This is a genomic window from Bacillus cereus group sp. BfR-BA-01316 (assembly GCF_022664195.1).
Classification (GTDB): domain Bacteria; phylum Bacillota; class Bacilli; order Bacillales; family Bacillaceae_G; genus Bacillus_A.
Genome location: NZ_JAKUGX010000033.1, coordinates 1 through 57380 on the forward strand (window position 1 = coordinate 1; position 57380 = coordinate 57380).

Consider the following 57380-nt stretch of genomic DNA (forward strand, 5'->3'; position numbering starts at 1 on the left):
TTCTTACTCTCTTCTAGCTTTTTCGCTTCTTCTTGCTTCTTACTCTCTTCTAGTTTCTTTTGCTTCTCAGCCTCACTCACTTGCTTTGCTGTTTCATCTACTAATAATTTCTCAAAAGCTTGAATTTGTTTATCAATCACCTGCAAATTAACCTCTTTATCAACATATTCACAGTTTTCTTTAACTAAATGAAAACCAGCATTCACATACGAGAATACTTGCTTAGTGGATTCACTTTTATCTCCAGTTAACTCTTCTTTCACTTTGTTATAAGGATTTTCCATTGATACATATACTTTTTGTAACAGTTCCCTCTCAACAACAATTTTCTCACGTCCTTGCTTCCACGTAACAAGCGCCTGTTCTAACTCTTGAGTGGAAGTGACGGTTAATTTCGATTTCATCTCTTCATACTCGTGCAAAATTACTTCCTTATGTTGCTTAGCTTGTTCTGTCAACTGATCAACTGTTTTTGGAAAAATACTTGCTGTAGAAATAGTAGCCTGCACTCTCGTTTCATGAATGAAAGCTGCTTCTGTATAAGTCATCATTTGAGAGCCTAAATAAAAAGTAATAGAACACAAACATGGCAATATAAGCATCTTTTTGAATTTGCGAGGTGTCTTCAGCATTTTAATCTCTCCTATCGAACATCTTGTTCTTTATCAAGAACTATAACCTTATTATAATAAAGCGAATTACAAAATGATATAAAAATTATGTTTCTTTTTACATTTCTCTTTTAACACAAAAAGAGACTACCACTTTTGATAGTCTCTTTTTGTTGTCATTATTATTTCGTTTCACCTTCGCCTTGCTGTGCATCAAACGTCCAAGTTAATTGTAACTTATCGCCTTGGAATTCATTTTGATCTTTTTTATTATCAACGAATTCAAATTTCACTTTGAATTTATCAGATTTACCTGCAGAAATACCTTTTTCATCCCAGAACCAAGCAGCTAAATCATTATTTACTGCTGTAAGTGTATCACCCTTCAATTTATCTAATGTAGTCTCTTTCACAATCGTCTCATGCTTATCTACATTTTTTAAGAATGTTACTTTAATATGTTTACCAAAATCATCTTTATTATCTTTCTTCGTATCTTCTACACTATAGTCTGTTTTTAATAGAACCTTTTTAATATCTAAAGAGCCTTTATTTTCTAGTTTAAATTCTTTTTCAATTGTATCACCAGGTTTTAAATTCGATACATTAACAACTGTTGATGGATTTAAAGATAAATCAAGCGTGCCAGCCGCAAATGTATTATTTGACACTTCTTTATCGCTAAAGAATGCAAATGTTCCTCCACCAACTAATGCTGCTCCTAGTACTGCTGATGCGATACCCATCCCTAATTTTTTCTTTAAAGTCATGTCCAAATCCCCCATAATATATATATTTGTTAATTTCCTAGTAGGAAATTATAACTAAGATAACTAGACGGATTGTTCTACTTTTTTATCTTTCTTTTCTCCGTCGATGCTACGAATAGCGCCAAAAATAGAAATCGCGGAATAACCAAGTAAAAAGACTCCTGGAATAATAAGAAGTAATGCTGCTCCCGCTTTTGAACTCGCATAATTCAGTCCATAACCAACGTATGGAACTGTAATATCTGCATATTTTCCGATTACATTTTCTGCAAGTACTGGTGCTAAATCTGGTCCGTTGTTGTTATCCCCTTTTGTTTCATACATTACTTTTCCATTTGTATCTTTCACACCGATAATACGGTGAGTGACAATTTTTTCATCTTTCTCTTTAAACGTAATAACATCACCTTTTTGATATTTAGAACCATCTTTCGTTGGCTCTATCGCAATGATTGACCCTGTCAAAAATGTTGGTTCCATCGATCCTGAAAGAACGCTCTTAAATTGATATCCCATCACTGTTGGATCCCCGCCACTCGCTTTTGAAGAAATAACTACAAAAGCTAAACAAACCATTACCGCAAATAAAACAAATGAGATAACGTTGCTAATCACCTTCCAAATTAATTTCATCGTCTCTCTCCCTCTCCGTTGTTTTATATTATTCGAAGTATGCAATATAGACTTTCGTTCTTTAACAAGAACACAAGTAAATAATATAACGAACATAACGGAAATGCAATAAGAAAATTTACAATTATTAGTTATTTTACAGGGATATATGAACACAAAAAAGACCGTGACAAAATCTCATCACAGTCTCCATACTAACAATTTATTTCTCTTCTGATTTCATTCCTTGTTTATTTCGACGCAGCACTACATATAAAATGGCTCCAAATAATACAATCGCACCTATCCCAACACTTATCACTTTCACATTGGATTCCTTTACTTCAGGTGCTACGGTATCTTTTTTAGGCATCGCAAACGTAACATCTTCTTTTGAAAGAACATTTATAGTCGCAATCGTTTGATTATTTTTTATAATATCTACCGTACCAACTACTTCACCGCGATGAATTCCTTTTTGGTACAAAGCTTCTTTATCCACTGAATTAACCCGAAAAGCCGTTTTTACATTTTTCCCTTCATCTTTCTTTAGCATAAGCTCAGCACTTTTTTCCAATTCAGAATCAACATCTTTATTTAAATACGTTGTCTTTTGATGCCAACTATGTTTATCTAGTACAGTTTGCTTCGTAAATTGCCCAAAAGAATATTCCGCCATCTGCTTCAAATCTTCATAAATTTCAGGTCTTTGAGAAGCCATTACTACATTTATAATACGATTCCCATCCTTCTCATTTAATAAAACGAGCGTATTGCGCGCTTCATTCGTAAATCCTGTCTTACCACCAATGCTATATGGATTTTCAAAATAAGTAGACTTATTAAAAATAGACACTGTTTGCGTAGATGTCGTCACCGTCGTTCTTTTCGTATTCATCGCTTGTAAAATTTCAGGATACTTTTGTACACCTCTTGTAATCATTGCCATATCATATGGCGTCGTATAATGATTTGGATCATGCAATCCATTTGGCGTTACAAAATGGCTATCTTTAGCCCCTAATTGCTTCGCCTTTTCATTCATCATATTAGCGAAATTTTCAACACTTCCTCCAATACGCTCCGCAATCGTATACGACACATCATTCGCACTCAGCACCATTAAAATCATAAGTGCAGTATTTCTATTAATAGTCTCACCAGGTTGAAACTCAATTTGATAATTACTCTTCTCTTGATCTAATGCTAATTGTGAAAACGTAAATTGATCCTCTGGCTTCGTATGCTCCATCAGTAAAATCGCCGTTAACACTTTCGTCATACTAGCAGGGAACGCACGATGATGTGCATTTTTGTCGTACAACACATCTCCTGTTTTCGCATCAATCGTAGTCGCAAACTGACTAAAAACATTCGGTCCTTCCGCAGGTGGCGGTGCCACTTGCTCCGGATTTACTCCAATATTCGTCTCAGCATATAACGTCATAGGTGTCAAAAAAAATAAACAAATAACCATAATAAAAACCGAAATTCCCTTAAAATTTACCATATGACTCTCCCTTTTCACTTTACTTTCACATTCTATAAAATAACTCTACCAATCTATATGTAATTTGTATTAAATTGGAAGAATATTCACTTTTTTACTATATCACACTTTAACGATAAGGAACATAAATATACAATAAAAAATAAGAAGGAATTACTCTTTCTTATCCTTCTCATCAATCAACGAATCTATTAACTTTTGCCCAGCTTCCTCAGCCGTAATCTCATCCGTCATACCCATAAATGACCAACCTTTAGAATCGACCCACTCAACGAACTCTTGCAAAAACTCATCATGCGTCACATCCACATCAAGAATCGAACCATCAATCGAAATCGTTCTATTTCTAGACACACGCATCTTAAACGTTTTTCTTACCATTACAATTATTCTCCCTCTACTCCTGAATATTTATAAATATCTTGTACTTCTTTTATACATGATTTCTTGAAAATTGTAAAAAGGATATATTGGCCAATTTGCATATTAAAAATGAAAATCTCTTATTATATAACCCTCACACTACATTCATTTGGTCATAAATTACGGAATACATCCATATAAAAAAAACAAAACACCTTACATTATATCACACCAAACACACTTGACTTTAGTACAACAAAATGGAATATATTAGAAAACACCTTAAAATGAGGAGGAACTCCATTGCGCGTTGTACATATTGTAAAACGAAGTGGAAAGTAAAAGATGTATGGTCGCTTCTCATAACATTCGAAAAAGATTGTCCGTATTGTTTCGGAAGACAATATATGTCTAATGATACCTTTCATCAAGCTAACGCCGCTTTACCTTTGCTATTCTTATGTCCTTTACTTGTGGATTTAAGTGACGAAAATCCTTTAGATAAATATCGTAAATAATATAATATCTACATTCAAAACCTACTTTCTATTCAGTTCTCTTCTTATTAATTCTCCCTTTATTCATTACTAGTATAATTGCACACGATCCCTCTTTAAAAACTCACTATAAAAATATTGTAAAATTTCAGTTAATTATATATAATTGCTTTAGCATAATTATTAAAGATGCTATTACATAAGCATTCTTGAAGATCCCGTAGCTCAGCAGGGAGAGCGCCACCTTGACAGGGTGGAGGTCGTGAGTTCGAGCCTCTCCGGGGTCATATCGTAAAAATAGCGGTCTATCAACTGGTAGACCGCTATTTTTATACGATGATTTAACCGATAGAACTGGCAGTAAATTATAATAACTTCCGTATTACTACGTTCTTCTTCATTTAAATAACATTAATTCTTCTAAGTATGTATTAACTTCTCGACTTTTTAGACATGAAAAATCCCCTTCAAGTAATAGTGTAACATCCATGTGTGTACATGTTTTCTCTACACTGCCTACCTAAAGGGGATAATATCAAAGAAAGCCCATTACCATATAGTGTTATTAGTGATTCAATTACTTATACCACTTGTTTTTCCTTAATAGCCTTGATAATCGATCCGGTAGCAATTAAAAGAGTCCCTGCGATAAAGAATGCTGCGCTAAGTACAAAATACGCTGTAAGTATATTAGAGTTAATAATATAATTGTACGCGTCTCCGCCCACATAAACGTGTTTATTTAACTCACTATATTCACTAGCCATATAGTACCCTTCAATTTTGTCAATTCCCTTATATAGCAGTACCGCTGAATGTAAGTAAAAAATTACCGCCCAAAATATCCATTTTTTCATGATGATATTTACTCCTGTTGTTTATCTTATTATTTATTACATGATCAAACTTATCCAATGTTTATTCAACTGGAATAAGTTTAACTTGCTCTGCTGTCTTGATAATATCACCACTACCAGTGAAGAAAGTATAATCTCCACGCCCCACTGAACTATTGCCCAGAATGGTATTTACTGTTGCTGAACCACTCTTGCTATCGAATACAACAAAGTTACTACCGCGTCCTACTGCCGTAGCCTTATAACGACCAGCAGGAATATCTTTGCCCACGATGTATTCACCTGCACCTAACATTCTAGGCTCTTCCTGCTTAGCTTTAACGCCTTCTGTAAGCTTCTGTAGTTCGCTATTCTTAGCTTGGATATCCCCATCTAATTTACCTACTTCACCCTTCTTAGCCTCTACATCTTTGCCCAGCTTATCAACTTCTGATGTTAATTGATTCTTATTAGCTACTAGAGCCAAAGTCTCTTCTACTTCAACTTTTTTATCATCAAGCTTCTTTTGCTCTGCATCAATACCTTCTTTGACTTTGCTCTTCGTGTAACTTAACTCTTTCTCTTTTTCGTCTGCTTTCGCTTTTGCCTCTTCATATGTAACCTTTTCTTTCTCGATAGCAACCTTGGCTCCACTAGCACCAATCGAATATGAAATTACTAATCCAACGATTACCGCTAAAGCTATCCATAACTTCTTTGACTTTACAATTTTCATAATTTATTCCTCCAATTGAATTCACTATATTAATATATCATACATTCAATATATTTATAACTTACAAAATGCAAGATTTCCTGTCTACTATTCCATCTAACTTCTTTCCCATCTTGAATAGCCTTTATGACCAACCTTATACGCTCTCCATGTAGTAAGCCACTATCCCTCTATACTAATTTTTTTCTTTGTCTGGTTATTAACATCCTATAGTTAATATAAATAAATGATGTTAATATACTTTAATGGGTACTCACTCAAAATTTTCCATTACAATCACAGCATAGAACTACACATAAGGAGCAATGAAACATGAAACATAAAAAACATTTATCTATCGCATTCGTCGTACTTGCTATTACTTCAGGAATAGCCGGATGTAGTAATTCAACATCATCGACACAGCCTACTACTGTAAAAGCGACAAACACTGAAACAGAGACACAAAATACAAAGGATATTAAAGCGGATCTTATTGCGAAAGCTGATGCTGTCTCTAAAAAGATCGACGAAGCATCACAAAAATCAGGGTGGATAGAAGCTACAGATTTCCCTGAAATTGCAGCTGACCTTCAACTTTTAGCAGTCACCGTAGGCATGGAACATGAAAAACTAGTAAATGATAATGAAACATTACGAAATAAAATTATGGATGTAAAAAAGAAAGCCTCTTCCTTTTCAAATGAAGAAGCAACCGTAGCGAATGAAAACTTAAAAAGCGGAAACGTTATTTATCAAGCTGTATTAATGAACGATTTCCACAATATTCTAGATGAAGTGAACTTAAGCCATAGCGATAACGATTTGGCAGCACTAGTTTCTATGGATAAATCATCACCTGAAGCCGAGATTATTAAGCAAGCTCGAGAGGGTATTGAAAGCATTGAGACATACACGTATCCAACTATACAAAAAATAGAAAAAAACTTTAGTAAATATCCAAATGCCTTTTCTGATAAAGAATTTAAATTAATCGGTGAATCTATCAATAATTTAAATTCTTCTCTAGAGAAGCAACTTAAAATGATGAAGCAATTTGACGGAAATACTGAGAACAGTGAACTGGATTATGAATATCTCTTAAAATCAGCTACAGAAGATTATAAGAAAGCTGAAACAAACATCGAAAATCTTGAATCTTCTTGGAACATAGTATATACAAGCAAATAAACAACTAATAATTGCTCGTTATAAGCACATTTTTATAGATTGCATAAAAAAGATGCCAGCAAATGCTGACATCTTTTTTAACTACTTTCAAATTCTCACTCTAACGTTTTGTGAATATCGCTCTTTTACAAGAACTAAATCACTTCCCACCAAACATCTTCTCCAAAGACTTCGCATTAGCAAATAACAATTCTTGTAGGTTGTCATCAGCAACGATTTTGTAGTCTCCATCTTTGTCTTTCTTTAAGTTCAATGTAACTTCGCGAATTGCCATTGCTGCCTCTTTATCTGCTAAGTTTTTGATGATAGTTGATGTCATTGTTTTTTCTATTGTTTTTTCGGATTGCTCTTTGTCTTCACTAAAGGCACTAGCGAAGGCCATTGGCATAACTTCTCCCATTGCTTTTGTTACGGCAACAGATAGATCAACAGATGTAACTTTCACTTTAACTTCTGCTTTGTCATCCTTTTTTGATACTTCTTCTATTTTTTCAAATTTAAAGTTTTTCGTAATGGCGCTCAGCATGGCTTTTCCGTCAGCATCATCTGTTTTTTCATTTAGTTTACTAAACTCTTTGTCACTTTCAACAAATGTACGAGCCTTTTCTAAGTCACCTTTTTGTATCGCTGTTAAAAATTCTTCTACAGAGTCTTTCGGATTTGCACATCCTGCTAGAACACCAACTGTTAATCCTACTACCATCATTAACAGCAATAACTTCTTTATCTTTTTCACGTTCATTCTCCTCTTATCTTTTCTAGTAAGTCATCACTATACAATAGTATGAAACTGACATTACAAACATTTTTTAGTATAGCATTTATATGATTTGTTTTCTATTCTTTCCCAAAAGACAAAGAGCCTTGTAGAAATACTACAAGGCTCTTTGTCTTTCAATCCGTATCCGTAGCACAAATTAACCACATTTTATGCTCCTTACTATCTAACACCATCCAAGTAGCATCCCATGCAATATCATAAAACCAATCTGTCCAAGGACGATAGCTTTCAAACACTCTAATATCTTCATATCGATCTTGGAACATGTATTGGCATATATTAATCGCTAATTGCTTCGCGACAACCGGACGATCTTGAAATTCTACATATGCCCCGCCCCATAAAATTTGAGCGGCAATGCTACCATCAAGCATTACTGCGTTACTTTCTTGAAAATGAAACTTATATTTTTCTGATGTATGTATTTTTAACTCTTCTATGTTATTAATTATATCTAAAGAGTTGAAGATTCTTCTGAAAAAGTGCTCGTGTCTATCTTCTTCAGGCGGTATTTCTTTGAAAAAATTTTCGTTATGTACTTTAAAACAGCTTATAACCGCTCCACCATGTAAGTTTTGTTCTTTGAATGTATGTATAAATTGCTCAATAGATGAGTCATTCGTTTCTATTTTTTCAAAAGTTCCTGCTTTCCATCTCATAACGCTCACTACTCTCTATTAAAAGTTTGTTTCTCCATTAAAGTATTAAAATAAAAACCAGCAGCTTTAAGATTGCCGGTTTATCTCTTATTCATATTTGAAAATACAATAACAATTACTCCAAGTACATCATGCCCCGCTACCATCCATATACTCCGATCAAAAATCATAAGGGACAACCAAAGTGATATATTAATAGCAGCAAATAATAAATATAAAATAAAGTCCCTCTTTTGTAGCGCCTCTCTATTCATCAAAATGTAAATTGCACCGATAGGAGGCAGAATAAAGCAAAGGAAAAAGACAAATATTTTTCTTAATGACCATGGATATGAAGTTACTGTCTGCATATGAACCTCCTTTTCACTTTATAGTACTTTTAACATCGGCCTTACTACCCTATAGTCTTCACTATAAGGTTCCTTTATGATTAACGGCGGGTGATTATCTTTTTCTTCTTCAATCATTGTGAATACTTCTGTTTTTTCTTGTAATATGTTGGATTCACTATCTTTAGTAGGCTGTTTGCTTGTTTCAATTTTCTTCGTCACTTCGCCAAGTTTTGGCCCGGATTTTTCTGCTTTGGCAGGTTCATTCGTAACGTAATATTCCTGGCCCTCCCATACTAATATAGGTGGTACTTGTTCTCGTTTGTTACATATTATATAAGTAATACTAGCTATAAGTAGTAGGCATATTGCTATAAAGAAGATAGCTTTTTTATTTATATACTATTCTCCTTATCTATCATTTTATTGGATTATATAATAGGAAATATAGTCAGTAAATAGTTTTTATGGTGATTTTTAGTATTAATTTCAAATAGAAAAACCTTACTGTAAAGTAAGGTTCCGTTTTTAAATTCTATAATGTTTTATTAATTAGAACGATCATTACGATAATCGCTATAAACATAACAACTAAACAGCCGATCATTTTATAAAATCCTCGTTTCGTTAACGTTCCGCCCTGAACGTCTTTACGAATGAATAGGAACACCGCTAAAAATAAAACAAGCCCCATGCCAAAAGCGTACATCATTTGCATATGTTAATCTTCCTTTCTCTCTTACATCTTAATATCTTTTAGATAAAACAACAAACGAGATAAAAACTGTACTCATCGTAAGTGCCATTAATATGTTCAATAATTCAACCGCAGATAGTGTAATTACTTTTAAATTTAAGCCAATAGAGAAAAGAAGATAGTATGCTGTTAGCGCAAAAAAGCTGAAGAACATTCCTTTGTAACGAATGAGTTTCATTCGCTCATCTTTTTCTTTAAATTGCGGGTGTAAGTAACTTAGGCAAAAACACATAATCATCATTGCAAGCACGGTATAAGTTGGAATTGGCGGCGCGGAATGCGTCATTATACCTGCTAATACCATAGTTCCACTCATAATTAAAAAGATAATCCCCATAATTACAAAGTACTTTTGTGAATAATTCATCCTTTCTCCCCCTCTTCTTTTCCTTCATAAATAAATACATGTTCTATCGTTGTCTGAAATGCTTTTGCTATTTCAAATGCTAAAGGAAGTGATGGATCATATTTCCCCTTTTCAATTGAGATAATGGTTTGTCTAGAAACCCCAAGTTTCTCAGCCAATTTTTCTTGAGATAGTCCAAATTTTTTTCGGTATTCGACCATTTTATTTTCCAAGGAAATTTCTCCCTCCTCCCTTATATCGAGTATATATGTAAAGTAAACTTTACGTCAAGGTTCCTTTACATTCATTTAGATTATTTTGCATTCTATTTATCCCCGCTATTTGCGGGCAGTACGAATGCGAGGAAGTTAGGCGGGAGATAACTGCCCGTAAATGCCCGATTGGTGAGGGCTAATAATCAGTGGGGGATGGACACCCCCCACACTGATTAAAGTTTCACTTTATATAAAAGAAACTTTTTCAAATTCAGCACGTCTATTTTGAAATGAAACATGGAACAATGTATATAGCCGTTACTATATCTCCTCCCCGCTTTTGTGAAAATTTAATATCTCCATATTTGTTTTATCCTTTTAAAATATTTCATTCTTCTCCTTATTGGGTGATGTGCGCTATTGTTTTTACGTTGTTTTTCGCCATATTTATAGAAACTAACGGTTTATGAAGCATTTTTTATGTATAGCCACTTTTTTTGTAGAAATCCTTCATTTTCCTTTCAATATTTAACACTATCGATATAAAGTTTATGGTAAATTCATAATTTTTTATTTTTTATACTATATTCCGTTATATTGTTGTATAATATCAATGAAAGCGCTTATTATTTCAATATACATAATTCGAACTAAACTTTATCGAAACATTCTGATAGTTATACTTATATTTAAATTCAACAATTATAGTTATTAATGTAGGTATACCAAATATATCCACCCCATTTTTCTGTAAAATTACTTTATAACATGAAAGATTAACTTGGGTGATAAGTTATTGTGAATGTTTTTTTACAAAACAGATAAGTAATAGTGTTTGGCATTATGTAAATTATTGTAATAACATAAGAGTAAAGATAACATTTACATTAATTATTAGTTCATCAATTATTGAAAAAGAGCAAAATGCACCTTTTGTATAGGAAAAGGATTATATGCATCGGGAGGTTTAAACAAATGACGAGGAAGAATACAACGACAAACCCTTGGGCCAAGTTCCATGGTCCGAACCTTGGTTATGTTATTGAACAGTATGATCTTTACGTAACTGGAGCAGGTTCTGTTGATCCGGAATTACAAGAGCTTTTTGAAATTTTTGGAGCTCCTTCGTTTCAAGATGATGTCGTAACAGGGGACAACACAGCAACACATTTTTCTCCTCAAAACACAGGGAACATTGAAAAGATTCTTAAAGTCGTTCAACTTGTTGAGCAGATTCGTTCTTTCGGGCATACGCTGGCTCACATTAATCCGATGGAAGATGCTGCAAATGGACAATCTCTTATCGAGAAAACAATGAACGAACTGAGCGATGCTGATTTGAAAGCGATTCCAGCAAAAACAGTATGGCAAAATGCACCAGAGGGTATTCACACTGCACTTGATGTAATTCATAGATTAAAAGACGTTTATACAAAATCTTTAGCTTATGAATTCTCACATATACAAGATAGTGAAGAACGCGCGTGGTTGCATCAAATGGTGGAATCAAATTCATTGCGTCAACCATTATCAAATAAAAAACGAACTGCTCTTTTAAAACGTTTAACTGCTGTTGAAGGTTTCGAGCAATTCTTGCATAAAACATTCGTTGGTCAAAAACGTTTCTCAATAGAGGGCGTTGATATGCTTGTACCTGTACTAGATGAAATTGTTTCAGAAGGTGCTAAAGGCGGCGTAGAAGATGTCATGATTGGTATGGCTCACCGTGGTCGTCTAAGCGTACTCGCTCACGTATTAGAAAAGCCATATAATCACATGTTTGCAGAATTCAAACATGCAAAAATAGAAGGTGTAAAGACAAATGCTGGCTGGACTGGCGACGTGAAATACCATTTAGGTAGAGAACAAGTCGTTGGTAATGAAGAAGTTAGCACTCGTGTTACATTAGCAAATAATCCGAGTCATCTTGAGTTCGTTAACCCTGTTGTTGAAGGTTTCGCACGTGCAGCTCAAGAGAATCGTAAAAAACCTGGTCTTCCAGAACAAGATACTACAAAATCATTCGTAATTTTAGTTCATGGTGATGCTGCATTCCCTGGTCAAGGTGTTGTGTCTGAAACATTGAACTTAAGTAGATTGAATGCGTACCAAACTGGCGGAACTATTCATGTTATCGCAAATAATGCAGTCGGCTTTACGACTGATAGCTATGATTCTCGTTCTACTAAATATTCAAGCGACCTTGCAAAAGGTTTCGATATTCCGATTGTTCACGTGAATGCTGATGATCCGGAAGCTTGTCTTGCTGCTGCAAACCTTGCGATCCAATATCGTACGCTGTTCAAAAAGGACTTCTTAATCGATTTAATCGGTTACCGCCGATATGGTCATAACGAAATGGATGATCCAGCAGTTACGCAACCACAAGTGTACAAAAAAATTAAAAATCACCCCACTGTAAGAGCAATTTATGCAGATCAATTACAATCTGCTGGCGTTCTGAATGCAGATGAGGTTGAAACAATTACTCAGTTTATACAAGAGGAATTAAAGGCTGAATACGCACAAGTGCCACCAGCTGATACGAGTGCTGCAACAATCCACGTTAAAGTTCCAGAGGTTGTTGCAAAAGGAATCCAGCCGATTGACACTGGTGTTTCAATTGACTCGCTTCGTGCAATTAATGAAGGACTATTATCTTGGCCTGAAGGCTTTAACGTATATCCAAAAGTGAAGAAAATTCTTGAGCGCCGTAAAGATGCTCTGGAAGAGAACGGTAAAATTGAATGGGCACTTGCTGAATCTTTAGCATTCGCTTCTATTTTACAAGAAGGTACGCCAATTCGTTTAACTGGTCAAGATTCACAGCGTGGTACATTTGCGCATCGTCATATCGTATTACACGATACTGATACAAACGAAACATATTCACCATTACATCGTTTACCGAACATTAACGCATCATTCTCTGTTCATAACAGTCCGTTATCAGAAGCTGCTGTTGTTGGTTACGAATATGGTTATAACGTATTTGCTCCAGAAACTCTTGTGATGTGGGAAGCTCAATATGGTGACTTCTCAAATACTGCGCAAGCATTATTTGATCAATATGTTTCAGCAGGAAGAGCGAAATGGGGTCAAAAATCAGGTCTAGTTCTTCTATTACCACACGGTTATGAAGGTCAAGGACCGGAGCATTCTAGTGCACGTCCAGAGCGTTTCTTACAATTAGCTGCTGAGAACAACTGGACAGTTGCAAACTTAACGAGCGCAGCACAATACTTCCATATCTTGCGCCGTCAAGCATCTATCTTAGGAACAGAGGCTGTTCGACCATTAGTAATTATGACGCCGAAAAGCTTATTACGTCACCCACTTACACTTTCTACAGGTAGTGAGTTAAGTGAAGGGCGTTTCCAACCTGCTTTAGAACAAGGAAACCTTGGTGCGAAACCAAACAAAGTAAAACGCCTTGTTTTAAGTACAGGTAAAATGGCAATTGACTTAGCAGCAGAAATCGAAAGTGGTAAGCATGAGTACAGCCTAGATGAAGTTCATATGGTTCGTATCGAGCAGTTGTACCCATTCCCTGCTGAAAAAGTTCAATCTATTATTAAACGCTTTAAAAACTTAGAAGAAATCATTTGGGTTCAAGAAGAACCTCGTAATATGGGCGCATGGCATTACATGGCTCCAATTCTGTTCGAACTAGCTGGGGATAAAGTGAAAACAGGTTACATTGGACGCCCGGATCGTTCTAGCCCATCTGGTGGCGATCCATTTGCTCACAAAGCTGAGCAAGAATTAATCGTTGCACACGCTTTAGATGTGAAGTACAACTTCCGTCAAGATAAACAAGAAATTGAAGTTTTCAGCAACTGAAAGTAACAACGAATTTCACTAGCTCAGCTTGGGCAGATATTCTGCCCAAGGTCGAGCTAATACATGGAGATTACCGAAGATTAAAGAAGACAAAACACACCGTTAGGCAAATAAGGGGAGGACATTTAAAATGATCGAAATTAAAGTACCTGAGCTTGCAGAATCTATTTCAGAAGGAACTATTTCACAATGGCTTATCAACGTAGGCGACAAAGTTGAGAAAGGTGGCAGCGTTGTTGAGCTTGAGACTGACAAAGTCAATGTAGAAATCATTGCAGAGGATTCAGGTATTGTATCGAAGTTACTAGGCGAACCTGGAGATATAGTTGAAGTTGGCGCTACTATCGCAATTTTAGATGCAAACGGCGCAGCAGTTGCAGTAAGTACACCTACTCCGGCTAATGAGCAACCAAAACAAGAAACTACTGAAGCACCGAAAGCAGAAGCTCCAAGTGCTGAACAAAATAAAGCGTTGCAAGGTTTACCAAATACAAATCGTCCTATCGCATCACCAGCTGCTCGCAAAATGGCTCGTGAATTAGGAATCGACTTAAACGACGTACGTAGCACAGATCCACTTGGACGTGTGAGACCACATGATGTACAAGCTCACGCTGCAGCTCCAAAAGAAGCACCAGCTGCTCCAAAACAAAGTCCGGCTCCAGTTGCAAAAACTGAATTCGAAAAACCAGTTGAGCGTGTGAAAATGTCCCGCCGCCGTCAAACAATTGCAAAACGTCTTGTAGAAGTTCAACAAACATCTGCAATGTTAACTACATTTAACGAAGTTGATATGAGTGCAATCATGGAATTACGTAAAGAACGCAAAGATGCTTTCGAGAAAAAACATGATGTACGTCTTGGCTTTATGTCATTCTTCACAAAAGCAGTTGTTGCAGCATTAAAACAGTTCCCATTATTAAATGCTGAAATTCAAGGCGACGAGCTTATCATTAAAAAATTCTATGATATCGGTATTGCAGTAGCAGCTCCAGATGGATTAGTTGTTCCAGTTGTACGCGATGCTAACCAATTGAACTTCGCTGAAATTGAAAGCGAGATTCGTAATTTAGGTCTGAAAGCACGCGATAATAAACTTTCATTAAAAGAGCTACAAGGTGGTACATTTACGATTACAAACGGTGGCGTGTTCGGTTCTCTAATGTCGACACCAATCCTAAATAGTCCACAAGTAGGTATTCTAGGGATGCATAAAATCCAAGTACGTCCAGTTGCGATCGATAACGAACGTATGGAAAACCGTCCAATGATGTACCTTGCACTATCTTACGATCACCGTATTGTTGATGGTAAAGAAGCAGTTAGCTTCCTTGTTGCTGTTAAAGATATGCTTGAAGATCCAAAATCATTATTATTAGAAGGTTGATAGATTATGAATCTATTAAAGGCTGTAGAATGAATCATTCTACAGCCTTTTTTTATTGTGTTCATACGGGACAAATCACACTACATAGACTAATAATGTATGCCTAAAGCCTAAGGGGGATAAACATGAGTAACCTTCCAGTTCATGCAAAACTTAAAGCAAATAAGGATACTTTCTTCCTCCCCGATTCAAACGGGGGTGTTTACTTTCGAAATAACTCCAGTTCATTCCGTATGGATGGTGGTGGAATTTATGACTGGATTGAGAAATTAATGCCTATGTTTAACGGTAATCATTCTTTGACGGAAATAACCGATGGTCTCCCTCTCCCCTATCAAAATCGTGTATTTGAAATTGGAGAGATTTTATATGAAAATGGTTTCGTTCGTGATGTAAGCCAAGATGCTCCCCACGAATTAAACAGTGCATTACTCGATAGATACGCTTCGCAAATTGAGTTTTTAGAAGCTGATTCCCATTCAGGTGCTTTAAAATTCGAAACGTACCGCGCAGCAAATGTGCTTATAATTGGTTCTGGCGATATGCTTACTTCACTAGTTTCGTCTTTATTAGAATCTGGTTTACCTACATTTCATTATCTTGTTACAGATCGTGCTGAAACAAACTACGATCGAATTCATGAACTAAGCGAACGTGCATATGCAAATGATGACAATGTACTTATTCAAGAAGTAGATATTACAATTGATCTTCCTTTACATGAAGTATTCGAGCCTTTCGACTGGATTTTATACGTTTCCCAAAATGGAGATATTGAAAGTTTAAGAGCAATCCATACTATTTGTAGAGAGTTTAAGAAAAATTTCATACCAGCTATTTGCTTATCAAGAATTGGTTTAGCTGGACCTGTCGTAACCGCAGACCGTGAAGAATGCTGGGAATCAGCTTGGCATCGTCTACACGAAACTACTTTACAAAGTGAAAATCCACCTGAACCTGTCTCACCAATTACATCTGCAATGTTAGCAAATATTATCGTTTTTGAGTTATTTAAACATGTCGCTGAAGATTCACACAGGCAGCATAATCCTCAATTCTTTTTATTAAACTTGGAAACACTTGAAGGAAAGTGGCACCCTTTCATAAAACATCTTCTCGCAACCGATGAAATCTTTACAATTGATACGGTGCAAAATCTTCAAGAAAACCTTGCCCATCGTTCCGGACAATATACTTCAACTGAACTTTTTCGTTTTTTTGATACGTTAACTTCTAAAGAAGCTGGCATATTCCACATGTGGGATGAACAAGATTTACACCAATTGCCTTTATCACAGTGCTATATTCAAGTTGCAAATCCATTATCAGACGGACCTACCTCTCCCCTTCCTACTATAGCTTGCGGTGGATTAACTCATAATGAAGCACGCCGCGAAGCTGGTTTAACAGGAGTTGAAACATATGTAGCTGAAATGATTCATCGTCTTATCCCCGAACATACTGATATCGGTATTGGTGCTGGGGAAACGATGGCAGAAGGTGTATACCGAGCACTACAAAAACATTTAAATAATAAGTTATATGAACGCCAATCACATATGCTAGAAGAGATTACAGAGCTTGATTTAACCGAAATTCATGATATACATTGTAGGTTTTACTACGATGCTCTCTCTACAATTCATGAAATACCTAAAGTAGGAATGAGTGAGGAGTTACTTGGTTTTCCTGTCGTTTGGATCGGTATAAATGATAGATGGTATGGTGCGGCAAATATTAATATAACATTGGCGTTAAGAAATGCTCTGCAACAAGCACTCCTTCATATTCAAAATGAAGAGATTCCTTATAAAGCTAATATGTTACCGGAATCATCTATTGTTTTATATAGTACGGATTCTGTTAGAGTAGCAATACAAGAAGAGGAAGAAATTCCAGGCGTACAGTCTTTACAAGTTGCCTTGCAAAATTTAACGAAAAACAACTTGTATCCATTCGTTTTTGATTTAGCTATTGAGTCATTTTTAAGAGACAACTTAGACGGTGTATATGGGGTATTAATTGCAAAGGAGGATGACCAATGACTCAAAACATATTACTTATAGGAGATGGCCTACTCACAGAATATGTACATGAGCAATTGTGTAAGCAATATTCCCTCATCCGCCAGCATACAATTACAGAAGCTCTTCCTGAAAACATTGATCTTGCTCTTGTCTTACATGACGGGTCTCCTTCTTCCGTACATCATGATGCTGAGCTTATCTTTCGCTCAAATAATATTCCGTGGCTTCGCGCGTTTACTTCGTTTGGTGAAGGTATTATCGGTCCTTACGTGAAGCCTCTTACAACTGGATGTTCCCACTGCGCTGATGGACGCCGGTTTATAGCTGGATTTGATCAAAAAGAAATGTGGGAACTACAACGGAAATATGCGTTAAAAGCAGATAACGTGACGAGACGTGATGTACGCGCCACCCAAAATGGAATGTTACAAATGTGCCAGCTCATTCATGCTGAAACAGAGAAAATATTAACTAACAAACATTTTTCTATAGACAATGAACTCATTTTACTGGACTTACAAACGTTACAATGTACCCGGCATTCGTTTCTTCCAGACCCTCTCTGTCCGGTATGCAGCAATTTGTCTGACGATACAGCAGATGCAGCGCAAATTTCTTTACAACCAAGTTTGAAAACGAGTACTGAAACGTATCGCTGTCGTTCCATTCACGAGCTAAACACATTTTTAACGAGAGACTATTTAGATTACCGGACTGGTATTTTAAACGGCAAAATGCAACATTCTTTATTACCGTTTGCTGATGTTATTATAAACATGCCATTAATGTTCGGCAATGAAGGTGTAGCGGGCCGAACTCATTCATTCGCACTTAGTGAAGCAACCGCTATTTTAGAAGGATTAGAACGATATTGCGGTATGTCGCCTCGCGGGAAAAAGTCAAATGTGCATGGTAGTTTTCATGAGCTAGAGCATATTGCACTGAACCCCCTCACACTCGGTGTGCATACAAATGAACATTACAATCGTGATAGTTTTCCATTTAAGCCGTTTGATCCTGATTATGAGCAAAACTGGGTATGGGGATACTCTTTATCACAAAGCCAGCCACTTTTAGTTCCAGAAGCAATCGCTTATTATAGCCTCGGTCAACGAGATGCTTTCGTGTATGAAACATCAAATGGATGTGCACTTGGTGGTAGCTTAGAAGAGGCAATTTTTCATGGCATTTTAGAAATTGTAGAGCGTGACGCCTTTTTGCTCACTTGGTATGCCGAATTACCTCTTCCCCGCCTTGATCTTAGTTCAGCAAATGATACGGAATTACAATTAATGCTCCATCGGTTACGCACGATTACCGGGTATGAATTACATGCTTTTAACGCGACGATGGAACATGGCATCCCGAGCCTATGGGTCATTGCAAAAAATACGCGTGAAAATGGAATGAACGTTGTTTGTGCAGGAGGCTCTCATTTAGACCCAATCCGAGCTCTAAAGAGTGCAATTCACGAAATAGCAGGCATGTTACTTATAACAGACGATGAGCTCAAGCAAAAAAGAGAGAAATATGAAAACTGTTTACAAGATCCATATCTCGTTACGCAAATGGAAGATCATAGTATGCTGTACGGATTGAAAGAAGCGGAAGAGCGTCTTCACTTCCTTTTACGAGACGATGCTCCGGTGCAAACGTTCCAAGAAATGAAGGCGTTACAATCATTTGATATGGATTTAACATCTGATCTTCATCAACTTTTAAACCGACTACATCAATCTGGACTTGAAGTAATCGTTGTAGATCAAACCGTACCCCTTATAGAAAAAAACGGATTACATTGTGTAAAAGTCATTATTCCAGGCATGTTACCGATGACGTTCGGTCACCATCTCACTCGGGTTACAGGACTGGATAGAGTGTATACCGTACCGATGACACTTGGATATAGGGCTGAGCCTTTAACGAATGAAAGTTTAAATCCACATCCGCATCCTTTTCCATAATTCATAGCGAGGGGGAAATTTGATGCAACTGGATACTTTTTTACATCATCTCCATTTTTCTATTAATGAAATTATGTCGTCCGATAAAGAGATTGATTGGGAAGACGCACCACTTCCTTATAAATTATATCGAAATTTACCAGTCATCCCTCTCTCTTTAGAAATCCCTTTAACTTTGCGGAATTCTTCTACTAAACCTAACTTAGAGGAACTCGGTCATTATCTTTGGTACTCATTTGGTTTAACACAATTATGTCAACCTACTACTAGCCTAGAAAATAATAAAACAACGACTCTATTTCGAAGATTCATCCCTTCTGGGGGTGCTTTATATCCAAATGAATTATATATGTATTTAAAAATTGATCATTATCCAGACGGCATTTACCATTATGACGCCGCGCATCATCGTCTCATCTTACTTCGCGAAGGAAATTTCGATTCTTATCTTACAGAAGCACTCGGCAATCGTTGTAACATACATTCTTGTTTTGGCGCTGCATTCGTATCCACTATGTTTTGGAAAAACTTCTTTAAATACAATAACTTTTCGTATCGTCTGCAAGGATTAGATAGTGGTGTTCTGATCGGTCAATTGCTTGAATGCGCAAAACAATTCGGTTATACAAACGGTGTATATTTTCAGTTTCTAGACCGGGCAATGAATCATTTACTTGGACTGTCAGAAGGTGAAGAAAGTGTATATGCTGTTATTCCTTTAAGTACAGAACCCACTGCAGATTGGTTTCACAATGATCATCGTGAAAATAAAACAGTTACTTCTCATGACTTACTGCAGCAAATCCCGCCGTTAACACATGAGCATTTCGTTCGCTCAAAATATGTAGATGACTATCCGATGGTAAAAAAAATAAACACGGCATCTATGATTGAATCGACAGAACACTTCCAAACATTAACTCAAGAAGACCGACATCAATATAGTGCACACGCTGTACAGCTACCAAAAGTAGAGCGTTTATCGTATGATTTCTTACATCTTTGTAAAAAACGATATTCACCTGATTCTGACTTCATTTTAACGAAATGGGATGCAGCCGAGCTCGCTACTCTACTACAAGAAGCGAGCCTCTCCTTCCCTTATTACAACGACCTTGATGGCAAGTATGTAAATGAAAACGCACGGGTCTCATTATATGGATGTTTTTATAACGTAAAAGACATAGAAAACGGTGCTTACGCTTATAACAGTAGGACACATTCCATACAGCCACTTCAGCACGGAGACCTTCGTTATTCTCTGCAATCTAGTATGACGATGGATAACGTAAATCTTTTTCAAGTACCACTTTGTCTACATGTAGTCGGAAATAAAGATTACTATAAAAATAAATTAAGCTATAGAGGATATCGAATTCATCAAATGGAAGCTGGCATGCTCGTTCATAAACTCGTTTTAGCTGCGACCGCTATGGGGATGGGCGGGCATCCGTTACTAAGTTTTGATACAAATTCATGCGATCAATTGTACGGGATTGATGCCGGAAATAAAACTTCACTCATTCAAATTCCAGTTGGGGCGTATCGAGCGCGAAATTGGCTAAAAGGGTCCTTGCATAATTAGAAGCACGCCGGTAGACGGCGTGCTTTTTTAAAGGAGTTAAATTATTAAAAGCGAAATAAGTATATATTCTTATATAAAAGGAGAGCTTGAATTGGGTATTTTACAACGATTAATCGAGCAAGCGAAAAATCCTCGTGGGACAATTGGTTCCTCTATGCTTTGCATTATGAATGCTGCGCATACGAGACTAACAAATTGGGCTTTACAAAAAATACATATACGTGAAGATGCAGTTATTTTAGATATCGGTTGCGGAGGTGGGAAAACAATACATAGCCTTTCAAGAGTAACTCCCCACGGAAAAATATACGGCATTGACTATTCAGAACAGGCTGTTGAAGACTCAAAGAAAACCAATATGAAGGATGTAAAAACAGAAAAAATAATCATTCATCAGGCAAGTGTGTCCTCTATTCCATACAATACGAACTTCTTCGATCTCATTACCGCCCTTCAAACCCATTACTTTTGGCCCGATTTTGAACACGATATGAAAGAAGTATTTCGCATCTTAAAACCGAACGGATCCTTTTTACTAGTCGCTGAAACTTTCAAAATCCAATATCATATGGATAAATTTAAGACGACCGAAGAATTAGTAAACCTTTTTTATAAGACGGGATTTACAAGCGTGAAATATTACGAAGAAAGAGGATGCCTTTGCGTAATAGGAAATAAGTAAAAAAGCAGACCTTTCAAGGTCTACTTTTTTACTAGATTAATTTAAAGATACTCTTAATTTGTCTTGCAAATAGCCAATTTTTCGTACCGTAGTTATCATTCAGGCTATCTAAACTGATAGATTTCCCGTTAGCAAACTTTAATTCTAACGTTGTATTTTTATCATTTGTTTTTAAGTTACTATTTGTAATATCATCATACTTTAATTTTTCAATCTCAATATACTCTTCCTTCTCTTCTCCGATAACGACTTGATCTTGGAAGAAAAACAATACTTCTACTTTCTTACCGAAACAAAATACGTTTTTCGTATAAATTAATGTCGCGTTATCAAGTCCGACACATACTTCTTTCATCTCTTCAACAACGTTTCCTAAGTCTTCTTCGTTTCTTGCATTTGATTCAGCAATCCATTCTTCGATTGTATTCATGTTAATTGCCATACTGTGCCCCCTGGTTCGTTCATTGCTTTGGTGAACTACCCACCACTTAGTATCTCTTGCGAGCTTACTTGAAGTGGGGGCTTCTCGGTTAATCGTTACTTTTGATAGCTAACGAATTTGTCTTAGGACAGCCGAGCTAACTCCCTTGTTCCAAAGGTTATTTTGTTACTATTTATGCCAACGCTAATAAGCGGATAGCTTCCTTTTTGATATTGATAGCTGCGTTATAGTCACGACTCATTGTTAGTCCACAAGAACACTCATACGTACGTTCAGATAGAGACATACCTTTTCTGTTTCCACAACGACTACACATCTTTGTAGAAGGAAACCACCTATCTATTTTTACAAGCTGTTTCCCTTGTTCTTGTAGCTTATATGCTAAAAATGTCGTGAACATCCTCCAACCGTTGTCCGCAACACTTTTACCAAAGTGAAGTACTCGTGACATTCCTTTCATATGTAAGTCTTCTATGGCTACAACGTCAAAATGAGTAGCCAATTCTTTAGACTTGTGATGAAGGAAATTTTTACGTTGATTTGCGACCTTTTCATGCAACTTAGCTACACGGATGCGTTGTTTATTCCAACGTGCTGAATCTTTCACACGTCTTGCTAATATTCGTTGTGCGTTTGCTAATCGGTCTAACATCTGACGATAAAAGCGAGGATAATTGGCTTTCTCATCTTCGCTACTCACGTACAGTTCAGCCATTGCGAAGTCTAATCCAACTACACTTTCTACTTCTTTTTGCACAATCTCTTTTTCATATTCAGTCAAGATCGATACAAAGTATTTACCAGTAGGTGTCATCGAAATCGTGCATGATTTGATGGTATGGTTTTGCGGTATCTCTCTATGTTGCTTCAGTTTCACCATTTTCAATTTCGGTAATTTGATATAACCATGAAATAACATAATATTTTCGTTTACTCGATTCGTTGTATAAGATTTTCTACTCTTTTTACTTTTGAATGTAGGAAAATCACTTTGACCAATAAAAAAATTCTTATACGCAGTTTGCAAGTTTAGTTGAGCGTTGGCCAATGCTAATGAATCGACTTCTTTCAACCATTCATACTCTGCTTTGTATTTCGCAGGAGTAGGAAATTTTTGTTTCTTCAGTTCTTCCTTGTTCTCTTTGTGTTTTTCATATACTTCTTTTCGTTCAGCCAACATTTTGTTATATACAAAGCGTACACACCCGAAAGTTTTACGGATCAGATATGCTTGTTCTTCTGTTGGATACAGACGAAATTTGTACGCCTTATTATGCTTTTTCATATCAGTTCATCTCCCTTTTGACTTGATTTCCCATAGACTGCTTTACTTTATCTATAGCCAACCACCAAAAGTGATAACACAACATGAACACTATGTTATTATTATCTAATTTCATCGTTATACCATACTATACCTCTTATAAGACTGATTATATCAGAGGTGAAATAAATATGAAAACCAATTTTTTGGCTACACCAAACCGAAATTCATCTCCCACCTACCGTTGGACTATCGTCCTTCACACGCTTGAGGAAAGAGACTTCTTTCGGATAATGCGTTAAAAAAACAAATACTATATGACAATATAAGCGATAAGTACTAAGTTTTTCAAGGGTGAACGGTATATTCGAAATAAAGTTAAATTTCAAAGTACTACATACGGAGCACCAATTCCATTATATTTTAAACGTCTGCACGAAGCATTCCTCATCATCAATTAGCTGTTTTCGTTCATCAAATTCAATGTTTAGCTCTCTATATAATTTCTTCGAAAAAGAAACAGCTGGTACATTTTTCACAAGCTCAATAACGAAATATTTGCCTCGTTTCTCTTCTAGTAAGTTTTCAATAACTTGCTTACCGATTCCTTTTCCCTTGTATTGATTCAATATGAAAATATCATTAATGCCAAAGTCGTTTTCTTTCTTCAAAAATGGACGTTCCAATAGTAATAAAAATCCTACAATACTATTATCAGCTTTTATGAAATATGGAGTGATTCCATCAATTTTCCAAAACGTGTCCAAATCTTCGTATTCAAAAAAGCCGTCCGCTCCAATAGTTATATTAGTAGTGAACTTAGAAAGGTCATGAAGATATAGTACATACAAATTACGTAACATTTCTTTTTCTAATTCTTGGACTTTTTGAAGTGCCACAACCATTTTTAAAGATCCCCTTCCCTATATGTAACTATTTCCCAAATCTCTTTATTCGACAAAAATGATTATTCCCCTTTAACAAAAAAATAGCACTTTAAAAAGTGCTATTCCGCTCTCCTTGCTGCTTGTTGAATTGGATCCCAAACGCTGTTATATGGTGGTGCGTAACTTAAATCGACATCTTCTAAATCGTGAATGCTCATTTTATTGAAAAGTGCCATTGCGATAACATCAATGCGTTTATCTACCCCTTCTTCTCCAATTACTTGTCCTCCTAATAATTGTTTCGTATCGGCGTGATATAGTAATTTCAAGTGAAGTGGCGAAGCACTCGGGTAATAACCCGCCATATTTGTTGAATCTACTTTGACCGTCTTATATGGGATGTTTAGCCCTTTCGCTTCTTTTTCATTTAAGCCTGTTCTTGCGAGCGTCAGATTCATAAATTTAATAATGCCTGTACCTAACGTACCTTTAAATGATCTTCGTTTATCAACCATATTGAGTCCGGCAAGTCGCCCTTGTTTATTCGCAGTCGTTCCAAGCGGGATATGATCATGAGTTTCCTTTATAACATGGTAATGCGTTGCACAGTCTCCGGCCGCGTATACGTCTTTCACATTTGTTTGCATATAAGCATTTACTTCAATTGCACCTTTATGATTTTTATGTACATTTGTCCCCTCAAGAAAATCAGTATTTGGCTGTACACCGACAGATACTAAAACGAGATCAGTTTTATACGTCCCTTTATCTGTTTCAATTTGTTCCACTCTTTCTTTTCCTTTAAACGCTTTTACATTCTCATTTGTTAAAATTTCAATATTATGTTTGTCTGCTTCTTTATGTATATATTCCGCCATATCGGCATCATAAATTGTGCCAATATGATCGTTTCGCTCAATCATTCTTACTTTCTTTCCTAGTTCTACAAATGTTTCTGCCATCTCTAGACCAATTGCACCGCCGCCAATAATCGTTACGTGCTCAACGCTATTTGTTTGTAGCGTGTCTACTATACGCTCAGCATCGGGAATTGTTTTTAAAAGATGAACACCTTGTAAATCTTTACCTTCCCAATCCGGCATAACAGGGCGTACACCAGTCGCAATTAATAAACGATCATATAAAAATTCAAAGACATCTTTCGTCTTCGTATGTACTGCATACACGATTTTATTTTCAGTATCAACTTTCGTTACTTCATGGCGTACTTTCGCATCAATTCCATATTTATCACGAAACGTCTTTACATCGCGTGCAATTAACTTTTCAGTAGAAGCGATAACACCGCTAATCACATACGGTAGTCCGCACTGAGCGTATGAGTATATTTCACCTTTTTCTAACGTAACAACATTTGCAGTTTCATCGTTTCTAATAATTTGCATTGCTGCACTCATACCAGCTGCATCTCCGCCAATAATGACATAGTTCACTTTACCACTCCTTCTTTTTACATACTCTTTACGATTTCCATATTTTATAGAAATAACACCTACTTCCATTGTAAAGAAAGAGAATTTAATCTACAAATTTGGTGCACAAGACTATGTATGAATAGGTAATCGTCGTGTCTTATAAACAAGATGTTTAATATGCTATAACAGTAACTATTGAAAGTAGGTGAAACATACATGTGCGCCGGCCTTCTCGTCCAGCTTCCAGAGGAACCGATAGAACCGAGACCCGCCCTCCCGCTTGAACAAGAGTTTTCCATTAACGCAACAATATACAGCGCTCGCGCTTGGTTATCTAACGATGATACTTTCGCACAAACTATTTGGAAAGCTACCCGTTTCGCTTCTGCATCACACGCTGGTAAGTCCATCTTCCCCATCGGTACTGTTAAAATCGTTAACTTATCTCCCGATACAATAACAGTTACTACATCAGATGATGATGATGCGCTCAAAATAGTCGTACCACCCCATTCTGAAGCAGCTTTAACGTCTAGTTCTTTATCCGCTGTACAGGCTAGTACATCAGGAAAAGCAAGTAAAGTCACATTTCTCTTTCACATCTTTTTCTCAAGGGATCCTGATCCAGCTAAATCACCATAGAAAAGGTACAGTAATATACACTGTACCTTTTTCACGCGTTCTATTCTCTTGATTTGATAAGTTCAACATTATAAACTTCAATATCCGTTAACTTCCCTGTAAAATACGGATTTTCTCTATACCAAGACTGTTTTAAAAAGTACGCTTGCATATCCTTTGTTTGAAAAATATGTCCATGTCTTGCGTATATTTCATTTCTAGCAATTTTCAATCGTTCTTTCGTTAAATATCTCAAATCCGCACTCGTTAATTTACGAGTATCACTATCAGGGAAGATGAAGCCGTTATATACATACCCAGTCGCAGGTGGTGGGGTAACATTGTAAACAACTGTTTTTTCTGTACTTTTCTTTTGAAATGGAAGGCTATAAGCCGAAAGTGCCGTTACCGTTTCTACCTTCGTCATTTCCCTTCCATTTTCTCCATTTCGTTCTAAATAAATCGCCGCACTTCCATCGGTCGCTATCGGCCCCCACGTAATTTCTTCTCCGGTCAATGCTGTAACTGGCTTTTGATTCACATATAATGTTGCACCAGGCTCATTCGTTTGAACTGTAATATATTGCCCTTGCAACGTTAAATCTATCGTTACATTATTTTGACTTTGTTTCATAAGTACAACCTTTTCCTCACGTGATAGTTTTACATAGTCATTTTTATATTCGGATTGAAATACTTGAGCTCCTGGAAGAAACGGCCCATATTGCTTCTCAAACTTTTTGTCATTTGTCTTATCAATTTCTTTTCCGTTCAATTTTAAAGATGTCCCTTTTTCATTTGTAAGCAGAGTCGTATAATACGTCTTCGCTTTCAATTTATACCGATCAAATAAAAAGAAATGTTTCCCGTCTTTCGTTAAAGAAAAATCTGCTCTTTCTATTCCATCCCCTTGTTTTTCACCTTGCCTCAAATATTCTTTCAATTCATTCACGTAAGATGGATTTTCTTTTATATATGAAAATAGAGGCGTTAAACTGTCTCTATTTACAATAACCGCTGGGTCATCTGTCGTGACCATCTCAGCTAACTGCTTCCCGTCCCTCTCTTGTAAAACAGTAATTATCCGGTCTACTTGCGCTGAGTGCGAATAATACGATGATCCATAAAAATATAGTCCACCAATCGCTATAACAAATAGTGCTAAAAGTGTAATGCCAATTTTTGTCCCGTTGCTCATTTTCTGCTTTTTTACTACAGGATTTCCCCTCTTCATCCCGCAGTTTTGACAAAATTGCACACCGTCCTCGAACTTACCCCCACACTCTGTACATACATTCATCAATTCAGCCACCTTTTCATTAGAAGCCTGTTAATCCCCCGGTAAAGGTTTGAATTATCGTGTTAATGTAAGACCAAAGTACAATCCATGTTGCAATCCCAATGAAAACACTTGCGATAAGAAGTGTGTAAACAGGATCCAATCCACCGCTGTCCAGTTTTAATATAGATACAATTATACTAATACCCATATAAGTTGTAGCCATCCCTAATAATACTGGTAAAAAAAAGATCAATAGGAAACTAAACAGAAAAGAAAGAACTAATATAGCAATAGCTGGCGTCGCTATCGTGCCCCATATGCCGAATACTTCTATAAAGGAAAACGACGATTTCATCATCTTTCCACTTACAAAAATGATAAAACCAATAAATAAAGTTAAAATTAATAAAAATAAAAAGACCGTCAAAGATTCTCCAAAGAAAGAAGGGGTGGATATATCTGGTACTAACGTTCTCGTAACAGCTGTCGCTGCGCTCATCATTCTATAAAAAATACATGCTCCTAAAAAACAAATAAGTACAAGGCTTGCAATTCCATTTCGCACTTCAATATCTCCACTCTTCATAATCGCTGTCGGTGCTTTTAACGCATGTTTAAAAAACTGAAAATAGCCACTCGCAAACCGCTTTGCTTGCTCTACTGTTTCATTTGGTCGAGTTTCCTTTCCTTGTGCTATGCGCGCTTGTTGCTGTCCTTCTTCCTGTGCACCACTTGCTACGGCTTCTTCCGCTAACGAATGTCCACAATTTCCGCAAAACTTTGCTTCCGCTGCATTTTCTGTATTACACGCCGGACATTTCATTCTCTTATCCCTCCTTAAACATATACCTTATAGGGTGTTACAAATTCAATATATGACTTTGGACATAAAACATGACTACAAGAAAAAGAATATAAAATCCTTCTTTTAAACGAAACTATGTGTGCTAGTAATATAGAAAAATAATGTTATTATGAAACAGAGCAAATAAAGTGCAACTTTAAACAGATTGGATGAAGACAGTGGAATTTGTAAACTCGATTTTTCAAACACTCCTTACAAGTGTGATCCAATTATTTTCTTTAATTGGAATCATCATTGTAATTGGATTTATATTAGGTTATTTAGAATCTCTCACACGAATGTATTGGTCGAGAGCTTTTGGTAGGAAAGGCTTTCTTTTGACTGCATGGATCGGTGTTCCCGTTCATGAGTTTGGACATGCAATTATGTGTCTATTATTTCGTCATAAAATTGTAGCAACGCAGTTCTTCCCAACAGATACAAGTCAAGGAGCTCTAGGTTACGTACAACATCAATACAATCAAAAAAGTATATATCAACGAATCGGGAATTTCTTTATCGGCATCGGCCCTATTATTTCTGGTATTACTACCTTAATACTTTTAATGCGCTATTTCGTACCCGAGTCATATTCTTTATTTAATACGACTCTCGAAACAACGATTGCATCGACTTCTATTAACTTAGACATGATTCAAAACATGTTTTTATCAACATTCTTTTTATTAAAAAGCTTGTTTACAATGAGCAATTTATTGACCCCTTCTTTTTGGTTATTTTTATTTATCGCTATTTGTATTTCCGCACATATCGCTTTAAGTAAACCAGACATTAAAGGATCAATAGACGGCGTCATCGTAATGTTTATCGTATTATTTTTATTCAATATAATAGCGGGACTGTTTCAGTACGATAGTAACCAACTAATCGGCAAAGTTATGAAATATAATATGTATCTCATCGCGTTTTCTAGTGTGGCGCTGCTTTTCTCTTGTATTTCTACACTTGTGAGTTTTGTGTTTTATAAAATTAGAGGAGGTAGTTCATTTTGAACTACCTCCTCTAATCATTTCTCCCTCTTATAATCACAATTCTCAACCGGAACACGAGCATGCCCTTCTTCATCGGTACACCATGACTGCGACTGGAATGCAAGAAAGATACCTATCCATTCTTCTTCCTTCTCAAAGTGAATGAGTATTCCCCCGTCTTGCCATCTGCCCTCATCACCTTGCCATTTCTCTACATTTCCTTGATTCATATGAATATCATGTATACCGTTTCCTGGTTTAAAATGAAAGTAGGAATCAGGTGTAGTTTCTTCCGGTCCCCATCTTTCACCGAACGCGTAAATAATCGCTTTTTCTTCTATTGCTCTCTTTATATACTGCTCTATTTTTTCATTCAAATCATTATCCACTCCTGCTTTTTCAGCAGGTAAAGGAATCATTTGCTTCGAATCAAATAAATTACCTCTTACATAATCTAAAGCGACTTTCGGCTCATTATTTTTCACTTCTGTAAAGCCGAACGGTAATGTTGGTAAAATATGAATCGCCTCTGACCGAATGTTACTACTTGCAAAATATAAAACTTCCGACGGATAACTTTGCGACTTTACGTTAATTGCAATACGATAATTTACTCCTGCTTCGCCTTGTAAATGAACTTGATAATGAGGTGTTTTCCCTTTTCCAATCTTAGATTGTATAACTGTACCTTTTAATACACCGTAGTTTTTTAAGGGCATACATTTCATCTCCTATTCATTTAGTAGAAGCTATTCATACTTAAGGCATTATCCATATAAAAAGAAAATCCTCCTTTGCCAGGAGGATTTTTTATTTTCTCAACATATACCAAAAAATCACCTCTACCACTACAAGCAACACCGCACCAAAAATCATTAACGTCGTCTTCTTTAGTAGTTCGTTTTCACGATAAGGGATATTACATAAATAAGCGCCTAGTGTTATACGTGATGGGCAAGCGATTGTCGCTACTGATGATGCTGTGTTTTGCAGTGTTGTGACGTATTGCCACGGGAGTGCTACGTTTTGTGCTGTTTGCATTTGGAGTTTAATAAACATCGCATTTGATCCTGCGTTACTACCTGTTAAAAAGCCGCCAATTCCTCCAATGAACGGAGCAACGAAAACGAAAAAGGTACCAAATGTTTCACCAGCTGTCTTTGCGAGTAATGAATGCATACCAGATGCACCCATTAGTTCTGAAATCGCAATGAACATCGTCGTTGTAATTGCGAAAGGAATCCATTGTTTTATCGTTTGCGAGAGTGATTGTTTAATAATATTAGATGGAATACGGAAGAAAATAATTGTAAATAAACAAGTCATGGCGAGCCAAAATCCTGGCGAATATAGTAGCTCTAGTTTGTAAGAATATGATTTTAAATCGAGAACTGCATATGATCTGAACAAATCATGTAATGCTGGAACGAGGCGAGAAAGTAAAATACAAACTGTTAAAAAGATATAAGGACTAATAATTTTTATAATCGATACTTCTCTCTCCGTAGCCGCAGCATGTTCTGTTATAAGGGTTTGTTCATTTTTCCCTTTTAGTTTAATGATAAGAAAGCCAAATGTAATTGTAACGATAGAACTTAATATCCCTGCTAGTTCAACACTTACGTATGCGTTAGAAAGGTAAATTCCGAGAGAAAATAATAGAAAGAATCCTACTCCTTCCTTCCACTTTTCAATAACTGCCTGCCTGCCACCAACAACGTGCAAAGAAAGAATGATGAAGTAAGCAAACATCGGGATGCTTAATAGTGCTGTATTTGTGCCAAGTGTCGTAAGTGGCATATTTATAAGCTGCGAACCGATAATCGTACCAGTTGCCATTGCGCCCCACGAGCTTGCGAGTAAGCCGATAAATGAAAGCAGTACAGCTTGAAATGGTTTATAGCCTAATGAAAGAAAAATAGGTGCCGCTACCATAAAACCAATACCGAATCCACTTACTGATTCAATTAGTGGGCAAATACCAAAACACATAAGAAGCATTTGTAATAAGCGATCGTGAGTAACTTCTTCTAAAAAACGAGCTACTTGATCGATATACCCCATTTTGTTCATGAGGTGAAATAAAAAAATACCGAAAAATAAAACGTACCCGACAATAAAACAAATTAACCAACCTTTAATCGTTGCGTGCACAGTTTCACTTATCCCTAATTGAAATGTTGGCGAGAGTAAAACGATTCCAACAGACACAGCGTAAGAAATTAACGAGGACCTTAATGACGTTTGTTTAAATAAAAATAAACAAATGAAAATCATCATAATTGGGATCAGTGCCAACAATATGGCCATGCTATCATCTCTTTTCGTAAAAAGTACAATTTTAACTATTATATAACAGATACCATAATTTTCAATTATTTTTGTAACAGACTCAAAAAAGAAGCCAAGCGGCTCCTTTTTGAATCACTCCCATTTTCTTTTATCCTGAAAAACCGTCTGCTGCCCCAGCATTCTTTCTAAAACAGCAAACACAATATAAACACATACTACCTGCAATGCAACATTCCAAAATTTCATTAAAGAAAATGAATGTATCCACTGAAATAATTCATTTAGCAGTGCAATCGAAACGATAGTGAATAGTCCTATAATGAAGGAAAATATACATACTTCTAAAGTAGATTGCTCATGAATCCGATTTAGATTAGAGAAGATGAATAAATATCCTAGAAACAGAGCCAATAATTCTATTTTCGTCATGCTAATTAGACAAGCGTATAGTGGTACGGTTAAAAGAAGATATAATAGTTTACGTCTTAACATGCCTTCTCCCCCTCTAAGTTAGAAGTAATCTTTTGTATATTTTAACATTTTTTACATAAAACAAACAGAAGAGACTTACGCCTCTTCTGTTTGTTTGACTGCCCCTATTAACTCACATATTTCCTCTTGCTTTTCATTTTCTAACAGCTCAATCACTTTACTCCCAACAACAACACCGTCACATATTGTAATCATTTCTTCTATTTGCTCTCGTGTTGAAATACCGAATCCCGCGACTACTGGTAAGTGGACATGTGATTTTACTTTCTCTAAGTAACTATGAATCTCATCTTTAAAGTTTTGGCGTACTCCCGTTACACCAGCTACCGTAACGGCGTAGACGAATCCTTGTGATTCACTCGTAATTTTTTCGATTCGCTCAATAGGGCTTGTTACGGTAACGAGTGGAATTAAAGCAATATTCGCATCGCGGAGAAGCGATGCAAGAATATGTTGTTCTTCATACGGTAAATCTGGAACGATAATGCCATCCACACCTGCTTCAAGACAGCTCTCAATGAAACGTTCTTTTCCGAATGCGAGTACTGGATTTAAATATGTCATAAGTACAAATGGAATTTGAACTTCTTGCCTCACCTCTATTAATGCTTGAAAAATACCTTTTAATGTTACACCACTATCTAGCGCTCGTTTTCCTGCTCTTTGAATAGTTGGCCCATCTGCGACTGGATCTGAGAATGGGATACCAATTTCAACGATGCTTGCTCCTGCTTCATCTAGAAAACGGATTCTTTCTTTTAACTTTTCAAGTCCACCATCTCCGCCCATTACGTACGGAATAAATGCTTTCTTGCCATTTTCAAACGCTGCTGTAATTTTTTCTACTCCCATTTTTTACACCTCTCCCATATAACGTTTTATACTCTCTACATCTTTATCACCGCGGCCGGATAAACAAATGACAAGCCCCTCGTCTTGCTTCATTTGCGGTGCTAATTTTAAAGCGTATGCGACAGCATGTGAGCTTTCTAATGCCGGGATAATCCCTTCTTTTTTCGTTAATAATTGAAACGCTTCTAACGCTTCATCATCTGTAATCGAATGGTAAGAAACGCGTCCAATATCTTTTAATAAACTATGTTCTGGTCCAACACCTGGATAATCTAGTCCAGCTGAAATAGAGTGTGCTTCTTGAATTTGCCCTTCTTCATTTTGGAGAAGGTACATCATCGACCCGTGTAAAACACCGACGCTTCCTTTCGTTAAAGTCGCTGCGTGCTTTTCTGTATGAACGCCTTTTCCAGCTGCTTCTACGCCGTAAAGGGCAACTTCTTCATCGTGTACGAACGGATAAAACATTCCCATTGCGTTACTACCACCACCGATACAAGCAACGACTGCTTCTGGTAATTTCCCCTCTAACGCTTCATATTGTTTTTTCGTTTCTTTTCCAATTACACTTTGGAAATCACGGACAATTTGCGGGAATGGATGTGGTCCGAGAACTGACCCCATAATGTAGTGCGTATCGTGTACATGTGAAACCCAGTAACGAAGTGCCTCGTTCACCGCATCTTTCAACGTGCCGCTACCTGCCGCAACGCTTTCTACTTTCGCTCCGAGTAATTCCATTCGGAACACGTTTAATTTTTGTCGTCTCACATCTTCTTCTCCCATGAAAATGACGCATTCTAAACCGAGAAGTGCACATACAGTAGCTGTTGCAACTCCGTGTTGTCCTGCTCCTGTTTCAGCGACAACTTTCTTCTTACCCATTCTTACCGCAAGAAGTGCCTGACCAATTGTATTGTTAATTTTATGAGCTCCCGTATGATTCAAATCTTCACGTTTCAAATAGATTTTTGCACCGCCGCAATACTTCGTCATATTTTCAGCGAAATAAAGCGGTGTTTCTCTTCCAACATACGTTTGTAAATAATGATTTAATTCCTTTTGAAACGCTTCGTCTTGCATCGCTTCTTTATACGCTTCTTCTAACTCTAATACGGATTGCATTAACGTTTCTGGAACGTATCGTCCTCCGTATATACCGTAATGACCTTTTTCATCTGGATATGCGTAATTCATTTGGAACACTCCTTCACTTTTTTAATAAATTGTTTTATTTTCTCTAAATCTTTCTTTCCTTCTGTCTCTACTCCGCTACTCACATCGACCATATATGGCTGAACGGTTCGAATTGCTTCTTCTATATTAAGGATGTTTAATCCGCCAGCTAATATCGTTTTCTCTCGCAAATCGTTTGGCATATGCGCGAGTAACTCCCATGAAAATGTCTTACCGTTCCCACCATGAAACTTTTCTTTCGGGCTATCAAATAACATGTAATCTGTTTCGTATTTTTTCGCATGTTCAATATCTTTCTCTAAAGCTACTCCTACCGCTTTTATAGACGGAATATTCAATCTTCTAATATGGTGATTTTCCTCGTCCCCATGCAATTGCACATGTGTTAACCCGCACTCTTCTGCAATTTTCCGGATCACTTCTACTGATTCATTTACGAAAACACCAACTTTTAAAACGTGTGCTGGAATTTCCCCAATAATTTCTTTCGCTTGTCCTGGAGTGATTTTCCGTTTACTTTCTGCAAAAACGAAACCGATTGCATCCGCTCCGTATTCGCAAGCACGTTTCGCTGTTTCCATATCAGTAATACCGCAAATCTTTACTTTCATATTTTCACCTTGCATTCATCGAAAAAGCTACTAATAGAAGATGTTGTCATAAGTGCTTCTCCGACTAATACGCCTTTGGCACCAGCTCGTTTGACTCTGATGATATCTTCTTTTGAATGAATACCACTTTCACTAATCCAAAGTAGATTTTCCTCATTCAGTCGTTTTCCGAGCTTTTCAGTTTGGCTTAAATCTACTTCGAACGTTTTTAAATTACGGTTGTTAATACCGATAACGTGCGGATGTAATTCAATCGCAATTTCTAATTCCTGTTCATCATGAACTTCAACAATCGCTTCTAATCCCATTTCTAGTACGTAGTTATAAAGCTCTTTTAATTTTTCTTTTGACAATGCTGCAACGATTAATAAAATAAGATCTGCTCCTGCTTCATAAGCTCTATCAATTTGAATCTTATCGATTATAAAATCTTTGCATAAAAGCGGAATGTTACTTTCTGCTCTTGCCGTTTGTAAATCGTGAAACGATCCTTTAAAAAATTGACTGTCTGTTAAAACCGAAACTGCTCCAGCGCCGCATTCTTCATATGTTTTTACTTGTTTTGGTACATCAACGTGTAAATTAATATCGCCTTTTGATGGAGACGCTCGCTTTACTTCGGCGATTATAGTAAACTGCTCTAAAGCTTTCACAAGTGAGTTTGTTTTCCTTTTTTCTTTCACTGGTGAATATGTTTCATATAACTCCGCAACTTCTACTTTCTTCTGCTCTACAATTTTGTCTAAAATCGTCCCCACTTTAATTCACCCTTTCTAACTTTTCATGACTTGCTGTAATTAATAAGTTTAATTTTTCTAATGCTTTTCCAGAGTCAATGCTATGCGTTGCTAGTTTAATTCCTTCTTCAATCGTTTCCGCTTTTCCGTTTGCGAAAAGAGCAAGCCCTGCATTTAATAAAACGGTATCGCGGTATACGCTTTTTTCTCCGCTCAATACTCCGATCGTAATCTTTGCATTTTCTTTTGAATTCCCGCCTCTAATTTCTTCATTTTTCACTCTTGAAAAACCATATTTTTCAGGCTCAATACTCATTTCGATTATTTCATTGTCTTTTAAAATAGCGACGCAGTTTTCTCCTTGTAATGATGCTTCATCTAAAAATCCACTTCCGTTTACGACGAGCGCTTGTTTCCGGCCTAGCTTTTGTAATACTTGTGCAACTGGCAATAACATATCTCGTTTATAAATACCGACAAATTGTGTTTCTAAATTGACCGGATTCGTCAGCGGTCCAATTAAGTTAAAAATCGTCGGAACGTTTAATTCTTTTCTTATTTTCATAATGCGCCTTAATGCTGGGTGCATCGCTGGTGCGAATAAGAAGGCAATCCCTACATTTTCTAATAAGTAGTCAATCTCACCTGGCGTACAACTAATGTTTACACCGAGTTCTTCTAATAAATCAGCACTTCCTGTTTTACTAGAAACAGCGCGGTTTCCATGTTTCGCAACCTTTACACCAGCTCCGGCAAGTACGAATGCCGATGTTGTGCTAATATTAAATGTTTGTGCACCGTCACCACCTGTTCCGCAATTGTCCATTGCACCTTCTATATGGTTTGAAAACGGTAATGCTTTTTCACGAAGAGCACGAACAAGACCGTATATTTCTTCTGCGGTTTCACCTTTCGCTTTCAGTAATACTAAGAAAGCTGCGACTTCACTTTCCAATATGTTGTCACTTAATAACAGGAGCCCTGCTTCATACATTTCTTCTTCTGTTAAATGCTGTCCCTCTACTAATTTTCGAAGATAACTGTTCATACTCTCTCCCCCTCTTTCACTTCTGCTAAAAAGGCACATATTAACTTTCCGCCTTCTTCTGTTGCAATTGATTCTGGGTGAAACTGTAACCCGAAGAGCGGATAATAGTTGTGACGAACTGCCATGATTTCTCCGTCATCCATCGCTGTCGCGAGTATGTCAAAACACTGCGGCAAACTATTTTGCGCTGCAACGAGTGAATGGTAACGCATCGCCGTTAGCGGCTGCGTAACGTACGAAAAGATTGACGTTCCGTTATGTTTCACACGCGATGTTTTTCCGTGTTTAATGCACTCTGCTCTAACAATTTCTCCTCCAAATGCGGATATGATTGCTTGATGGCCAAGGCAAATTCCTAAGATGGGAACGTTCTTATAAAAGTGATGAATAACATCGATACAAATTCCAGCATCTTCTGGTTTCCCAGGTCCTGGTGATAGCACAATTCCTTTCGGTTTCATCTCCTCTAATTGTTCAATTGTTATTTGATCATTTCTTACGACAATAATTTCTTCCTCGTACTCGCCTAATAGTTGATACAAGTTATATGTGAATGAATCATAATTATCGATGAGTACAATCATTTCATTACCTCCAAAAGCGCTCTCGCTTTATTTAATGTTTCTTCATATTCAGCAACCGGGTCTGAATCGTAGACGATCCCCGCTCCTGCCTGAACGTACGCTTTCTCATCTTTCACAACCATCGTTCGAATTGCTAGCGCCATATCAAGATTTCCTGAGAATGAAATATATCCAACTGCTCCGGCATATACATTTCTTTTTTCATACTCTAATGTATTAATAATTTCCATCGCTCTAATTTTCGGAGCACCTGATACTGTACCAGCTGGTAAACAATACGCTAATGCGTCAAATCCACTCATTTTCTTTCGCAATGTTCCGTAAACTTCAGATACAATGTGCATAACATGAGAGTATTTCTCTACTTTCATATATTTATCTATCGTAACAGAGCCAATTTCACTTACTCTGCCAATATCATTTCGTCCTAGGTCCACAAGCATCATATGCTCCGCCCGCTCTTTCTCATTTCCTAACAGTTCTTTTTCGATTTCCTCATCTTCCTGCTTCGCTTTCCCCCTCGGTCTCGTACCCGCAATCGGGTTCGTCATCACTTTATCCTCTCTTACTGATAACAAACTTTCCGGCGAAGAACCGAGTACAACATAATTTTCAAAATCGATATAAAACATATATGGCGACGGGTTTGCAATTCGAAGTTTCCGGTATAATGCAAATGGATCTCCTTTACATTCACTTTGCAAACGCTGAGATAATACAACTTGAAAAATATCTCCGGCCCGAATGTATTCTTTCGCTGTTTCTACCATTTCACAAAATTCTTTTTCAGTTACTGAAGAAGTGAATGATAAAGATGATATTACTTCACTCACCTTCTCTTCTTCTCCGTTTAGCACTTCCTCTTTGTATCTTTGCAATCTCTCGTATACTTCTGCATAAGAAGCAGATTCATCTTCCTTGCATACATATATAAACGATAGTTTTTGGCGTAAGTGGTCATAAACGATGAACTCACGGTACAGTAAAAGGTGTACTTCTGGAATATTTAATGGATCATGTAAGTCTACTCCTATATTTTCATACTGCCGAATTACATCGTAGCCGATGTATCCAATCGCTCCTCCGCAAAATGGGAATGGACTGTCTACTTGCGCTGGTGCGATTACATCTTCTAATACTTGCAGTACGTTACCTTGCAGCTTTTCTGTTTGCCCATACACTGTTCGTTCTACTTCCATACCAACGCTTTTCACTTCTCCATACGGATTACAACCTAAGTAAGAATAGCGCCCTTTATCTTGATGAAGCTGTGAGCTTTCTAATAAAAATTTCTTCTTCCCTTTCATACGTCTATATAAAGAAATTGGCGTAATGCTATCTCCTTCTTCTTCAGCGATTACTAAAAATATTTTTCCTTGTTCTTTTTGCTTCATAAATTCCTCTTTCGTCATCATGCCTTTCACCTCACTCTGAAAAATAAAAAAGTCCCCTACATATCGAAATATGTAGAGGACGATAAATTTACCGTGGTACCACCTCAGGTTGGACGCAAAAGCATCCCGCTTTATTCAGGTACAAAATATATACCTTATCCTTGTAACGGCGGAACCCGGGTTGCCTACTGAAAACAATTGTTCAGCATACCTCTCGTAAGCCCATTCCGTATATGGTACCGTACCGGGCTCTCACCTCTCCCCAGCTCTCTGAAACGTCTCCAAATATACGTACTCTTCTTACTTAAACGATTTAGCTTATTTAATTTTTTATACACAAAAAGGGAGTACTCATCCTATAGAAAGGACGGGTACTCCCGTGGTGCCACCTTAATTCGTTACGATTGTAACGCACTTTGCCGTATCAAAAAATAATACGTGTCTCTTATATCGATGAGATCATGTCGCCAAAGCCTACTTCTTTCGTTTCGGTTTGGAAGCTCCGAAGCCCATTCCACATCAATTCCATACTGATTCGCACCAACCATCAGCTCTCTGACATGTTCATCATGTGTACTCTTCTTCATCAACGCTTGCATTTTTTTAAGTTGCACTCATTATATTCCTCGCGTTTCTAAAAAGTCAATGCTTTTTCCGAAAAAAATATTTTTTCTTCATTCAATATTATATTGACAAAACAACCTATTTTTATGTAAATATAATAAATACTCTATTTAAATTAAGGTTTTTTGTCATAAAATTATATATTACAAAAGAAAAACATTGTCGAAAAACGCTTACATTTCAGAAAATTCGTATTTTAGAATGGATTTTTCTGAATAATCATGATAGATTATAAATATGCAAAATGCATCAAAAGACATTACAAAAGGAAGGGGAACTACATGAGTACGCAGATGTTAACTTTAACTTCTATCTCTATTTACATGCTCGGGATGTTAGTAATCGGCTATTTCGCCTACAAACGAACGTCCAACTTAACAGATTATATGCTTGGCGGGCGTACACTAGGCCCCGCAGTAACAGCATTAAGTGCTGGAGCATCCGATATGAGTGGTTGGCTTTTAATGGGATTACCCGGTGCAATGTTTAGCGTTGGATTAAGTAGTAGTTGGATTGCGCTCGGCCTAACACTAGGCGCATACGCAAACTGGCTTTATGTCGCTCCTCGCTTACGTACCTACTCAGAAATTGCAAACAACTCTATTACTATCCCAGAATTTTTGGAACACCGTTTCCACGACAAATCTCATATGCTACGCTTAGTATCCGGACTTGTTATTATGATTTTCTTTACTTTCTATGTAGCTTCAGGACTAGTTTCAGGTGCTGTATTATTTGAAAATTCATTTGGTATGAACTATCATGTTGGATTATTCATTGTCGCAGCAGTTGTCGTGGCTTACACATTATTTGGTGGTTTCTTAGCGGTAAGTTGGACAGACTTCGTGCAAGGAATCATTATGGTAATTGCTCTTATTCTTGTTCCTATCGTAACAATTATGAATTCGAACGGACTTGGACCTGCGTTTGACACAATTCGATCTGTAGATCCAACACGTTTAGATATTTTTAAAGGTGCCTCTACTTTAGGAATGATTTCTTTATTCGCATGGGGCCTTGGTTATGTTGGACAACCTCATATTATCGTACGCTTTATGGCAATTTCGTCTGTAAAAGAAATTAAAAGCGCGCGAAGAATTGGTATGGGCTGGATGATTTTCTCTGTTGTCGGAGCTATGTTTACTGGTCTTATCGGTATTGCTTACTATTCACAACAAGGGTTGACATTATCTAATCCAGAGACAATTTTCCTTGAACTTGGAAAAATTTTATTCCATCCACTTATTACTGGATTTTTATTAGCAGCGATTTTAGCAGCGATTATGAGTACAATCTCATCTCAGTTGCTCGTTACTTCTAGTGCTATAACAGAAGATTTATATCGTACATTCTTTAAACGTTCTGCTTCTGATAAAGAGCTTGTATTTGTCGGTCGTATGGCTGTACTTGTTATCGCCTTAGTCGGGTGCGCATTAGCGTTTAAACAAAATGATACGATTTTAGCTCTTGTGGGATATGCTTGGGCTGGATTTGGTTCTTCATTTGGACCTGCTATTTTATTAAGCTTATATTGGAAACGTATGACGAAATGGGGCGCACTTGCTGGTATGGTTTCAGGTGCCGCTACAGTAATTATTTGGACTCAATTCAAATTCTTAAAAGATTTCTTATATGAAATGATTCCTGGTTTCACTATTAGTTTACTAGTGATCATAATTGTTAGTTTACTAACTAAACCTTCAAAAGAAGTTGAAGAGCAATTTGAGAATTTTGAAAAACAACATATTCATAATCTATAAAAAGAAAGCTCTGCTGTTATCGTAACAGCAGAGCTTTCTTTTTACCGCAGTTCGACAATATTCTTCTCGAATTTAACAATTTCTTTATGTTTCGTTAAATTTACTATAACATTCTTCCTTTATATTATTAGTATCGACACCTATACAGAAAGGGGACTTCACAATGTTAGCATCTTTACAGCAACAACATATAAGAAAATTTTCACCTATCACAAACACTTCTACTTCTCGTTTAAACATACAACCTAATCCACCCAAAATTTCAATTGCTCCTTCTGTTATATCTGTAATTGGTATTCATATACAGAAAAATAAGCTTAAAATAAAAACCGGACAAAGTGCCGATTTATCAGCTTCTGTTTTGCCAATGCAGGCAACGAATCAAGAGCTTATATGGACAAATATGAATTCCGACGTCATCACCATCTATCCGAAAGGTGAGACAGTAACGATTACAGGAAAAAGTGCGGGAAGAGCAGTTGTTATTGTCACAACTGCTGAAGGAAAATTCCGCGACTTATGTGTCGTTCACGTACATCCTTATATGACAAACCCAAAGTGACATAAAGAGAGTGGATATGAATCCACTCTCTTACTTTATCCCACTATTTGCCGGGCAGTAAGACTCCCACCTCAAAATTCGGCTGGAGCAAAGAAGTTAAGTGGGGGATGAACAAAACCCCCACTGATTAAAGTTTCACTTTATTTCAATCCCAGGATTTTTTCTTTTTAACAACAAAATAAATTCTTCTTTATTTCTTGGAGAAATAAGTTCTGTTTCATATGGTCCGTAAACAATTTCTAATCGATCGAATGATAGTGCATGAGCTGCTATTGGATTTTTCGTATCTGAAATTCGCTTTATATCCCTTATAAGAATACGTTTTTTGACGAAACCAGATCTAATAGTAATCTCTTCTTCCCCTACAATATATTTTGTTGAAAACCAACTCCAAGAAAATAGTATTGCTAACGGAATTGTGAAAAACAGGAGGAAATATTCCTGCCCTGCAAAAATGGGAGCGAAACATGCGCCTAAAACAATGAAAAAGATTGGATATAACCATGCATCTTTTTTTGATGGAAATTCCATTACGCTCTCTCCTCTCTTGATTTAAGTCAATGAATTCCCCTCCTTCTCTTATTAAAATAAAAGTAATATTGAAATAGGAGGACGACATATGAATGAACGAAAGTTTGCCTTATTTACTGGTGCTTCTCTTCTTATTATAGCATTTGCTGCATTTTTTTCTTACGGTTTTGTTCACGGAAATCTCGTTGTACAAGGAGATGCGAACGCGACACTCCATAATATTCAAACTTCAAGTTCACTTTTCAAAGCAGAAATTTTCGGATGGATTATCATTTTTATTACGGATATTATCGCCTCGTGGGCTCTTTATTTCTTTCTAAAACCTATCCATGCTAGCCTCTCATTACTAGCTGCCTGTCTTCGTCTTATGTATACAGCTATACTTGGGATTGCTATATTCAATTTAACATTTGTATTACCTCTTTCAAAAAGTACAGTTGCTAATTCCGAAGCATATACAATGTTATTTCTAGAAGCTTTTGAATACATTTGGTCTGTAGGATTAATCATTTTCGGCTTACATCTTCTCACCTTAGGATACGTAACCTTTCAATCTAAAAACATACCGAAAACTATTAGTATATTACTGCTCATTGCTGCAATCGGCTATATCATCATTAACATAATGAATACAATGTTTTCGCAATATGATGCGATTATTTCCATTCTTAACGTTGTCTTTCAACTACCGATGATCGCAGGTGAACTAGGATTTAGTATATGGCTATTGCTTAGAGGTGGAAAAAACTCTACTGTTTGAGTCGTTTCTTAATTCTGCTTAATGATTCTGGCGTAATACCTAGATAACTTGCCAATTGATATTGAGGAACACGATGAATTAAATGAGGTCGTTTTTGTAATAATGATTTGTAGCGCTCTTCTGGTGTCGATGCAATAAATAATGTAAGTTCTTCTTGTACTTCACCAAAATTGTATTCAATCATTTGGCGCGTCATTTCTTCTAACTGTGAATATTTCTTATACACGTCCTTTTCACTATACAGATCGCCAACTACAACTAGACAATCTTCTAGGCACGTTAACGTATGTGGGGATGATTTATCTTGTTTATGATGATTGAAATTTGCGATTGCTTGTTCTTCTGTATAGAAATTTGATGTAACTTCTTTCCCAGCTTCATCTATACAATGTTGCCTCACGCATCCTTTTAATACAAAATAACATTTAGACGGAACATCTCCTTGCCTTAAGAGCACTGTTCCTTTTTTATATTCTTCAATCTGTAGTTCTTCTACGATCATGCGCTGCTGTTCTTCACTTAATGTCGTAAGGTTTTTCATGTATTTCATTAAAATATCTTTCATTTGGTCTCTCCTTCCCTCTCTATCTTTGTATGAGAAACGTATGATTGAACTCCACTATATATTTATAGTGGAAATCCCCCCTATTTATCTGTTTTACTTTCTGCATGGAACAAAAAAAGAGAAGTTACCAATAACTTCTCTTCTCATATTTTACAATAAACTCGTTATACTTCCTGTGTATAAACCGGCTCGTTCACCATATTTTTTGATGTTCGCTTTTGTTGCTGTAGTAAGAAAACAGATACACCAAACAATACGAGCATGCTACCGATAATTTGCATTGCATTTAATTTTTCCCCAAGTAAGAAGAACGCTAGTATAGATGCCCCAACTGGTTCCCCTAAAATACTCATTGAAATTGTTGTTGCATTTACGTAATTTAATAACCAATTATTAATGACGTGTGACACTGTCGGTACAATCGCAAGTAAAAGAAAAATACTCCAATCCCACTTCGTATAGCCTGTAAATGGCACTTGAAGTATAACGTTATAAATCGCTATAAATATACCAGCGAAGGCAAATACAGTGAAACTATAAATCCAATGAGATACTTTCTTTACTGTCGTTTGTCCGATAAATAAATAACCGACAACTGCTATTACACTTAAAAAGGATAATATATCCCCATAAATTGCTTGCTCACTTAGCCCTAAATCTCCCCAGCCAATACACATTACGCCTAGTATCGCAATTCCCATCGTCGCAATTGCTGAATAGGTTGTTCTTTCTTTAAATAAGAAAAAACCTCCCACTAAAGATACGATCGGTTGAAGTGCTAAAATAATCGTCGAACTAGCAACTGTCGTATGCTTTAAAGATTCAAACCATAAAAGAAAATGCAGAGCTAAAAAGAAACCAGATCCAATTAAAAATCCCCAATCTTTTATTTGAATCCTACTAAACTCTTCCCGTTTTTTCCAAACGATCGGAAGCATAATAAGTACGATAATCCATAATCGATACATACTTAAAATTGAAGATGGTGCTGAGGACATCTTTGCAAAAACAGCTGCGAATGAAATGGCTATAATAGAAATTGCTAATGGTAGTGCGATTGATCTTTCTTGTTTCAAATCCTGTCTCCCCTCTCACCTGTAAAAAATCCCACTTCATTATATCCGTTTTCTTTCATAACTTAAATACTAATTTTTTAGATTCTTCGTACCATTATGGTAAAATAGAAATTAAGGCACCTATTAGTGATTATTTCTTTCCTTTTCACTACAAGCGTCGCTCTTACAATCATTACAGTAAATTTTTATTTAGGGGGATATACATGAATCAAACAATAGGGAGAATTGAAGAAATTTCATTTTTCAGTACATCACTTCAAGAGGAACTTACACTTCTTGTTTATTTACCAGTAAATTACACACCTCTCCATAAACATACGGTTGTTATTGCACAAGATGGTAGAGATTATTTTCAGCTTGGTAAAGCGCACCGTGTAATTGAGCGTCTTCGTGAAACTGAAGAAATCGACCGCACAATTATTGTCGGTATTCCATATAAAAATGTACACGATCGTAAGGAAAAATATTTCCCAAGCGATGTAAAGAATGCTGCTTACATTCGTTTCCTTGCTCATGAGCTTGCTCCATATATTGATGAAAATTATCCAACGTATCAAATGGGTAAAGGGCGCGTTTTAATTGGAGATTCTCTTGGCGGTACAGTTTCCTTCATGACCGCACTTATGTATCCGCATACATTCGGCAAGGTCGTTATGCAATCACCATTTGTTGATGAAACAGTCATGAACTTAGCAAAAGATTTCAAAGATCCGGGGGCGCTGGAAATTTATCACGTCATTGGGACCGAAGAAACAGCTGTCAAGCGTACAGACGGACAAGTATCTGATTTCGTAGAGCCAAATCGCGAGTTAAACAAACTACTTACAGATAGAAATTTCATCACGCATTATGAAGAGTTTGAAGGGAATCATACATGGAAATATTGGCAAGCAGATTTACCGAAAGCATTTTCTCATATTCTATCAATGAAATAATAGAGAGCGGTATTCAGAATAATTTGATATAATAGATAAAGAGATTTATTCTCAAAATCTAACTAGACTTGCAAAGGGAGGAATTGGAACATGAAATTAGGAATTGTAATTTTCCCATCAAAAATGATTCAAGATAAAGCGAACGGATTACGTAAACGTTATGATCCGCATTACGCATTAGTTCCGCCACATATTACATTGAAAACACCCTTTGAAACGCAAGATGAACAATTAGAATCGATTGTGAATGAGTTACATACAATCGCAAACAAAACGAACCCTTTCACCCTTCATGTTGGAAAAGTTGGTTCATTCGCACCTGTTAATAATGTTCTTTATTTTAAAGTAGAAAAAACACCTGAACTTACTTTCTTAAATGAAGAAATGCATAATGGTTTCTTTACACAAGAGCGCGAGTACTCTTTCGTACCTCATTTAACAATCGGTCAAGACTTATCAGATGCAGAGCACGCTGATGTATTAGGTCGATTACGTATGAAAGATTTCTATTATGAGCAACCAATCGAGCGTTTCCACCTTCTATACCAATTAGAAAATGGAACGTGGACTGTACATGAAACATTCCACCTTGGAAAGGGGAACAACTAATTTGCACGCACAAATCGTACAAACGGACGAACAACTAAGTGATGCATTCTCTGTACGTAAGCAAGTATTTGTAAATGAACAACAGGTTTCTGCAGAAGAAGAGTATGATGAGTTTGAAGAAATTTCAACACACGTTGTTATATATGATAATGATGTTCCAGTTGGTGCGGGCCGCTTCCGCATCGTTGATGGAATAGGAAAAATGGAGCGCATTTGCGTACTAGCTTCCCATCGTAAAAAAGGCATTGGTAAAATCATTATGGATGCACTTGAAGCGTATGCGAAGGAAGAGTCTCTACCGAAATTGAAACTCCATGCTCAAACACATGCTGAAGTTTTCTATAAAAAGCTAGGATACGTGACGGCTTCTGATGTGTTTATGGAAGCAAATATCCCGCACATCGTAATGATAAAAGAATTATAATTTTGTAGCAGGAGGTAGCCCCTCCTGTTTTTTACATTGCTATTTTCTTTTTCTTCCGCTAAAGTTAAATGTTGATGCTATAGTTTTGAAGGTGAATATATGACACAAGAAAAATTTTCACAAAAATCGTTAACACACGCTGGCATTCCGCAAGCGACGTATCATATTCCGAAAACATCTACCCATTTAATTATGGAAGAAGATGCAGATGCGGCGTATTTCCGCGCTTTAGAACAGCAAGGTGTTTATTTAAATGAAAAACAGTTAGAAGCAGTGCAAACGACAGAAGGACCTGTCCTTACACTAGCTGGTGCTGGAAGTGGTAAAACATCTGTTTTAACAACTCGCGTTGGTTATTTAGTTAATGTAAAACATGTCCATCCGCGAAATATTTTGCTGCTGACGTTTACACAAAAAGCAGCTGAAGAAATTCGAAGCCGTGTAGCGAATTTACCTGGTATGAATCATGCCGCAAGTAGCTATGTCGTTGCTGGTACATTCCACTCTGTCTTTTTAAAATTGCTTCGTAGTCAAGGATATAATCAGCAAATTTTAGCAAATGAAAAACATAAACAAATTATGATAAAGAAAATTTTGAAAGAATTGCGCTTAAAAGACGATTATGATGCCGAAACACTACTCGCTATGATTTCACTTGAGAAAAACAAATTGAATCGTCCGAAAGATGTAAAAGCGAAAACGCCTGTTGAACAAGAGTTCAAAGAAGTATACGAGCGTTTCGAAGAGGTAAAACAACGATACAATTATATCGATTTTGACGACATCTTATTAGAAATGTATTATATGTTAGAAAATAACGCTCCCCTGCTTACTCAATTACAAGAGCGTTTTCATTACATTGAAGTAGATGAGTTTCAAGATACGTCGTATGCACAATATGAAATTGTAAAATTGTTAGCCACGCCGAGAAATAATTTATTTATCGCAGGTGATGACGATCAAGCGATTTACGGCTGGCGAGGGGCAAGTCACCAAATTATTTTATCTTTTCCAAAGGAATTTGATAATACAACGATTATCGCACTTAATACGAATTATCGATCTAATCCATTTATCGTCGGACTTGGAAATGAAGTTATTAAGCTCAATCAAGAACGTTTTGATAAAGAGCTATATTCTGTTCGTGAAGAAGGTGTACAACCATTTTACGCAAGACCCGCTACGACTCTTGATGAAGCAAACCAAATTTTGCAACTCATTCAGGAAAAAGTAGATAGTGGTGAACGAAATTATAAAGATTTTTGTTTATTATATCGTACACATTCTGTAAGCCGTTCTTTACTCGATCAGCTTACAATTCATAAAATTCCATTTATAAAGCATGGGGCGAGCCAATCGTTCTACGAGCATTCTTTAATTAAGCCCGTATTAGATCATTTACGACTCGTGCTGGAACCGTTCCGCCTCGAATCACTTTCAAATATATTGCCAACGATGTATATTGGCCGTGATGAGTGCATTTCATTTATTGAACGTGAACAATGGAAATATGGTGAGGGCCGTTTCCCTTCTCTTCTTCATTTCCTATTATTAAATCCAAGCTTGAAACCTTTTCAAGTTAAAAAAGTAAATGAGCGAATCGATTTTATTAAATTTATAAAAGAACTTGAACCGAAAAAAGCATTGAAAGAAATTATTCATGGTAAAGGAAAATATTTAGAGTACTTACAGAGTAACGATCGTTCTTCCTTTACGATGCATAAGGACATACAAGAAGAAATGTTAGAAGAATTAATGGAGTCTGCAACTCGTTTCACCGATATTCCAGCTTACTTACAATTTATTGACGAGGCGATTCAAGGCCAAAAAGAAATGGAAGCATTAAAAACAATGCCGCAAAAAGATGCCGTATCGCTTATGTCAATTCATAACGCAAAAGGCCTTGAGTTTCCATGCGTCTTTTTACTTGGAGCGAGCGATGGTATATTACCGCACACTTCTTCTTTAAAAGATGCAAATGACCGTGTCACAGATACTTCTGAAGCCTTAGAAGAAGAACGCCGACTACTTTATGTCGCAATTACACGCGCAAAAGAAGAACTTTACATTTCCTCTCCGCAATTTTTCAGAGGAAAAAAACTAGATATATCTCGTTTTTTATATACTACGCGAAAAGATTTACCTGAAAAGACATCCACGAAATAAGGATGTCTTTTTTCCATATCACGTTATGTACATCCCCTCTATATAAAGTGAAACTTTAATCAGTGGGGGTTTTGTTCATCCCCCACTGATTATTAGCCCTCACCAATCGGGCGTTTACGGGCAGCGGGGCTCCCCCCTAATTTCTTTGCTCCTGCCAAATTTTGAGGCGGGAGTCTTACTGCCCGTTAATGCGGGATAAATTCCCTGTTTCTATCCTGAGAATTAACGTAATATCAACCATATCCCGTTCATATTGTAATAGTGTATGTCAGAACTCACGATAAGGAGTGAACATAATGAGCTGCAATTGTAACGAAGATCATCATCACCACGATTGTGATTTCAACTGTGTATCTAATGTCGTTCGTTTTATACATGAACTACAAGAATGTGCAACCACAACCTGCGGATCTGGTTGCGAAATTCCATTTTTAGGAGCACACAACAGTTCATCAGTAGCAAATACACGTCCTTTTATTTTATACACAAAAGAAGGAGAACCTTTCAAAGCATTTGCACCATCAGAAAATTCTAAGCACTGTATGTCTTCGATTTTCCGCGTTGAGAGCATAGATGATGACGACTGCGCTGTGCTACGCGTATTAGTTGTTGTATTATGTGATGGCTCTCCTGTACCAGGTGATGATGATCCAATTTGTACGTTTTTAAATGTACCAAATGCGAAATTAAAATCAACCTCTTCTTGTCTTACTGTCGATTTAAATTGCTTCTGCGCTATTCAATGCTTACGCGATGTTTCTATATAAAACTACACAATGATTTAAGTATGGATTGGGTGGCAGAGAACTCTGCCACCCAATCCATGCTTAAAAGGTATTATTATGTATTTTCCATAAAATTAGGAACTTGTTCACTACATTAACTGAGAGTAGAAACAGATAAAAGAGTGAAAAACACATTCTCTTCTGATTGCGAATTTACTAAAATTGATTGCGAGGCGAAACCAGCTAGTACACTAACTGCCTTCGGTTTTGCTTTTAATGCTTTTGCGCCTCAATTCGCTTCATTATTCACACCATTACTATTACCTAGCACAAGTCCAAATCCAAACATTACGGTTCCAATAATAAACGATACGGTAAGTGTAGGAGATGGTATTAAAATTCAACTACCTGGTATTTATCAAATCAGTTATACATTATCAATAAGCCTTGATAATTCCAATTCAATTCCTGAAGCTGATCGTTTCTTCTTATCATTAGATACACCACACAATATTATTCCAGGCTCAGGTACTGCGGTTCGCTCTAACGTTATTGGCACTGGTGAAGTAAATATCTCCAGCGGTGTTATCCTTATTAACTTAAACCCTGGCAACTTAATTCAAATTGTACCAGTCGAATTATTCGGTAGTGTAGATGTTCGTGCCGCAGCATTAACAGTTGTACAAATCGGTTAGTAAAAAGCGGTATTTCTTAACCGAAATACCGCTTTTTATTTTTATAATAAAAAACACTCACAGTAACATGAGTGTTTCATTCTTCATATTGTTTTAATATGTTCTTCTTTTTCCCACAGTTACATCCCTTTTTCTTCACAAATCCTTGTTGCTGTAACTGTTCTTGATATGCCTGTTGTTGTGCTTTTTGCTGTTGCTGTATATTATACCACTGCTGTAGGTCATATGAATTTTGACTTGGATTATTACTCACAGCAAACATCTCCTCTACTGTCAATTCTGTCTATTTACTATATGAACAACTCCTTATTTCCGTTCCCTCATCCTCTTAAACTCCGCTTTTACTAGCATCATGAAGATTTATCCCGATTGGTGAGGGCTAATAGTTAGTGTGGATGATCCCCAGTTTCATTTTATTATTCTCCCATAAAATATCCTGTAATTGTTTCAATGATCGCCGCTGCACCTGCAATGGCTAATAATGCTAGTACAGGCTCTGCAACAATAGGAATCCATTTATATAAAACTAATAAAAAAGCACTGACCCACACACCTGTACACCAATAGCAGCTTAATAATTCTCCAATCCACTTTCTTAATCCTTTCCCTTTCACCTTTGTAAAAGTCGATACACTTCCATCTGGTTCCGTAATCTCTAACTCATCAATAAACGGTCTTCGCAAAAAAGCTGTAATTTTATCATACACAATGAGACGAGTTAACCTAAAAGCAGCTAGCGCGAAAATAAGAAATAAAAGCCAGCTTGTAACTAACATAATTCCACCTTCCCTATCTTCTTTAGCCTATTAAAAAAAAGGTCTTGAGACTGTGACCAAATCTCCCCTACTCCAATATCTTATTAATGTAAATACAAACAAGAAGATAAGGAGTGACATTAATGAGTTGTAACGAAAATAAACACCATGGCTCTTCTCACTGCGTAGTTGACGTCGTAAAATTCATCAATGAACTACAAGATTGTTCTACTACAACGTGTGGATCTGGTTGTGAAATTCCATTTTTAGGAGCACATAACACTGCATCAGTAGCGAATACACGTCCTTTTATTTTATACACAAAAGATGGAGAACCTTTTGAAGCATTTGCACCAGTAGCAGTAGGAGAAGCTAAGCACTGTACGTCTGCAGTTTTCCGTGTTGAGAGCGTAGATGACGGTAGCTGCGCTGTGCTACGCGTATTAGTTGTAGTATTAGGTAATGGCTCCCCTGTACCAGCTGATGATGATCCAATTTGTACGTTTTTAAATGTACCAAATGCAAAGTTAAAATCAACACCTACTTGTATTACTGTTGATTTAAGCTGTTTCTGTGCTATTCAGTGCTTAAGCGACGTTTCTATTTAATAAGTAAACTAAAAAACTATTGGGGGAGGGGTAGAGTCTTTCTACCACCTTTACATATTTATAAACCGGCCATATCAATCGATTTTATTTCTTTTATAGGTAACTTAATGTCTCTCATACTATTTGGTGGCATAATTGATACGACTCCATTTTGGTACGATATAATCGATCCTACATATGATATCGTTGCTGTTTTTATTCTGCATCTTACTTTCGGAATGTAATGAGGGCGGTTTAATAAGAAGTTAATTTTTTCTTCATTGCTCATATTCTTAAACGATTTATTGTGCGGGACTGTTCTCACCTGTGCTTGCTCTTCTTTCCCGTCTTGCTCCTCCTCTTCTATTTTTTCTTCTTCCACTTGATGTTCCCATTGCTCTTGTCGTTCTTGCTCTATCACCTCTTCCACCGCACTACTGACAATACTTTGATCTCTATCGCTTTGCTCACGCCTACCATCATTTTTAAAGTTTGTAAGGAGAATTCTTTTTATTTTCGGTGTATCGAGTTCTAAATTTACTTGTGCAATATATAACAACGGTTTTCCAACTGTTGAACTTTTATTTTTATTCTTCACACTCGTCCCTCCCACTTCCATACATAACTGGATAAATCGTGTACTATTATAGTTATATTCATAACAATGCAAGAACTTTCGTTAAAAATCGTTCTTTCCTAGAACAATTAAAAAGGACAGTCTCAATATTTAGAGACTGTCCTTTTTAAAAAACTATAATCAATATTATATTTATCCTAGAATATGATATCCTGAATCAACATGAATGTTTTCACCTGTTACTCCGCGTGCTAAATCACTGAATAAGAATACTGCTGTATCTCCAACTTCTTCTGGAGTTGTTGTGCGACGAAGTGGTGCGCGCTCCTCAATTTCTTTTAAGATTGAGTTAAAGTCACCTACACCTTTCGCAGATAACGTACGAATTGGTCCTGCAGAAATAGCGTTGACGCGAATGCCGTGTTGTCCTAAATCGTTTGCTAAATATTTTACACTAGCTTCTAATGAAGCTTTCGCAACACCCATAACGTTATAGTTTTTCACAACGCGTTCGCCGCCAAGGTATGTTAAAGTTAAAATATTTCCGCCTTCTGTCATCACTTTCTTCGCTTCTCTTGCTACAGCTGTTAAAGAGAATGCACTAATATTTTGTGCAAGTAAAAATCCATCGCGAGAAGTATCTACAAATTCACCTTTTAAATCATCACGATTTGCAAAAGCAATACAGTGTGCAACACCGTGAATTGTACCAACTTCCTGCTTAATAGTTTCAAAGCAAGCTGTAAGTTCCTCGTCATTCGTTACATCACAAGGTAATACAAGTGATTCTTGTCCTTCTAATGTTTCCGCTAATTCACGAACGTTTCTTTCTAAACGCTCTCCTGCGTATGTGAATATTAATTTTGCACCTGCATTATGCAAAGAGCGAGCAATTCCCCATGCAATACTTCTTTGGTTCGCAACGCCCATAACAACAAATGTTTTCCCTTGTAATAGTTCCATGATATATCCTCCCAGAAATACTTATACTTGTTATTAGTACCTGATACTATAATTATAGTACCATAAAACCTCTTAAAGGCAAACAAAAAAGTCATTAACATACATTTGTTAATGACTTTTTGTTTCTATAAAAAACCGTTCTAATCCTTCTTCCCAAGAAGGCATTTGTAAAAAAACATTTAATTGTAGCATTTTATGCTGAAAGATCGAATATTTCGGTCTCGCTGCCGCCGATCCAAATTCCTCAGTCGACACAGGTAACACATTCACTCTCATTTTTGTGTGCGAAAATATTTTTTGAGCAAATTCAAACCAAGAACACGAGCCGAGATTTGATACGTGATACGTACCGTATAAGGACGTATGAATGAGCTTGTTAATCACAGTAATTAAATCCACCACGTACGTAGGAGAACCAACTTGATCAGCTACAACAGATATGTTTTCTTTCTCTTTTCCTAAGCGCAGCATCGTTTTCACGAAATTATTTCCATATTTTCCATACAGCCACGATGTACGAACTATGAAATATTTATTATGTAACTCTTTTACAAACTGTTCTCCTGCAAGCTTAGAATATCCGTATATATTTATCGGTGCTGGATTATGAAATTCATGATATCCGTTCGGCCTATTACCTGGAAATACATAATCGGTACTGATGTAAACTAATTTAGCCCCTACTAATTGTGAAGCAACTGCTACATTTCGAGCTCCAATCGCATTTATTAAGTACGCAAGATTCTGTTCTTTCTCAGCAGCATCTACCTTCGTATACGCTGCGCAATGAATAATTGTATGCGGCCTTATTTCTTGTACGACTTGCTCAATTTGAGATATATTTGTTACATCAAGTGACTTCTTATCAAATGGATACATGTCATATTCCTCAGAATTCAACTCTTCTTGTAGTTGCTTCCCTAATTGACCGTTAGCTCCCGTTATGATAATCCGTTCTTTCATCTACATGCCCCTTACCTTTCTTTTAGTGGTTTCCACCATTCCGTATTGTTTTCATACCATTCCACTGTTTCTTTTAATCCTTGCTCGAATGTATATTTCGGTTCCCAATCAAACTCATTCTTCATTTTTTGTGCCTCAATCGCATAACGACGATCGTGACCTAAACGATTTGTTACAAATTCAATATCTTTTTTTGTTTTTCCTAAAAGTTCTATAATTTGTTCCACAACATCTACATTTGTCTTTTCATTATTTCCACCAATATTATATACCTCTCCTACACGTCCCTTATGCAAGACGGTGTCAATTGCACTACAATGATCCATTACATGCAGCCAATCTCTTACATTTAATCCATCACCATATAAAGGTAGTTTCTTTCCTTCAAGTGCATTCGTAACCATTAACGGTATTAACTTCTCAGGATATTGATACGGTCCATAATTATTAGAACAACGCGTCACAATAACTGGTAATTGGTATGTTTTATAATAAGATAAGGCTATCATATCCGCGCTCGCCTTACTTGAAGAATATGGACTATTTGGCGCTAATGGGGTTTCCTCTGTAAATTTCCCCGTTTTCCCTAAAGAACCGTATACTTCATCTGTTGATACTTGCACGAGTTTAATATGCGGATATTTTTTCACTAGCTCCAATAACGTAACTGTACCTATTACATTCGTATCATAAAAAGGGATTGGGTTTTCAATACTACGATCCACATGTGATTCAGCCGCGAAATTTACAATTACTTGCGCATCACATTCATGAATAACATGCTCTAGCATCTCTCCATTTTGAATTTCCCCTTTTACGAATGAGTAGTTAGGATTATCTTGAATAGACTTTACATTATTTAAATTCCCGCTATATGTTAATGCATCATAATTAATAATTTTATATGTTTCATATTTTTTTAACATATAATGTATGAAATTACTTCCAATAAATCCCGCTCCACCTGTTACTAATATATTCATAAACAACTCTCCTACTTAAAAACTATCTTCATATTCCTGGAGTAACGGTAATATTCGATCCTTATCGGACAAGATAGGATTTGTTACCGGCCATGGAATTGCTAATTCTTTATCTTCCCAAAGCAAACCTGAATCGTGATCAGCACTATAATACTCATCTACTTTATACATAACAATTGTATGAGGTACAAGCGTACAAAAACCATGAGCAAATCCTTTTGGCACTAATAATTGCCTATGATTATCCGCACTTAAAATATACCCTCTCCACCATTTAAAAGTTGGTGATTCTTTTCGCAAATCAACGATAACATCATATATTGCACCTTGCATAACTTGAATAAGCTTCGTTTGTGCTTTCGGATCTTTTTGAAAGTGTAACCCACGAATCGTTCCCGGCCTAGCTGAATAAGATACATTATCCTGTACAAATGAATACGTAATCTCTAACGTTTCTAGTGTTTTCTTATTATAACTTTCTGTAAAAAAACCTCGCTCGTCTTCAAATAACCTCGGTTCTAACAATTTCGCATCGGTAAAATTTGTTTCTACAACTTTCATATTTTCACCTGTTTTCCATTAAACTGTTTCCCAAAGTTTATATCTCGCGCTAACGTATTCGCTCTTTGAAGAGATGCATAAGTTCCCGCATCAGTCCACCAACCGCTCATTTCATTATAAGTAAGTACCCCTCGTTTTAAATACCAATTATTTATATCTGTAATTTCAAGTTCCCCTCTTGCGGAAGGTTTTAATTCTTTTATATAAGAAAAGACTTTCGAATCATACAAATAAATTCCCGTCACAGCATAAGAACTTTTCGGCTCCTTCCGCTTTTCTTCAATTTCAATTATTTTCCGCCCTTGAATATGCGCTACGCCAAATCGTTCGGGATCTTCTACAGATTGAAGCAGCACTTTCGCACCTTCTTTTTGACTTGTAAACTCTTCAACATATGGACGAATATCATCTGAAAAGATATTATCTCCTAATATAACTACCATACGATCATTCCCGACGAAATCCTCACAAAGCCCTAACGCCTGTGCAATCCCGCCCGCCTTATCTTGCACACGATACGTAAAGGACACGCCAAATTCTTGACCACTTCCTAGAAAGCTAACAACACCTCCCATATGCTCTTTACCTGTAATAATCATAATATCTGTAATTTCACATTGCTTCAGCTTATATACCGCATGATAAATCATCGGATATCGCCCAACGGGAAGTAAATGTTTATTCGTTACTTTCGTTATTGGATATAGTCTCGACCCTGTCCCGCCTGCTAAAATAATCCCTTTCATCCTTCATCTCTCCCTTATGATGGAGAGAGTATATCTTTATAATGTTCTACGAAAACTTTCCGGTACTTCTCATATGTATCCGCATCAAACTCATCTCCGTTGTAATGAATACACCATAGATTTGCTTGATTAGGGATACCAATTAAATATCCAGCCTTTTGAAATTCTAAAGACTGTGACACATCATAAAAGTGGAACCCTTGAAACAAATCCTCTCCCCACGGAATATCATGCTGCGTTGCTTTTGAAAAAGAAAAATTTCTAGCCGCTGCAAAATCATCAATCCATGAAAATTCGCATATATTAGAAGCATATTTCTCCACAATCTCTTTCGTTCGATCCATAGAACCCGTATCAACTATAATAATTTCATCAACTATGTTTTTTACTGATTCTAAGCATCGAGCTATTGTATTTTCTTCATCACGAACAATCATACATAAGCTAATTGTAATTTCATGCTTGTTCAATATAATCACCCGCTCCCCACTCAATCATATGTTATATACACAAAAAACTTCCCCTTTTTTTTATATTATTCAATATATTCGAGATTTCTTTTCAATCCTTCTAATGTCGATGGTATTTTCTCACTAATTCCCACCTACTATATAATGAGAGATTTATGGAGGTGACTTTATGTCCAATCATACTTATTCAGATGGTTTAAATCCGGATGAATCTTTATCCGCCAGTGCATTTGATCCTAATCTCATAGGACCTACATTACCGCCAATTCCACCATTTACTTTTCCTACTGGACCGACCGGTATCACTGGGAACTCCGGGCCGACTCGCACTACCGGCGTCACTGGACTAACTGGCGATACTGAGACTGCTGGCACTACTGGCACTACTGGCACTACTGGCGCCACTGGCACTACCGGGGCCACTGGCACTACCGGACCGACTGGAGCTACCGGCGCCACTGGCACTACCGGACCGACTGGAGCTACCGGCGCCACTGGCACTACCGGACCGACTGGAGCTACCGGGACCACTGGCGATACTGGTACTACTGGGGCTACTGGACCGACTGGAGCTACTGGACCGACTGGAGCTACCGGCGCCACTGGGGCTACCGGAACTACTGGGGCTACTGGACCAACTGGACCGTCTGGGGCAGGACTTCCAGCAGGCTTGTACGCATTTAACTCT

The 57380-nt window shown here is 36.8% G+C and carries 63 protein-coding genes, 1 tRNA gene and 2 other annotated features; of the genes, 22 read left to right on the plus strand and 42 right to left on the minus strand.

From position 1 onward, the window contains the following. The 5 genes from MR071_RS20545 to MR071_RS20565 all read right to left on the minus strand — a co-directional run. Positions 1-632, minus strand: a 632-nt coding sequence (locus MR071_RS20545; protein WP_242237753.1) for a DUF4047 domain-containing protein, incomplete at its 3' end; no start/stop codon positions are given. 161 nt (positions 633-793) lie between these two features. Beyond that, complete coding sequence (locus MR071_RS20550) at positions 794-1381, minus strand: CalY family protein (RefSeq protein ID WP_242237754.1); 588 nt, start codon at positions 1379-1381, stop codon at positions 794-796. A 63-nt stretch (positions 1382-1444) separates the two neighbouring features. Continuing rightward, complete coding sequence (gene sipW, locus MR071_RS20555; protein ID WP_105584185.1) at positions 1445-2014, minus strand: signal peptidase I SipW; 570 nt, start codon at positions 2012-2014, stop codon at positions 1445-1447. A gap of 202 nt (positions 2015-2216) precedes the next feature. Beyond that, positions 2217-3503 carry a D-alanyl-D-alanine carboxypeptidase family protein gene (locus MR071_RS20560; RefSeq protein ID WP_242237757.1) on the minus strand — a complete coding sequence of 429 codons (1287 nt, stop codon included), beginning with the start codon at positions 3501-3503 and terminating at the stop codon, positions 2217-2219. Positions 3504-3656: 153 nt separating this feature from the next. Next, complete coding sequence (locus MR071_RS20565; protein ID WP_002064332.1) at positions 3657-3884, minus strand: hypothetical protein; 228 nt, start codon at positions 3882-3884, stop codon at positions 3657-3659. 284 nt (positions 3885-4168) lie between these two features. On the opposite strand from MR071_RS20565, the gene MR071_RS20570 reads away from it, so the two are divergent. Both MR071_RS20570 and MR071_RS20575 read left to right on the plus strand, forming a co-directional pair. Beyond that, a complete protein-coding gene (locus MR071_RS20570; RefSeq protein WP_242237809.1) occupies positions 4169-4384 on the plus strand; it encodes a hypothetical protein in 216 nt (71 codons plus the stop codon). A 193-nt stretch (positions 4385-4577) separates the two neighbouring features. Then, a tRNA-Val gene (locus MR071_RS20575) sits at positions 4578-4650 on the plus strand. A gap of 294 nt (positions 4651-4944) precedes the next feature. Here the strand turns inward: MR071_RS20575 and MR071_RS20580 are convergent. After that, entirely contained in the window at positions 4945-5220 is a 276-nt protein-coding gene (locus MR071_RS20580) for a hypothetical protein (RefSeq protein ID WP_242237758.1), read from the minus strand. A 61-nt stretch (positions 5221-5281) separates the two neighbouring features. Continuing rightward, positions 5282-5935, minus strand: a complete 654-nt coding sequence (locus MR071_RS20585) for a hypothetical protein (RefSeq protein ID WP_242237759.1) — start codon at positions 5933-5935, stop codon at positions 5282-5284. Positions 5936-6247: 312 nt separating this feature from the next. Here MR071_RS20585 and MR071_RS20590 point away from each other — a divergent pair, with 312 nt between their 5' ends. Next, a complete protein-coding gene (locus MR071_RS20590) occupies positions 6248-7105 on the plus strand; it encodes a hypothetical protein (RefSeq protein ID WP_242237760.1) in 858 nt (285 codons plus the stop codon). Positions 7106-7244: 139 nt separating this feature from the next. Here the strand turns inward: MR071_RS20590 and MR071_RS20595 are convergent, their stop codons facing one another. The 7 genes from MR071_RS20595 to MR071_RS20625 all read right to left on the minus strand — a co-directional run bounded on the left by MR071_RS20595 (position 7245) and on the right by MR071_RS20625 (position 10210). Beyond that, positions 7245-7841, minus strand: coding sequence for a DUF4878 domain-containing protein (locus MR071_RS20595; protein ID WP_142395730.1), 597 nt, complete (start codon positions 7839-7841; stop codon positions 7245-7247). A 158-nt stretch (positions 7842-7999) separates the two neighbouring features. Beyond that, positions 8000-8545, minus strand: coding sequence for a hypothetical protein (locus MR071_RS20600; RefSeq protein ID WP_242237761.1), 546 nt, complete (start codon positions 8543-8545; stop codon positions 8000-8002). Between the two features lie 80 nt (positions 8546-8625). Further along, positions 8626-8895, minus strand: coding sequence for a hypothetical protein (locus tag MR071_RS20605; RefSeq protein WP_142395732.1), 270 nt, complete (start codon positions 8893-8895; stop codon positions 8626-8628). A gap of 18 nt (positions 8896-8913) precedes the next feature. Continuing rightward, on the minus strand, positions 8914-9273 hold the full coding sequence (locus MR071_RS20610; protein WP_242237811.1) for a hypothetical protein: 360 nt from the start codon (positions 9271-9273) through the stop codon (positions 8914-8916). A 136-nt stretch (positions 9274-9409) separates the two neighbouring features. Next, entirely contained in the window at positions 9410-9592 is a 183-nt protein-coding gene (locus MR071_RS20615; protein WP_002011459.1) for a DUF3976 domain-containing protein, read from the minus strand. 28 nt (positions 9593-9620) lie between these two features. Continuing rightward, positions 9621-9998, minus strand: coding sequence for a permease (locus MR071_RS20620; RefSeq protein ID WP_105584200.1), 378 nt, complete (start codon positions 9996-9998; stop codon positions 9621-9623). Continuing rightward, entirely contained in the window at positions 9995-10210 is a 216-nt protein-coding gene (locus MR071_RS20625; RefSeq protein WP_002140896.1) for a helix-turn-helix transcriptional regulator, read from the minus strand. The genes MR071_RS20620 and MR071_RS20625 overlap by 4 nt, the downstream gene beginning before the upstream one ends. A gap of 957 nt (positions 10211-11167) precedes the next feature. Here MR071_RS20625 and odhA point away from each other — a divergent pair. The 6 genes from odhA to MR071_RS20655 all read left to right on the plus strand — a co-directional run bounded on the left by odhA (position 11168) and on the right by MR071_RS20655 (position 21680). Further along, on the plus strand, positions 11168-14035 hold the full coding sequence (gene odhA / locus MR071_RS20630; RefSeq protein WP_105584202.1) for a 2-oxoglutarate dehydrogenase E1 component: 2868 nt from the start codon (positions 11168-11170) through the stop codon (positions 14033-14035). Between the two features lie 130 nt (positions 14036-14165). Then, a complete protein-coding gene (odhB, locus tag MR071_RS20635; RefSeq protein WP_242237762.1) occupies positions 14166-15422 on the plus strand; it encodes a 2-oxoglutarate dehydrogenase complex dihydrolipoyllysine-residue succinyltransferase in 1257 nt (418 codons plus the stop codon). A gap of 125 nt (positions 15423-15547) precedes the next feature. After that, positions 15548-17467: a putative thiazole-containing bacteriocin maturation protein gene (locus tag MR071_RS20640; RefSeq protein WP_242237763.1), complete on the plus strand. Its 1920-nt coding sequence runs from the start codon at positions 15548-15550 to the stop codon at positions 17465-17467. Further along, on the plus strand, positions 17464-19413 hold the full coding sequence (locus tag MR071_RS20645) for a TOMM precursor leader peptide-binding protein (RefSeq protein ID WP_242237764.1): 1950 nt from the start codon (positions 17464-17466) through the stop codon (positions 19411-19413). Before MR071_RS20640 ends, MR071_RS20645 begins: the two co-directional genes overlap by 4 nt. A 22-nt stretch (positions 19414-19435) precedes the next feature. Then, positions 19436-20998: a SagB family peptide dehydrogenase gene (locus MR071_RS20650; protein WP_242237765.1), complete on the plus strand. Its 1563-nt coding sequence runs from the start codon at positions 19436-19438 to the stop codon at positions 20996-20998. Between the two features lie 91 nt (positions 20999-21089). Beyond that, positions 21090-21680, plus strand: a complete 591-nt coding sequence (locus MR071_RS20655) for a class I SAM-dependent methyltransferase (RefSeq protein WP_242237766.1) — start codon at positions 21090-21092, stop codon at positions 21678-21680. A 31-nt stretch (positions 21681-21711) separates the two neighbouring features. Here MR071_RS20655 and MR071_RS20660 read toward each other — a convergent pair whose 3' ends face one another. The 4 genes from MR071_RS20660 to MR071_RS20675 form a co-directional block, all read right to left on the minus strand. Beyond that, on the minus strand, positions 21712-22122 hold the full coding sequence (locus MR071_RS20660; protein WP_105584208.1) for a DUF3908 family protein: 411 nt from the start codon (positions 22120-22122) through the stop codon (positions 21712-21714). A gap of 172 nt (positions 22123-22294) precedes the next feature. Continuing rightward, positions 22295-23407 (minus strand): RNA-guided endonuclease TnpB family protein, encoded by a 1113-nt coding sequence (locus MR071_RS20665; RefSeq protein ID WP_375337515.1) that lies wholly within the window; start codon positions 23405-23407, stop codon positions 22295-22297. A 395-nt stretch (positions 23408-23802) separates the two neighbouring features. Then, a complete protein-coding gene (locus tag MR071_RS20670; protein ID WP_242237767.1) occupies positions 23803-24291 on the minus strand; it encodes a GNAT family N-acetyltransferase in 489 nt (162 codons plus the stop codon). 101 nt (positions 24292-24392) lie between these two features. Beyond that, on the minus strand, positions 24393-25727 hold the full coding sequence (locus tag MR071_RS20675) for an FAD-dependent oxidoreductase (protein WP_242237768.1): 1335 nt from the start codon (positions 25725-25727) through the stop codon (positions 24393-24395). 198 nt (positions 25728-25925) lie between these two features. Between MR071_RS20675 and MR071_RS20680 the strand changes: the two genes are divergently transcribed. Then, a complete protein-coding gene (locus tag MR071_RS20680; protein WP_242237769.1) occupies positions 25926-26351 on the plus strand; it encodes a S8/S53 family peptidase in 426 nt (141 codons plus the stop codon). A gap of 40 nt (positions 26352-26391) precedes the next feature. On the opposite strand, the gene MR071_RS20685 is transcribed toward MR071_RS20680, so the two are convergent. Together MR071_RS20685 and MR071_RS20690 are read right to left on the minus strand one after the other, a co-directional pair. After that, positions 26392-27630, minus strand: a complete 1239-nt coding sequence (locus tag MR071_RS20685; protein WP_242237770.1) for a TcaA 3rd/4th domain-containing protein — start codon at positions 27628-27630, stop codon at positions 26392-26394. 19 nt (positions 27631-27649) lie between these two features. Next, complete coding sequence (locus MR071_RS20690) at positions 27650-28435, minus strand: zinc ribbon domain-containing protein (RefSeq protein WP_242237771.1); 786 nt, start codon at positions 28433-28435, stop codon at positions 27650-27652. A gap of 200 nt (positions 28436-28635) precedes the next feature. Here MR071_RS20690 and MR071_RS20695 point away from each other — a divergent pair, with 200 nt between their 5' ends. Further along, on the plus strand, positions 28636-29469 hold the full coding sequence (locus tag MR071_RS20695) for a hypothetical protein (RefSeq protein WP_105584213.1): 834 nt from the start codon (positions 28636-28638) through the stop codon (positions 29467-29469). Between the two features lie 14 nt (positions 29470-29483). Here MR071_RS20695 and MR071_RS20700 read toward each other — a convergent pair whose 3' ends face one another. From MR071_RS20700 to trpE, 10 genes are all read right to left on the minus strand, one after another. Continuing rightward, positions 29484-30167: a DUF2278 family protein gene (locus tag MR071_RS20700; protein WP_242237772.1), complete on the minus strand. Its 684-nt coding sequence runs from the start codon at positions 30165-30167 to the stop codon at positions 29484-29486. A gap of 91 nt (positions 30168-30258) precedes the next feature. Beyond that, a complete protein-coding gene (locus MR071_RS20705) occupies positions 30259-31758 on the minus strand; it encodes an L-lactate permease (RefSeq protein ID WP_242237773.1) in 1500 nt (499 codons plus the stop codon). A gap of 114 nt (positions 31759-31872) precedes the next feature. After that, the gene (locus MR071_RS20710; RefSeq protein ID WP_242237774.1) at positions 31873-32232 is read right to left on the minus strand and encodes a DUF4029 domain-containing protein; all 360 of its coding nucleotides are present in this window, start codon (positions 32230-32232) and stop codon (positions 31873-31875) included. A gap of 75 nt (positions 32233-32307) precedes the next feature. After that, positions 32308-33084 (minus strand): tryptophan synthase subunit alpha, encoded by a 777-nt coding sequence (trpA, locus tag MR071_RS20715; RefSeq protein WP_242237775.1) that lies wholly within the window; start codon positions 33082-33084, stop codon positions 32308-32310. A gap of 3 nt (positions 33085-33087) precedes the next feature. Next, on the minus strand, positions 33088-34281 hold the full coding sequence (gene trpB / locus MR071_RS20720; protein ID WP_242237777.1) for a tryptophan synthase subunit beta: 1194 nt from the start codon (positions 34279-34281) through the stop codon (positions 33088-33090). Beyond that, positions 34278-34892 carry a phosphoribosylanthranilate isomerase gene (locus MR071_RS20725; RefSeq protein ID WP_105584219.1) on the minus strand — a complete coding sequence of 205 codons (615 nt, stop codon included), beginning with the start codon at positions 34890-34892 and terminating at the stop codon, positions 34278-34280. Before MR071_RS20725 ends, trpB begins: the two co-directional genes overlap by 4 nt. After that, on the minus strand, positions 34889-35650 hold the full coding sequence (gene trpC, locus MR071_RS20730; RefSeq protein WP_242237779.1) for an indole-3-glycerol phosphate synthase TrpC: 762 nt from the start codon (positions 35648-35650) through the stop codon (positions 34889-34891). The genes MR071_RS20725 and trpC overlap by 4 nt, the downstream gene beginning before the upstream one ends. Before the next feature lies 1 nt (position 35651). Beyond that, positions 35652-36677: an anthranilate phosphoribosyltransferase gene (gene trpD, locus MR071_RS20735; RefSeq protein ID WP_242237781.1), complete on the minus strand. Its 1026-nt coding sequence runs from the start codon at positions 36675-36677 to the stop codon at positions 35652-35654. After that, the gene (locus MR071_RS20740; protein WP_242237782.1) at positions 36674-37261 is read right to left on the minus strand and encodes an anthranilate synthase component II; all 588 of its coding nucleotides are present in this window, start codon (positions 37259-37261) and stop codon (positions 36674-36676) included. Before MR071_RS20740 ends, trpD begins: the two co-directional genes overlap by 4 nt. Further along, a complete protein-coding gene (gene trpE / locus MR071_RS20745; RefSeq protein ID WP_242237783.1) occupies positions 37258-38676 on the minus strand; it encodes an anthranilate synthase component I in 1419 nt (472 codons plus the stop codon). The genes MR071_RS20740 and trpE overlap by 4 nt, the downstream gene beginning before the upstream one ends. 51 nt (positions 38677-38727) lie before the next feature. Then, positions 38728-38973 (minus strand) — a binding site (T-box leader). A 42-nt stretch (positions 38974-39015) separates the two neighbouring features. After that, positions 39016-39254: a binding site (T-box leader), on the minus strand. A 306-nt stretch (positions 39255-39560) separates the two neighbouring features. Here trpE and putP point away from each other — a divergent pair. Then, complete coding sequence (putP, locus tag MR071_RS20750) at positions 39561-41039, plus strand: sodium/proline symporter PutP (RefSeq protein WP_242237784.1); 1479 nt, start codon at positions 39561-39563, stop codon at positions 41037-41039. A 163-nt stretch (positions 41040-41202) separates the two neighbouring features. After that, complete coding sequence (locus tag MR071_RS20755) at positions 41203-41601, plus strand: Ig-like domain-containing protein (protein ID WP_242237787.1); 399 nt, start codon at positions 41203-41205, stop codon at positions 41599-41601. Between the two features lie 135 nt (positions 41602-41736). Here the strand turns inward: MR071_RS20755 and MR071_RS20760 are convergent, their stop codons facing one another. Then, positions 41737-42132 carry a PH domain-containing protein gene (locus MR071_RS20760; RefSeq protein ID WP_242237788.1) on the minus strand — a complete coding sequence of 132 codons (396 nt, stop codon included), beginning with the start codon at positions 42130-42132 and terminating at the stop codon, positions 41737-41739. 88 nt (positions 42133-42220) lie between these two features. Here MR071_RS20760 and MR071_RS20765 point away from each other — a divergent pair, with 88 nt between their 5' ends. After that, positions 42221-42892 carry a DUF4386 domain-containing protein gene (locus MR071_RS20765; protein ID WP_242237791.1) on the plus strand — a complete coding sequence of 224 codons (672 nt, stop codon included), beginning with the start codon at positions 42221-42223 and terminating at the stop codon, positions 42890-42892. Here the strand turns inward: MR071_RS20765 and MR071_RS20770 are convergent. After that, the gene (locus tag MR071_RS20770) at positions 42882-43457 is read right to left on the minus strand and encodes a Crp/Fnr family transcriptional regulator (protein ID WP_242237793.1); all 576 of its coding nucleotides are present in this window, start codon (positions 43455-43457) and stop codon (positions 42882-42884) included. The two genes, MR071_RS20765 and MR071_RS20770, sit on opposite strands and share 11 nt — an antisense overlap. A gap of 164 nt (positions 43458-43621) precedes the next feature. Then, positions 43622-44533, minus strand: coding sequence for a DMT family transporter (locus MR071_RS20775; protein WP_242237795.1), 912 nt, complete (start codon positions 44531-44533; stop codon positions 43622-43624). A 203-nt stretch (positions 44534-44736) separates the two neighbouring features. Between MR071_RS20775 and MR071_RS20780 the strand changes: the two genes are divergently transcribed. From MR071_RS20780 to exsF, 6 genes are all read left to right on the plus strand, one after another. Further along, positions 44737-45468 (plus strand): alpha/beta hydrolase, encoded by a 732-nt coding sequence (locus MR071_RS20780; protein ID WP_193645691.1) that lies wholly within the window; start codon positions 44737-44739, stop codon positions 45466-45468. A 90-nt stretch (positions 45469-45558) separates the two neighbouring features. Further along, entirely contained in the window at positions 45559-46077 is a 519-nt protein-coding gene (locus tag MR071_RS20785; RefSeq protein WP_242237797.1) for a YjcG family protein, read from the plus strand. A gap of 1 nt (position 46078) precedes the next feature. Continuing rightward, entirely contained in the window at positions 46079-46501 is a 423-nt protein-coding gene (locus tag MR071_RS20790; protein ID WP_105584233.1) for a GNAT family N-acetyltransferase, read from the plus strand. 99 nt (positions 46502-46600) lie between these two features. Continuing rightward, entirely contained in the window at positions 46601-48667 is a 2067-nt protein-coding gene (locus MR071_RS20795; protein WP_242237798.1) for an ATP-dependent helicase, read from the plus strand. Between the two features lie 296 nt (positions 48668-48963). Next, positions 48964-49434, plus strand: a complete 471-nt coding sequence (locus tag MR071_RS20800; protein WP_242237799.1) for a CotY/CotZ family spore coat protein — start codon at positions 48964-48966, stop codon at positions 49432-49434. A gap of 140 nt (positions 49435-49574) precedes the next feature. Next, positions 49575-50087, plus strand: a complete 513-nt coding sequence (gene exsF / locus MR071_RS20805; protein WP_242237800.1) for an exosporium protein ExsF — start codon at positions 49575-49577, stop codon at positions 50085-50087. Between the two features lie 76 nt (positions 50088-50163). Here the strand turns inward: exsF and MR071_RS20810 are convergent, their stop codons facing one another. Together MR071_RS20810 and MR071_RS20815 are read right to left on the minus strand one after the other, a co-directional pair. Continuing rightward, positions 50164-50349, minus strand: a complete 186-nt coding sequence (locus tag MR071_RS20810) for a cytochrome C oxidase subunit III (protein WP_242237801.1) — start codon at positions 50347-50349, stop codon at positions 50164-50166. Positions 50350-50503: 154 nt separating this feature from the next. Next, complete coding sequence (locus MR071_RS20815; protein WP_105584237.1) at positions 50504-50863, minus strand: DUF1360 domain-containing protein; 360 nt, start codon at positions 50861-50863, stop codon at positions 50504-50506. Between the two features lie 122 nt (positions 50864-50985). On the opposite strand from MR071_RS20815, the gene MR071_RS20820 reads away from it, so the two are divergent. Beyond that, positions 50986-51450, plus strand: a complete 465-nt coding sequence (locus tag MR071_RS20820) for a CotY/CotZ family spore coat protein (RefSeq protein WP_105584238.1) — start codon at positions 50986-50988, stop codon at positions 51448-51450. Between the two features lie 58 nt (positions 51451-51508). On the opposite strand, the gene MR071_RS20825 is transcribed toward MR071_RS20820, so the two are convergent. The 7 genes from MR071_RS20825 to MR071_RS25845 all read right to left on the minus strand — a co-directional run bounded on the left by MR071_RS20825 (position 51509) and on the right by MR071_RS25845 (position 56695). Beyond that, positions 51509-52048 (minus strand): spore coat CotO family protein, encoded by a 540-nt coding sequence (locus MR071_RS20825; RefSeq protein ID WP_105584318.1) that lies wholly within the window; start codon positions 52046-52048, stop codon positions 51509-51511. Positions 52049-52198: 150 nt separating this feature from the next. Next, entirely contained in the window at positions 52199-52969 is a 771-nt protein-coding gene (fabI, locus tag MR071_RS20830; RefSeq protein WP_025149155.1) for an enoyl-ACP reductase FabI, read from the minus strand. 108 nt (positions 52970-53077) lie between these two features. Beyond that, positions 53078-53932 carry a dTDP-4-dehydrorhamnose reductase gene (gene rfbD, locus MR071_RS20835; protein ID WP_048369622.1) on the minus strand — a complete coding sequence of 285 codons (855 nt, stop codon included), beginning with the start codon at positions 53930-53932 and terminating at the stop codon, positions 53078-53080. 11 nt (positions 53933-53943) lie between these two features. Continuing rightward, positions 53944-54915, minus strand: a complete 972-nt coding sequence (gene rfbB, locus MR071_RS20840; RefSeq protein WP_105584240.1) for a dTDP-glucose 4,6-dehydratase — start codon at positions 54913-54915, stop codon at positions 53944-53946. Between the two features lie 15 nt (positions 54916-54930). Continuing rightward, positions 54931-55476, minus strand: coding sequence for a dTDP-4-dehydrorhamnose 3,5-epimerase (gene rfbC, locus MR071_RS20845; RefSeq protein WP_242237802.1), 546 nt, complete (start codon positions 55474-55476; stop codon positions 54931-54933). Continuing rightward, on the minus strand, positions 55473-56222 hold the full coding sequence (locus tag MR071_RS20850) for a sugar phosphate nucleotidyltransferase (protein ID WP_242237804.1): 750 nt from the start codon (positions 56220-56222) through the stop codon (positions 55473-55475). Before MR071_RS20850 ends, rfbC begins: the two co-directional genes overlap by 4 nt. Before the next feature lie 14 nt (positions 56223-56236). Beyond that, complete coding sequence (locus tag MR071_RS25845) at positions 56237-56695, minus strand: glycosyltransferase (protein ID WP_375337516.1); 459 nt, start codon at positions 56693-56695, stop codon at positions 56237-56239. Positions 56696-56861: 166 nt separating this feature from the next. Between MR071_RS25845 and MR071_RS20865 the strand changes: the two genes are divergently transcribed. Further along, the coding region (locus tag MR071_RS20865) for an exosporium leader peptide-containing protein (RefSeq protein WP_242237806.1) at positions 56862-57380 on the plus strand (519 nt) is incomplete at its 3' end.

What these genes read in the sequence shown, in the direction of transcription:
- fabI (WP_025149155.1), bottom strand. Translation starts at nt 52,969, where the DNA reads ATGGAACTATTACAAGGGAAAACATTTGTTGTTATGGGCGTTGCGAAC.
- MR071_RS20820 (WP_105584238.1), top strand. Translation starts at nt 50,986, where the DNA reads ATGAGTTGTAACGAAAATAAACACCATGGCTCTTCTCACTGCGTAGTT.
- MR071_RS20685 (WP_242237770.1), bottom strand. Translation starts at nt 27,630, where the DNA reads ATGAATGTATGTACAGAGTGTGGGGGTAAGTTCGAGGACGGTGTGCAA.
- MR071_RS20650 (WP_242237765.1), top strand. Translation starts at nt 19,436, where the DNA reads ATGCAACTGGATACTTTTTTACATCATCTCCATTTTTCTATTAATGAA.
- trpD (WP_242237781.1), bottom strand. Translation starts at nt 36,677, where the DNA reads ATGAACAGTTATCTTCGAAAATTAGTAGAGGGACAGCATTTAACAGAA.
- MR071_RS20770 (WP_242237793.1), bottom strand. Translation starts at nt 43,457, where the DNA reads ATGAAAGATATTTTAATGAAATACATGAAAAACCTTACGACATTAAGT.
- MR071_RS20560 (WP_242237757.1), bottom strand. Translation starts at nt 3,503, where the DNA reads ATGGTAAATTTTAAGGGAATTTCGGTTTTTATTATGGTTATTTGTTTA.
- MR071_RS20850 (WP_242237804.1), bottom strand. Translation starts at nt 56,222, where the DNA reads ATGAAAGGGATTATTTTAGCAGGCGGGACAGGGTCGAGACTATATCCA.
- MR071_RS20740 (WP_242237782.1), bottom strand. Translation starts at nt 37,261, where the DNA reads ATGATTGTACTCATCGATAATTATGATTCATTCACATATAACTTGTAT.
- MR071_RS20565 (WP_002064332.1), bottom strand. Translation starts at nt 3,884, where the DNA reads ATGGTAAGAAAAACGTTTAAGATGCGTGTGTCTAGAAATAGAACGATT.
- MR071_RS20680 (WP_242237769.1), top strand. Translation starts at nt 25,926, where the DNA reads ATGTGCGCCGGCCTTCTCGTCCAGCTTCCAGAGGAACCGATAGAACCG.
- MR071_RS20815 (WP_105584237.1), bottom strand. Translation starts at nt 50,863, where the DNA reads ATGTTAGTTACAAGCTGGCTTTTATTTCTTATTTTCGCGCTAGCTGCT.
- MR071_RS20780 (WP_193645691.1), top strand. Translation starts at nt 44,737, where the DNA reads ATGAATCAAACAATAGGGAGAATTGAAGAAATTTCATTTTTCAGTACA.
- MR071_RS20605 (WP_142395732.1), bottom strand. Translation starts at nt 8,895, where the DNA reads ATGCAGACAGTAACTTCATATCCATGGTCATTAAGAAAAATATTTGTC.
- MR071_RS20615 (WP_002011459.1), bottom strand. Translation starts at nt 9,592, where the DNA reads ATGCAAATGATGTACGCTTTTGGCATGGGGCTTGTTTTATTTTTAGCG.
- putP (WP_242237784.1), top strand. Translation starts at nt 39,561, where the DNA reads ATGAGTACGCAGATGTTAACTTTAACTTCTATCTCTATTTACATGCTC.
- MR071_RS20765 (WP_242237791.1), top strand. Translation starts at nt 42,221, where the DNA reads ATGAATGAACGAAAGTTTGCCTTATTTACTGGTGCTTCTCTTCTTATT.
- MR071_RS20660 (WP_105584208.1), bottom strand. Translation starts at nt 22,122, where the DNA reads ATGGCAATTAACATGAATACAATCGAAGAATGGATTGCTGAATCAAAT.
- MR071_RS20600 (WP_242237761.1), bottom strand. Translation starts at nt 8,545, where the DNA reads ATGAGATGGAAAGCAGGAACTTTTGAAAAAATAGAAACGAATGACTCA.
- MR071_RS20725 (WP_105584219.1), bottom strand. Translation starts at nt 34,892, where the DNA reads ATGAAAGTAAAGATTTGCGGTATTACTGATATGGAAACAGCGAAACGT.
- MR071_RS20620 (WP_105584200.1), bottom strand. Translation starts at nt 9,998, where the DNA reads ATGAATTATTCACAAAAGTACTTTGTAATTATGGGGATTATCTTTTTA.
- MR071_RS20760 (WP_242237788.1), bottom strand. Translation starts at nt 42,132, where the DNA reads ATGGAATTTCCATCAAAAAAAGATGCATGGTTATATCCAATCTTTTTC.
- sipW (WP_105584185.1), bottom strand. Translation starts at nt 2,014, where the DNA reads ATGAAATTAATTTGGAAGGTGATTAGCAACGTTATCTCATTTGTTTTA.
- odhA (WP_105584202.1), top strand. Translation starts at nt 11,168, where the DNA reads ATGACGAGGAAGAATACAACGACAAACCCTTGGGCCAAGTTCCATGGT.
- MR071_RS20785 (WP_242237797.1), top strand. Translation starts at nt 45,559, where the DNA reads ATGAAATTAGGAATTGTAATTTTCCCATCAAAAATGATTCAAGATAAA.
- MR071_RS20670 (WP_242237767.1), bottom strand. Translation starts at nt 24,291, where the DNA reads ATGGTTGTGGCACTTCAAAAAGTCCAAGAATTAGAAAAAGAAATGTTA.
- MR071_RS20800 (WP_242237799.1), top strand. Translation starts at nt 48,964, where the DNA reads ATGAGCTGCAATTGTAACGAAGATCATCATCACCACGATTGTGATTTC.
- rfbD (WP_048369622.1), bottom strand. Translation starts at nt 53,932, where the DNA reads ATGAAAGAACGGATTATCATAACGGGAGCTAACGGTCAATTAGGGAAG.
- rfbC (WP_242237802.1), bottom strand. Translation starts at nt 55,476, where the DNA reads ATGAAAGTTGTAGAAACAAATTTTACCGATGCGAAATTGTTAGAACCG.
- trpA (WP_242237775.1), bottom strand. Translation starts at nt 33,084, where the DNA reads ATGGGAGTAGAAAAAATTACAGCAGCGTTTGAAAATGGCAAGAAAGCA.
- MR071_RS20700 (WP_242237772.1), bottom strand. Translation starts at nt 30,167, where the DNA reads ATGCCCTTAAAAAACTACGGTGTATTAAAAGGTACAGTTATACAATCT.
- MR071_RS20550 (WP_242237754.1), bottom strand. Translation starts at nt 1,381, where the DNA reads ATGACTTTAAAGAAAAAATTAGGGATGGGTATCGCATCAGCAGTACTA.
- MR071_RS20665 (WP_375337515.1), bottom strand. Translation starts at nt 23,407, where the DNA reads ATGAAAAAGCATAATAAGGCGTACAAATTTCGTCTGTATCCAACAGAA.
- MR071_RS20755 (WP_242237787.1), top strand. Translation starts at nt 41,203, where the DNA reads ATGTTAGCATCTTTACAGCAACAACATATAAGAAAATTTTCACCTATC.
- MR071_RS20585 (WP_242237759.1), bottom strand. Translation starts at nt 5,935, where the DNA reads ATGAAAATTGTAAAGTCAAAGAAGTTATGGATAGCTTTAGCGGTAATC.
- odhB (WP_242237762.1), top strand. Translation starts at nt 14,166, where the DNA reads ATGATCGAAATTAAAGTACCTGAGCTTGCAGAATCTATTTCAGAAGGA.
- MR071_RS20580 (WP_242237758.1), bottom strand. Translation starts at nt 5,220, where the DNA reads ATGAAAAAATGGATATTTTGGGCGGTAATTTTTTACTTACATTCAGCG.
- MR071_RS20645 (WP_242237764.1), top strand. Translation starts at nt 17,464, where the DNA reads ATGACTCAAAACATATTACTTATAGGAGATGGCCTACTCACAGAATAT.
- MR071_RS20690 (WP_242237771.1), bottom strand. Translation starts at nt 28,435, where the DNA reads ATGAAATGTCCGGCGTGTAATACAGAAAATGCAGCGGAAGCAAAGTTT.
- trpB (WP_242237777.1), bottom strand. Translation starts at nt 34,281, where the DNA reads ATGAATTACGCATATCCAGATGAAAAAGGTCATTACGGTATATACGGA.
- MR071_RS20710 (WP_242237774.1), bottom strand. Translation starts at nt 32,232, where the DNA reads ATGTTAAGACGTAAACTATTATATCTTCTTTTAACCGTACCACTATAC.
- MR071_RS20640 (WP_242237763.1), top strand. Translation starts at nt 15,548, where the DNA reads ATGAGTAACCTTCCAGTTCATGCAAAACTTAAAGCAAATAAGGATACT.
- MR071_RS20810 (WP_242237801.1), bottom strand. Translation starts at nt 50,349, where the DNA reads ATGTTTGCTGTGAGTAATAATCCAAGTCAAAATTCATATGACCTACAG.
- trpE (WP_242237783.1), bottom strand. Translation starts at nt 38,676, where the DNA reads ATGATGACGAAAGAGGAATTTATGAAGCAAAAAGAACAAGGAAAAATA.
- rfbB (WP_105584240.1), bottom strand. Translation starts at nt 54,915, where the DNA reads ATGAATATATTAGTAACAGGTGGAGCGGGATTTATTGGAAGTAATTTC.
- MR071_RS20825 (WP_105584318.1), bottom strand. Translation starts at nt 52,048, where the DNA reads ATGGAAGTGGGAGGGACGAGTGTGAAGAATAAAAATAAAAGTTCAACA.
- MR071_RS20705 (WP_242237773.1), bottom strand. Translation starts at nt 31,758, where the DNA reads ATGGCCATATTGTTGGCACTGATCCCAATTATGATGATTTTCATTTGT.
- MR071_RS20590 (WP_242237760.1), top strand. Translation starts at nt 6,248, where the DNA reads ATGAAACATAAAAAACATTTATCTATCGCATTCGTCGTACTTGCTATT.
- MR071_RS20795 (WP_242237798.1), top strand. Translation starts at nt 46,601, where the DNA reads ATGACACAAGAAAAATTTTCACAAAAATCGTTAACACACGCTGGCATT.